Below are 53,981 nucleotides of genomic sequence, written 5' to 3' on the forward strand. Positions count from 1 at the left end.
CGAAGCTCTCGCCCGGCGGATGGCGGCCGGCGAGGAGGCTGCCGAGCGCCTCGAGCACCGCCACCGGATCGCGGGTCGCGTGATGCACGACCTCGGCGCCGGAAAGCTGGGCCTTGGCCTTTTCGCCCGGCGCGCCGCCGAGGAACACGACCTTGCGGCCCGCGCCGGCGAAAAGCGGCGACTGCGGGAAGAACCGTTCGAACAGCCGGCCCCAGGTGGCGGCGGGATCGCCGCCGACCACCAGCAGCACGTCGCAGCGGTTGCGCACCTCGGCAAGCGTCGTCGACAGCCAGCCGGTGCGCTGCGCGGCGGCGTAATTCCGGAAAAGACCTTCGGAGGCGTAGTGGTCGAGCGTCCCGCCGAAGCGGATGGCGAGGTCGACCAGCGCGCCGGCGCCGGCCATGTCGGTGCCGAGGCCGCCGATCATCGGCGCACGCGCCTCCGCCAGCAGGCGCCGCGCCGCCGCGACCGCATCATCGAGGCTCGCTGGCGTGCCGGCCAGGCTCGCCGGCCGGTCGGCCACGTCGAGGCGCCGGAGCAGCCGCGCCGCCTCCGGGCAGACGTCACCCTTCGCGCGGACCTCGCGCCCCCCGACCTCCACCGTCAGGTCATCGCATCCGAGCCCGCAGAAGCCGCAGACCACGTCATGGATCGTCTCGGTGGAAGCATTGGCCATGGTTCAATCGCAACCGTTCAATCGTATTTGATGTAGGCGAAGCGCAGATCGCCGCGCGGCGTGCCTTCCAGCGCGCTGTCCGGCTCGGTTCCCGGCTGCCAGCCGACAACGTCCTCGATCTTCTTCGCCAGTTGAAAGTCCCGCTCGGTGATGCCCTTGGCGTCGTGCGACATCAGCCGCACCTCGACCCAGGCATAGGAGGCGGTGAGGTCGGGATGGTGCCAGGCCGCCTCGGCAAGATGCCCGACGGCGTTGATCACCATCAACGTGCCCTTCCAGCTCGACGTGCGGTAGGTACGCCGAATCCACCCGTCCTGCAGCTTCCAATGCGGCAGGTCGGCGGCAAGGCGTTCCTCCACCTCACTGTCGGTGAAGGTTTTTTTCGGGTCCAGCGCCATGTCCTGGCGTCCTCCTGGCGGCGTTCGCCCGTTCTGTCGCGGGCGGCTTTGACCGATTCGGTAGCACGCGCCCGGCGCTTCCCGCAAACGCCGATATCGCCGGGCGGCTTGTCCGCGCCGCATTCCGCGCCTTACCATGGCCGACGAGGAAACGCTGGTGAACACCACAACACGGCAATTCAGCACGGCGAAGGAAGAGCGGGACAAGGCGACGGTGCGCATCACCGCGCCGGGTCGGCTGCACCTTGGATTCCTTGATCTTGCCGGCACGCTGGGCCGGCGCTTCGGCAGCCTCGGCATCACCCTCGACCGCCCCTCGACCGTGGTGCGCATGCGCCGCGCCGAGCGGCTTTCCGCCAGCGGACCGGACGCCGGGCGCGCACTGGCGGCGGTCGAGAAGGCGGCGGCACGCTTCGGCCTCGACAAGGCGGTCGAGGTGACGGTGGAAACCGCGCTGCCGCCGCATTCCGGCCTCGGCTCGGGAACCCAGCTCGGCCTTGCCGTCGCGACGGGGCTCTGCCTTGTCAACGGCCTCGACATCTCTCCCCGCGACGTGGGCGCGGCTTTGGGTCGCGGCGCCCGCTCGGCGATCGGCATCGGCGCCTTCACCGAGGGCGGCGTGATCCTCGACGGCGGCAAGAAGCGCGGCTCGGATGCGCCGCCGCCCATCCTCTCGCGCCTGCCTTTCCCCGAGAACTGGCGCCTGCTGCTGGTATATGACCACGGTCATCAAGGGCTTAGCGGCCCGGAGGAAGTGAGCGCGATGGAAGGGCTGCCGCCCTTCGCCGACACCCTCGCCGGCCATATGGCGCGGCTGGCGGTGATGGTCGCGCTGCCGGCTCTGGCCGAAGAGGATGTGGATTACTTCGCCGCCGCGGTCGGCGAAATGCAGCGCCTGCTCGGAGAGCACTATGCGAGCGCACAGGGTGGCCGCTATACAAGCAGTTCCGTCGCCGAGGTGATGGATTGGCTGGAGGCTCGCGGATTGCGCGGCCTCGGCCAGAGTTCCTGGGGGCCCACCGGTTTTGCCATTCTCGGCAGTCCGGAAGAGGCCGACCAGCTGATCAGCGAGGCCCGCGTTCGCTTCGGCGACCGGCCCGCTCTGGCTTTCGACTGCGCGCGCGGCAGCAATGCCGGCGCACGGATCGAGTGGCTTGCCTGCGTCGAGCAGTGCTAGCGGCGGTTTTGGCGTAACGCCCGCGTCGCTCCCCCATCTTCCGCACGAGAGGCCGCAAGGCCCGATTCTGACCTAGGGAATGGACGCAATGGCGGATATCGCCCCGATTCTTCACATCATTTCGCCGCTTCGCCACGTCAGCCCGTTCGACGTCAACATGGCCGTCGACGCCGGCTACACCACCATCCTCCCCTATTCGGGGGTCACGCTGGACGAGGTCGGCGACCTGACGCAGGACATGATGTTCTCGCGCCACCCCGACGCCGCGCCGCGCACCGGCCTGTTCATCGGCGGCAAGGATGCGGGTCTCGCCCTCGACATGGCGAACAAGGCGAAGAGCGTGCTGTTCCCGCCCTTCGAGATTTCCGTCTTCGTCGATCCGGCCGGCTCCTTCACCACCGCCGCCGCCATGGTGGCCGAGGTCGAGCTGAAGCTGCGCCCCACCCGCCCCGAGGGGCTCAAGGGCGTGAAGGTTCAGGTCTATGGCGCGACCGGCGTGGTCGGCGGCATTGCCGGCGTGATCGCCGCGCAGGCCGGCGCCGAGGTGACGCTGGTCAGCCACCGCGACATCGAGGCGGTCGAAGTCAAGGCGCGCGACTTCAAGCAGCGTTTCGGCGTCGACCTCGCCAGCGCCAGCGGCAAGAGCGACGAGGACAAGCGTGCCCTGCTGGCGGATGTCGAGGTGGTGCTCGCCTGCGGCCGCGCCGGCGTCGAGATCCTCTCTGCCGAGGCGCTCGCCGGCGCGAAGCACCTCAAGGTCGCCGCCGACGTCAACGCGGTGCCGCCCTCGGGCATCGCCGGCATCGACGCCCATGCCGACGGCAAACCTCTTGTGAATGGCGCGCTCGGCATCGGCGCACTGACCATTGGCCATCTCAAATATCGCGTGCAGCATGAGCTGTTGAAGCGAATGCGCGTTACGCCGTCGGCGCTGACGATCGGATTCGAAGATGCCTTCCTCCTCGCACGATCACTCACGGCCTAGGGAAGAGGCCGATGTCGTCATCGTTGGCATCGCCGCGCGGGGGTTGGCAGCCGCCGCCCGCCGCGCCGGCCTGCGCGCCCTCGTCCTCGACCTGTTCGGGGACGAGGACACGCGCGATCTCGCGGTCGCAGCCATTCCGCTGCGCCGCCTCGGCGGCTTCACCATCGATCCGGACGACCTCTTCGAACAGCTGGCCATCCATGCCGGGCCGGCTCTTCCAGTCGTGCTCGGCACCGGCTTCGAGCATGCGCCCGAGCTGGTCGAGAAGCTGGCGGGACGCTTCCGGCTGGTGGGCAACGGGCAAGACGCCCTCGCCTGGCTCAAGGAGCCGATGCTCTTCGACCGGCTGCTCAACGATCTCGGCATCCCGCATCCGCGGATCTTTCCCGACGCCGCGCCGGCGGGCACCCGGACGCTGGAGAAATGCATCGGCGGCTCCGGCGGCTGGCATGTGCGCCCTGCAGCGCAGGCGCGCGGCAAGGGCTGGTATCTGCAGGAATATGTGGAAGGGCGCACCGTCTCCGCCCTCTTCCTCGGTGATGGGCGGGCGGCGCGGCTGCTGGCCTTCTCCGAGCAGTGGTGCGCCCCGAGCCCGGACGCGCCGTTCCGTTACGGCGGCGCAGTCGGCCCGATCGGGCTGGAGGACGCCATCGGGCGGGCGGTGGACCGCGCCCTCCAGCGCATCGTCGGCACGGTCGGGCTCGTCGGCCTCGCCAGCGCCGATCTGGTCGTCACACCGGGCGGCTGGAGCCTGCTCGAAATCAACCCCCGCCCGGGCGCGACGCTCGACCTCTTCGACCGGCCGCCGCTGCCGCCGCTTCTGCGGCTGCACATCGACGGCTGCGCGGGACAGCTCCCGGAGCTTGACGTCCTCACGCCCGACGGCATCGACACACGCGCCGCCGGCATTCTTTACGCGCCTGCCGCCTTCGAGATGCGGCGCGGCGCGCTTCCCGACTGGGTGGCCGACCGTCCACCCCCCGGCACGCGCATCGAGGCGGGCGAGCCCGTCTGCACGGTGTTCGCGACCGGGCACGACATCACCGAAGCCCGCGAAGATCTTTCGCGGCGCATGGATCATCTTTGGCGCGAGCTGAGCGCGGCGAGCCGCAAGGCTGCGGAGTAATTCCCTATGGGCGACATCAATCTGAACAATCTGCGTCCGAGCGTCTCGGCGCTCGCGGCCCCCCTTGTCGAGGACCTGGTCGACAAGGCCACCATCCTGCGGCTCGGCGTGAGCCGCAGCCCCTGCGGCGCACGCATCGTCGATGCCGGCATCCATGCGCGCGGCGGTCTTGAGGCCGGCCGGCGCATCGCCGAAATCTGCCTCGGCGGCCTCGGCGCGGTGAGCCTCGGCACCAGCGGACGCTTCCCGCGCTGGGGCACCATGGTCACCGTGACCACCGCCGATCCCGTCATCGCCTGCCTCGGCAGCCAGTATGCCGGCTGGAGCCTGGCGGAGGGCGACTTCTTCGCCCTCGGCTCGGGGCCCGCCCGCGCGCTCTGGGGGAAGGAGACCCTGTTCGAGGAGCTCGGCTATCGCGACAGCGCCGACCAGGCCTGCCTCGTGCTGGAGGTCGACCGCACCCCGCCGGACATCCTCGTCGCGCGCATCGCCGAGGAGTGCGGCATCGCGCCGGAAAGGCTGACGCTCATTCTGACGCCGACCAGCAGCCTCGCCGGCACGGTACAGATCGTCGCCCGTGTGCTGGAAGTGGCGCTGCACAAGACGCACGCCCTGCACTTCCCGCTCGACCGGGTGGTGGACGGTATCGGCTCCTCGCCGCTGCCGCCGCCGGCGCCGGATTTCGTCGCGGCGATGGGGCGGACCAACGACGCGACCCTCTATGGCGGCGACGTGCAGCTCTTCGTCACCGGCCCGGAAAGCGAGGCGCGCGAACTCGCCGAGGGCCTGCCCAGCTCCTCCTCGCGCGACCATGGGCGCACCTTCGCCGAGATCTTCACCGCCTATAAGGGCGACTTCTACGCCATGGACCCGATGCTGTTCAGCCCGGCGCGCGTCACCGTGACGGCGCTGGAGACCGGCCGTAGCTTCACTTTCGGCGCCTTCCACGACGACATTCTGGAGCGTTCCTTCGCATGAGTCCGGAACGTTCCGATACGGTCGTCATCTTCACCGAGGACGCCGATTGGCACACGCGCCGCCTCAAGGCGGCGATCGAGCGCGAGGGCCTCGACGTCCTCGTGCTGTCCCTCAACGATTGCGGCTTCGCCATCGGCGAGACGGCGCACGGCCTCGTGCTGCCCGGCCTCGGCGACAGGCTGCCGGCGGCCGCCTTCGTCCGCCTCATCGCCAAGGGCTCGACCGAGCAGATCACCGCGCGGCTCGGCCTTCTGCATGCCCTGCGCGAGCTCGGCGTGAAGGTGATGAACGACGCCCGCGCCGTCGAGCGCTGCGTCGACAAGTCGATGACCAGCTTCCTCATCGCGAAGGCCGGGCTGCCGACGCCGCGCAGCTTCGTCCGCGAGGACCGCGCGGCGATGCAGGCGCTGGTCGACGAGGCGCCCGGCGACATGGTGCTGAAGCCGCTGTTCGGCGCGCAGGGGCGCGGCATACGCCGCATCCCGCGCCGCTCGCCGCTGCCCGACCCGGAGAAGGTCGGCGGCATCTACTATCTGCAGGACTTCGTCGCCGCCCCCGCCGCCGAGAGCTATCAGGACTGGCGCGTCTTCGTCATCGGCGACAAGGTCGCGGCGAGCATGCTGCGCCGCTCGCCGAGCTGGATCACCAACATCCATCAGGGCGCGGTCGGCGCGCCCGCGCCGTTCGACCCGCGCGCCCACGATCTCGCCATCCGCGCCACCGCCGCCGTCGGCGCCGACTATGCCGGGGTCGACCTGATCGAGGACGTGAACGGCACGCTGCAGGTACTGGAGGTCAACTCCATGCCGGCCTGGAAGGGACTGCAGAAGACGGCCGACATCGACGTCGCCGGCGCGCTCGCCCGCCACCTCGTCGAGACATTATCGCGCGTGCCCGCCATATGAGAGCCGCCGCCATCGAGGCCGCGTTCCGCGACGCCTGCCACGCCGAGCTGGACGCGCTGAAAGCGGGCAATGTGCACCGCTTCAGCGCCGGCCACGGCATGGAGGTCGCCCATTTCGAGCGGGCGGCGGACGCGGCGGCGCCCTTCATCGCGGCACCGGGCGAGCGGGTCGGCACCCGCATCGAGACGGCGGTCGGCGCCTCGCTCAGGGCGACCGGGCTCAACACCAATCTCGGCATCGTGCTGCTCTGCGCCCCGCTGGCCGCCGCCGCCGAACGGCCCGGCCCGCTCAGGCCCAACCTGCAGGGCGTGCTGGACAGCCTCGACCTCGCCGACGCCGAGGCGGCATTCCGCGCCATCGCCGCCGCCAGTCCCGGCGGCCTCGGCCGGCACGAGACGCACGACGTCGGCGCCCCCGCCCGCATCGGCCTCGTCGAGGCGATGGCCCTGGCGGCGGAACGCGACCGCATCGCCCGGCAATATGCCGGCGGCTTCGCCGACCTGTTCGACGTCGGCCTCGCCCGCTTCGCCGCGCTCTGCAGCGCCGATCCGCAGGCGCGGACGGAGGCAGTGCACCTCGCCTTCATGGCGGCCTTTCCCGACAGCCACATCGCCCGCAAATTCGGCCCCGAGACCGCAGAGCAGGTTCGGACGGAAGCGGCCGGGGTGGCGGCCGGCATCGATTTCCTCGGCCCGGCGCCCGCCCGCCACGCGCGGCTGCTCGCCTTCGACGCCTCGCTGAAGGCGCGCGGGCTCAACCCCGGCACCAGCGCCGACCTCACTGTCGCCACGCTGTTCGCGGCGGCGCTCGGCGCCTCGCGCTTCAGCCCATGAAGGCGGCGACATCCTCCCGCGACAGCCGCCCGTCATGCAGCGCGCTCGCCAGCAGCACGCCGGCGACGCCGAGATCGGCGAGCCGATGAAGGTCCGACACGTCCCGCACCCCGCCAGCCGCGTAGACCCGCCGCCCGTCGGCCCGCGCCAGAATGCCGGCGAGCCGCTCGACATCGGGACCCTGGCCGGCGCCGACGCGCGCCAGCGTCATGACGATCACCGCATCGGGCCACAGCCCGGCGCGGGCGTGCAGTTCCGAAGGCCCGCGCGGCCCCTCCGGGCCGTAGTCGAGCGACAGCAAGCCGCCGCCGGCCGCCAGCGCGGCCACTGCATCGTCGCGGCTGGCGAGGCTCTCGCTGCCGATCACCGGGCGGCCGGGCCCTTGCCCCACACGGCGGGCGAGCGCCTCGGGGGAAGCCTCGCCGGCATCGACCCAGAGCGCCAGAGCGGGGTGGCGCGCCGCGAGCCCGGCCAGCACCTCGTCATGCCCGCCTTTGCCGGCGATAGCGTCGAGATCGGCGATGTAGAGGGTGCGGAAGGCGCCGCGCGCCAGCAGCCCGTCCGCGACGTCCAGCGGCGCGGCGCTGGTCGACAGCGGCGTCTCGATGGGGCGGTAGGCGTCGCGCGCCCCGCGCCGCGCATGCACCACCACACCTCCCATAAGGTCGATCACCGGTATAAGTTCCACCCCGTCCTTCCTTTCCTGGCGTATCGATGATGCTGGTCTTCGTCTGCGAAACGGTCACTGGTGGCGACTATCTCGACAGCGAGCTGCCCGGCTCGCTGATAGCCGAAGGCGAGCTGATGCGCGACACGCTCATCGCCGACCTCGAGGACCTGCCGGGCGTCCGGGTGATCACCACGCATGACGCGCGCCTGTCGCCGCCGCCGCGCGGCACCAGCACGGCGCTGCGCCTCGGCGAGGATCCCTCCTCGATCTGGAACATGATGGCCGAACAGGCCGATTGCTGCTGGCCGATCGCGCCGGAGACCGACGGCATGCTGGAACGGCTCGCCGAACGGCTGCGGGCGCGCAACCGCCGCGTCATTCTGCCCGATCAGGCGACGCTCGCGCTCTGCGCCAGCAAGCTGCGCACCGCCGAGGCGCTGTCGGCGGCCGGCGTGCCGACCGTGCCGACCTGGCGGCTCGATGCCATTCCCGACGGTGTGCCCGGTCCCTATGTGGTCAAGCCGGACGACGGCGCCGGAGCGATGGACGTGCGCATCTTCCAGTGCCGGCCGAAGCCCCCCTACCCCGCCGGGCTGGTGATCCAGCCGCTGGTCGAGGGCGCCGCCTTGAGCCTCACCCTGCTCTGCCAGGGCGGCCGCGCCCATGTCCTCACCGCCAACCGCCAGCATGTGGCGCCGCACGATGGCGCCTTCCGCTTTTCCGGCGTCACCGTCGGCGCCATGCCGGTCAGCGAGGAACTGCGCGCCTTCGCCGGGCAGGTCGGCACGGCGTTGCCGGGCCTGCACGGCATTGTCGGCGTCGACTATATCGCCACGGCGCAGGGCCCGGTGGCGATCGACGTCAATCCGCGCCTCACCACCTCCTATGCCGGCCTGCGCCGGGCGCTCGGGATCAACCCGCTCGCCTTCGTCGCCGAGCTCATCCGCGACGGCGTCGTGCCCGACCTGCCGCATCTCCCTCCCGCCATTCCCGTCGAGGTCCTGCCGTGAACAACATTTCCCGTCTCGGATGGGACGTCGGCGGCGCGCATGTGAAGCTCGCCGCCTTCGGCCAGGATGGCCGGCTCAAGGCGGTGCGCATCGCGCCGTGCCCGGTGTGGAAGGGCGAGGACCAACTCGCCGCGGCGCTGCGCGACCTGCGGGCGGAGTTCGAGCCGGACGTGCCTTCCGCCGTCACCATGACCGCCGAGGGCGCCGACCTCTGGCCCGACCGCCGTTCCGGTGTCATCGCCACCTCGGCGCTGCTGATGCGGGAACTGGGCGGCGCGCCGCTCGCCCTGTTCGCCGGGCCGGAGGGCTTCGTGACGCCCGACCGCGCTGCGATCCATGCCGACGCCATCGGCTCAGCGAACTGGTACGCGAGCGCCGCCGTGCTGTCGCATCTGCTGCCGGAGGGCATTCTGCTCGACATCGGCTCGACCACCGCCGACCTCATCCCCTTCGGCAGCGGCCGGGTGGCGGCGCGCGGCTTCTCCGACGCCGAGCGGCTGGCCAATAACGAGCTGATCTATACCGGCATCGCCCGCACCCCGGTGATGGCGCTGGCGACGCAGGCGCCGTTCAACGGCCGCTGGCTGCCGCTGATGGCCGAGCACTACGCCACCACGGCGGACATCTACCGCCTGACCGGCGAACTGCCGGAGGGCGCCGACCTGCACCCCAGCGCCGATGGCGGCCCCAAGACCGAGGAGGCGAGCGCCCGCCGCCTGCTGCGCATGGTCGGGCACGATCTCTCCCCGGCGACGCGGGCCAAGGCGAAGGCGCTGGCGCGTCATCTCGCCGAGGCGCAGATGGCCCGCCTCGGGAGCGCGCTCGACTGCGTCGCCTCCGGCCTCGAGGTCGAACCGGACCTCATCGTCGGCGCCGGCGTCGGCCGCTTCATCGCCGCCCGCCTCGCCGACCGGCGCAATCTCGCCTATCTCGACCTCGCCGACGTGCTGACCGACGATCCCGCTCTCGCCCGCCAGGCGGCCGATTGCGCGCCGGCAGTGGCGGTCGGCCTGCTCGCCGCCGCCCTCTCGCCCGCCTGATCCCACACCCGAAAGCCGGAACGCCTGCCGATGTCCGACCGCATCTTCCTTCGTGGCGTGGAACTGCACGCCAAACACGGACTGTTCGAGGAGGAGGCGCGGCTCGGCCAGCGTTTCGTCGTCGACATCGACTGGTGGCTCGACACCGGCCCCGCCGCCGCGCACGACGATTACGGCGAGACCGTCGGCTACGAAAAGGTGTTCGAGATCATCCACGAGGTTTCCTCCGGCCACCGCTTCCACATTCTCGAAGCCTTCGCACAGACGATCGCGGCGACGGTGCTGACCCGCTATCCGCGCGTCGAGAAGGTGCGGGTGGAGATTCACAAGCCGGCCGCGCCCATCGCCGGCATCTTCCGCGACGCCGGCGTCGAGATCACCCGCCTGCGCTGAGCGCAATCGGCGCCGCCGGACATCCGCGCCGGACCGGGGCTTCCGGTCGGGCGCGCGAGTGCCTACCTCTTGCACCTATCCCCGCCGAATCCTCCGGGAGTTCCAGATGCCGCGCGATACCGTTCCCCAGCCCGTCCGCCTCAGCGAATACCGGCCGCCGGACTGGCTCGTGGACACCGTGCACCTGGATGTGCGCCTGCACCCCACGGCCACGCGCATCCTCGCCCGGCTGGCGATGCGGCCGAACCCGGAGGGGCGCGAGGGCTCGCCCATTGTGCTCGACGGCGACGAACTGGCGCTGAAATCCGTCGCCCTCGACGGCGCGCCGCTGGCCGGCAATGCGTATGTGGCCACGGCCACGGCGCTGACCATCCTCGCGCCGCCCCAGCAGGAGCTGACGCTGGAGATCGAGACCGTCGTCGACCCCTCCGCCAACACCAAGCTGATGGGCCTCTACCGCTCCAGCGGCACCTATTGCACCCAGTGCGAGGCCGAGGGCTTCCGCCGCATCACCTATTTCCCCGACCGGCCGGACGTACTCGCCGTCTACACCACCCGCATCGAGGCCGAGCGCGAGGAGGCACCCGTCCTGCTCGGCAACGGTAACCCGGTGGAGAGCGGCGAGGTGGAGGGCACCAGCCGCCACTATGCGATCTGGCACGATCCCTGGCCCAAGCCCTGCTATCTCTTCGCCCTCGTCGGCGGAAAGCTCGACCGGATCACCGACCACTTCGTCACCGCCACCGGCAGGAAGGTCGAGCTCGGCATCTATGTCGAGCCCGGCAAGACCGAACGCGCCGGCTACGCCATGGACGCGCTCAAGCGCTCCATGCGCTGGGACGAGGAGGCGTTCGGCTGCGAGTACGACCTCGACGTCTTCAACATCGTCGCCGTCGCCGACTTCAACATGGGCGCGATGGAGAACAAGGGGCTCAACGTCTTCAACGACAAATACGTCCTCGCCAGCCCCGAGACGGCGACCGACGCCGACTACGCGAACATCGAGGCGATCATCGCCCACGAATATTTCCACAACTGGACCGGCAACCGCATCACCTGCCGTGACTGGTTCCAGCTCTGCCTCAAGGAAGGGCTCACGGTCTTCCGCGACCAGGAATTCTCCTCCGACCAGCGCTCGCGCCCGGTGAAGCGCATTTCCGACGTGCGCCTGCTCAAGAGCCACCAGTTCCCCGAGGATGCCGGCCCGCTGGCGCATCCGGTGCGGCCCTCGACCTATCGCGAGATCAACAACTTCTACACGGCGACCGTCTACGAGAAGGGCGCCGAGGTCGTGCGCATGCTGAAGACCCTGCTCGGTGCGGAAGGCTTCCGCGCCGGCATGGACCTCTATCTCGACCGGCACGATGGCGACGCCGCCACCGTCGAGGACTTCCTCGCCTGCTTCGCCGACGCCAACGGCGTCGACCTGACGCAGTTCGCGCTCTGGTACGCCCAGTCCGGCACGCCGCATCTGGCCGTCACCGGCCAGTGGGACGAGGCGGCGCGGACCTTCCGGCTCGACGTCGCCCAGACGCTGCCGCCGACGCCCGGCCAGTCCGACAAGCAGCCCATGGTGATCCCGCTCAACCTCGGCCTGGTCGGGCCGGACGGCGCCGACATGCCGATGCGCCTCGACGACGGCACCAATGCCGAGCGCGGCGTGCTGCTCGTCACCCAGCCGCGCCAGAGCTTTGTCTTCCGCGACATCGCCGCGCGGCCGGTCGCCTCGCTCAATCGCGGCTTCTCCGCGCCGGTCCGGCTGACCAGCGACCTGTCGACGGCGGACCTGCTGTTCCTCGCGCGCCACGACAGCGATCCGTTCAACCGCTTCGACGCCGGCCAGACCATCGCCCTCGCCCATCTCGTGGAAGCCACCGCCGCCCTCCGCGCCGGGCGCGCGCTGCCGCCGCCGGCCGCCCTGGTGGAGGCGCTCGGCGCCACGCTCGACGACCCGACGCTGGACCCCGCCTTCATCGCGCAGGCGCTCTCCGTCCCCTCGGAGAGCGACGTGGCGCGCGAGATCGGCCAGGATGTCAATCCCGATGCCATCCATGACGTCCGCACCGGCCTGCGGCGCGCGCTGAGCCAGGCGCTGGCGCCGGCGCTGGAGGCGATCCATGCGCGCCACGCGCCCGACGGCGCCTTCACGCCGGACGCGGCCTCGGCCGGCCGCCGCGCCCTGCGCAATGCCTGCCTCGACCTGCTCGCCGCCGGCGGTTCGGCCGCTTCCATCGACCGGGCGCTCGCGCATTTCCGCGCGGCCGACAACATGACCGACCGCTTCCTCGCCCTGGCGGTGCTCGCCCATGCGGCCCCCGATGCACGCGAGGAGGCGCTGGCGGCGTTCTATGAGCGCTTCCGCGACGACCCGCTCGTCGTCGACAAATGGCTCGGCCTGCAGGCGCAGATCGCCGAGGCCGGCACGCTGGAGCGCGTGCGCGCGCTCACCGCGCACCCCGCCTTCGCCTGGAGCAATCCCAACCGGGTGCGTGCGCTCATCGGCACCTTCGCCGGCGCCAACCAGACGCAGTTCCACCGGGCCGACGGCGCCGGCCACGATCTCGTCGCCGATGCGGTGCTCGATATCGACGGGCGCAACCCGCAGCTCGCCGCGCGGCTGCTGGCCGCGTTCAAGAGCTGGCGGTCGCTGGAGCCGGTCCGCCGCGCCTCGGCCGAACGTGCCCTGCGCCGCGTCGCCGCCCGGCCGGGCCTGTCGCCGGACGTCTCCGACATCGTCTCGCGCTCGCTCGACTAGAAACCCCGGTCCGGTCCCGAGGCCGCATTGGACGGCTGTATAATAAATGAAATGTCAGGCATTCCGAACGATGCGGATCGGCGCTAGAGTGCCCTGCATTAAAGGGATTCCGGTTCATGAGCAGTCACGCGTTCGCGTCGGGTGACGCGGTCAGAGTGCAGCCGGAGGCGGCCTTCGCCGACGCCCCGGTCGCACTGTGCGTGATAGGCCGGGATTTCGGCCTGCTCGCGGTGAATGCCCAGATGGCCGAACTGCTCGGCCAGTCGCCGCGGGACGTCATCGGCAGATCCATCGAGCAGTTTCTTCCCGGCGCCGCGGCGCTCGTGCGGCTGTGGTTCGCGCGGGCGGCCGCCGGCCGGCCGACCTCCGAGCAGGAGCTGACCGAGCCCGGTACCGGCCGCACCTATCTCGCCTCCGCGCGCGCCTTGCTCGATCCCGAGGGTCGGCCCGCGAGCCTGTCCATCGCGCTCACCGACATCACCCGCCGCCACCAGCGGCGCACCGATCTCGCGCGGCGCGAGCGGCGCATCGGCTCCGCCCTGGAGAGCGCCGGCCAGTGGATCTGGGAGCTCGACATCGGCACGGGCGTCGTGCGTCGTTCCGCCCACTGGAAGACCGCCCTCGGCTTCGGCGCCGACGACGTTTCCGCGCAGGAGGAACATACCGCCTGGGCCGTGGTCCACCCGGAGGACAGGCCGATGGTGCTCCAGCGCTACGCACAGGTTCTCGACGGCCGCAGCGACATCTTCGAGGCGGTCTATCGGATACGCGACAAGTTCGGCTCGTGGCGCTGGATTCTCGGCCGCGGCCGCATCGTCGAGCACGACGCCGAGGGCAAGCCGCTGCGCCTGCTCGCCACCAGCGTCGACATCACCCGACAGAAGGAAATCGAGGAGGAACTGGCCGCGACGGTTCGCCAGCGCGAACGGCTGGAGCGCGAACTGATCGAGGCCAATCGACGCCTGACCGAACTGTCCGAAATGGACCCGCTCACCCAGCTGCCCAACCGGCGCAAGTTCGACGCGGTGCTGGCGCACGAGGCCGGCCGGGTCGAACGGCACAAGCCGTCGCTGGCGCTGATGATGATCGATGTCGACGACTTCAAGTCCTACAACGACCTCTACGGCCACATCGAGGGCGACGACTGCCTGCGCCGCATCGCCGAGACGCTGCGCGGCTGCACCCGGAGCGCCGGCGACCTCGTCACCCGCTATGGCGGCGAGGAATTCGCCGTCATCCTGGCGGACGCCGACGAGAAGGACGCGCTCGCCGTCGCCATCGAGATGCTGCGCGCCATGCGGGCGCTGCGCGTTGCCCATGCCGGCAGCCCGTTCGGCTTCGTGACCGTCAGCATCGGAGTCACCGTCCGCAGCGCCGGGGAAGGCGCGCCGGCGCTGTCGATCTCAAGCCTCGTCGCCAGCGCCGACCGCGCGCTCTATGCCGCCAAGGAGGCCGGCCGCAACCGTGCCCTCATGGTCGGGATGGACGGCACGATGCGCCCGGCACTGCTGCCGGAAGCAGCCGTCATCGGCCCATCGCCGCCGGACGCCAAGGCGCCGGATCTGCGCGCCCGGCGCTAGCGCCTCAGTACTCGACCACGCCTTCCAGCGCGTAGTGCTTGACCGTCTTGCGGTTGGCGATCAGCTCGTCGACCGTCGGCTTGCCGGTCATGGCGCGCTCCAGCGCGATCTTCATCGCCTCGTAATTGGTGCGGTACAGGTCCGCCTTGTCGAGGTTCGCATCCTCGGCGCAGCGCGGGTCGAGCCACACCATCACGATCATGCACAGCTCGTCCGCCTGGTCCTTCGGCAGGATGCCCTCGCTGAGCGCGTCGACGATGGCGTCGCCGATGGCGCCCTGCACCACGCCGCCGAGCAGGTCGACATATTCCAGCGTGTGGATGGTCGCCTTGGTGGTCATCATCGTCGCCGGGCGCACCTGCTGGTTCAGGTCGCGCACCACGAACATGCGGGTGTGCCCCTGCACCTGGCCCATCATCGAGGCGAAGGCGTGCCCCGCCGGGCCGCGCACCGAGCCGATCAGGACTTCCGGCATCGCGTCGGTGAACTGTCCGTCGGCGGCGAGCACGGTCGCCTCGCCGGTGCGGAACCAGATGTCGCTCATATGATCTTCTCCCGTCAGCTGCCGCCCGAAACGGGCGATTGCGCATAGCATCGGCCGCCCCGCGGCGTCCATGCGACGCGGTTGTCGCCTTCCGTCACCCGCTTTGTCCGCAGCCGCCACACACCGAGGCACCGCAATCACGCCCGAAGGTTGCAGAATCGTTAACTTGACTCCTCGGGACTCTGGACAGGTAGGGGGCGCATCGATTCAAATCGGAGTGATTCGGAGAGATGCGGCACATCGCTCCTATCGAACTGGGAACGGGTTATTGGGACTTCGGGGGAGACCGGCGATGGCTCGCGCCAACGCTGCAGGCGCATCCGTGCGCGTACAGGCCATGCGAGGGCTTGCACGCTCAGTGGCGCGGCCTGCCTATCAGCGGTTGGTCGACGCCGAGCCCTTCATGCGCAAGGCGGTGCCGGCGCTGATCATCGCGTTCATCGCGTCGGTCGCCATTGCCGCGGTGGTTCAGATCCGCGCCTACCGCACCGAAGCCGTCGCCAACGCCAAGGACGAACTGGCCCTGTTCGCGGCGGCGATCTCGAGCGAAGCCGGCCGGCAGGCCGCCGGTTCCGCCCAGCCCGGCGCGCTGCTCAGCTCCAGCCTGCCGCCCCGGGCGACCGAGGACGGGCGTCATTACGGGCTGGTCGACGCCAGCGGCAAGGTGGTCGCCACCAATAGCGACGTCGCCGTCGCCTCCGAGCAGATCAGCCAGCTTCTCGCCAACACCCAGGCGCTGACCATCTTCGCCGAGAATGCCGGCGTCCTCGACGTCGTCATGCCGGACGGATCGCCGGCCCTCGCCACGGTGCGCAACCTGCCCAGCGGAACGCTGCAGCTTGTCGTGGTCCAGCCGCTCTCCGGCGCGCTGGCGACCTGGCAGTCGGACACCATCCTCACCGTCACCCTGCTCTCGACCACCGGCGCCGTGCTGCTGATCCTCGGCTTCGCCTTCCACTGGCAGGCGACCCGCGCCCGCGAGGCGGACGGCATCTACGAGACGGTGCGCGCGCGCATCGACACCGCGCTCTCGCGCGGGCGTTGCGGCCTGTGGGACTGGGACATGGGCCGGGGCCGCATGTTCTGGTCGGAATCGATGTTCGAGATGCTCGGCCACGAGCCGCGCGACGAGCTGATTTCCTTCGGCGAGGTGGCCGGCCTCGTCCACCCCGACGACACCAATCTCTACGACATCGCCCGCGAGATCGCCGACAAGCCCGGCCGCACCATCGACCGGGTGTTCCGCATGAAGCACGCCGACGGCCACTGGATATGGCTGCGCGCCCGCGCCGAAGTGGTGCCGCAGGACAATGGCGAGCCGCCCCACCTGGTCGGCATCGCCGTCGACGTCACCGAGGAGCGCCGCCTGGCCGAGCGCACCGCCACCGCCGACATGCGCCTGCGCGACGCCATCGAGAGCATCTCCGAGTCCTTCGTGCTGTGGGACAGCGCCAGCCGGCTGGTGATGTGCAACTCCAAGTTCCAGTCGCTCTACGGCATCGGCGACGCCAACGTCGCCCCCGGCACCGAGTTCGACACCATCGCCTCGCTCGCCCGCCAGCCGGTGCTGCGCATTCCGCTGCGGCCCGAGGACCGGCCGGAGGAAGGCGCCCGCGCCTTCGAGGCGCAGCTCGAGGGCGGGCGCTGGCTGAAAGTCACCGAGCGCCGCACCAAGGACGGCGGCTATGTGTCGGTCGGCACCGACATCACCGCGCTCAAGCGGCACGAAGAACGCCTGATGGAAAGCGAGAAGCGCCTCATGGCCCTTGTCGCGGACCTGCGCAAATCGCAGCAGACGCTGGAGATGCAGGCCCTCCAGCTCGCCGAGCTGGCGCAGAACTACGCCGACGAGAAGACCAAGGCCGAGGACGCCAACCGCGCCAAGTCCGAATTCCTCGCCAATATGAGCCACGAGCTGCGTACGCCGCTCAACGCCATCATCGGCTTCTCCGAACTGATGGAGAGCGGCCTGTTCGGCCCGCTCGGCAACGACAAGTACAACGAGTACTGCCGCGACATCCGCGATTCCGGCCGCTACCTGCTCGACGTCATCAACGACATCCTCGACATGTCGCGCATCGAGGCGGGCCGCGTGCAGCTCAACCTACAGCCGGTCCGGCTCGACGAGGTGGTCACCGACGCCATCCGTGTCATGTCGGTCCGTGCCGACGAGAAGCAGCTCACCATCGCCGCCGAAGCCGACGCCGCCGTCAGCGTCGAGGCCGACAGGCGCGCCCTCAAGCAGATCGCGCTCAACCTGCTCTCCAACGCCATCAAGTTCACGCCGGAGAATGGCCGCATCACGGTGCGCACCCGCCGCTCGGCCCATGCCGCCCTGCTCGTCATCGAGGACAGCGGCATCGGCATTCCCAAGAGCGCGCTGGCCAAGATCGGCAAGCCGTTCGAGCAGGTGGAAAGCCAGTTCACCAAGACCCACAAGGGCTCGGGCCTCGGCCTCGCCATCGCCAAGTCGCTGGTCGAGCTGCATGGCGGCTCGATGCGCATCCGCTCCTCCGAGGGCGTCGGCACGACGGTGGTCATCCGCCTGCCGCTGAACGGCCGCCCGGCGCTGCAATATCGCACTGGCCGGATGCTCCCCGCCGAATAAGATCGAGCCATGAGCGCACTTGAGGAATCTGCCGTCGACTGCGTCGTCGCCGGGGCCGGGGTGGTCGGCCTCGCCATCGCCCGCGCGCTGGCGCTGAAGGGGCGCGACGTGCTGGTGCTGGAGGCGACCGGCCTCGTTGGCTCGGAGACCTCGGCGCGCAACAGCGAGGTCATCCATGCCGGCATCTACTACGCCCCGGACACGCTGAAGGCCCGGCTCTGCGTGAGCGGGCGCGACGCGCTCTACGCCTATTGCGCCGGGCGCGGCCTCCCGCACCGGCGCTGCGGCAAGCTCATCGTCGCCACCAGCCCGGCGGAGACCGACAGGCTCGCCGCCATCGACGCCCATGCCCGCGCCTGCAACGTCACCGATCTCGCGCCGCTCACCGGCGCGCAGGCGCGCGCGCTGGAGCCCGCGCTGAAGGCCGAGGCGGCGCTGCTCTCGCCCTCCACCGGCATCGTCGACAGCCATGCGCTGATGCTCGCCTATCGCGGCGATCTGGAAGATGCCGGCGGCATGATCGCCTTCAACGCGCCGATCCTGCGCGGCGAGGTGACGGCGCAGGGTATCGTCCTCGATGTCGGCGGCGCCGAGCCGATGCGGCTTTCCTGCACCAGCTTCGTCAATGCCGCCGGCCATGGCGCGGTGCCGCTCGCCCGCGCCATCGAAGGCATTCCGGCGGAGGCCATCCCCGGCGCGTGGTTCTGCAAGGGTTCCTATTTCGCCCTGTCCGGCAAGGCGCCGTTCTCCCGCCTGGTCTACCCCGTGCCGGAACAGGCCGGGCTCGGCGTGCATCTGACGCTCGACCTCGGCGGACAGGCCCGCTTCGGGCCGGACACCGAATGGATCGACACGCCGAATTACGAGGTCGATCCGGTGCGCGGCGATAAATTCTACGCCGCCATCCGTCGCTACTGGCCGGCGCTGCCCGACGGCGCGCTGAACCCGGCCTATGCCGGCATCCGGCCGAAGATCGTGCCCGGCGGCGCCCCGGCGGCGGATTTCCGCATCGACGGGCCGGCCATGCACGGCGTGCCGGGGCTGGTGCAGCTCTTCGGCATCGAATCACCCGGCCTCACCGCCAGCCTCGCCATCGCCGACCTTGTGGCGGAGAGGCTCGCCTGACGACGCCCTCCACCTCGCGATGACGGCGCCGTAGGGGTTCGGGCTCTCACGCGCGCTTGCGCCGGCGCTGCGGAGCGACCTTCAGCAGCCGCTCGAAGGCCGCCCGCACCTGGCGCTGGGTCTCGAACAGATGCGCCTCCAGCGTCGAGAAATCCGGCATCGCCCCGGCCCGCGCCAGCAGGCGCCGCAGGGCGGGGCTCGCCTCGGCCGGGGTGAACGGCCCGGTGAGCGCGAGGCGCAGCACCTGCGTCAGGTCGTGCAGCAGCCGGCAGGCATCGGCCAGCACCTGCCCGTCCTGCGCGTCGATGATCCCGACCTTCTGCGCCGCCTCGATCACCCGCAGCGTCGAGGTGTCGACGATGCGCGGCTCACGCGCCGCATGGGCGAGCACGAGATACTGGGCGATGAACTCGATATCGATCAGCCCGCCGCGGGCATATTTGAGGTCCCAGGGGACATCGTCGCCCTTCTCGTCGGCGATGGCGCCGCGCATGTCGACGATGTCGGCGGCGAGCCGGCGCGGGTCGCGCGCGCGGCCCAGTACCTGGCTGATCGCCGCCTCCACCCGCGCGCGGAAGGCGGGCGAGGCGAACACCACGCGGGCGCGGGTCAGCGCCATGTGCTCCCAGGTCCAGGCTTCTTCCGCCTGATAGGCCTCGAAGCGCGGCAGGCTGGTCGCCACCGGCCCGGCCCGGCCGGACGGCCGCAGCCGCAGGTCGACCTCGTAGAGCTGGCCGGCGTTGGTCGGCGTGGTCAGCGCGCTGACGAGGCGCTGGGTGAGCCGGGCGAAGTACTGCGCGCCGTAGAGCGGGCGCGGCCCGTCGCTCTCCGGGTGCTCCTCGTCGAAATCGTACAGCACGATCAGGTCGAGGTCGGAGCCGGCGGTCATCTCGCGCCCGCCGAGCTTGCCCATGGCCAGCACCGCCACCTCGGCACCGGCGATGGTCCCGTGCGGCTCGCGGAACCGCGCCGCGACCGAGGTCTCCAGCGCGCGGATGATGACATCCGCCAGCCGCGCGAAGGCCTCCCCCGCCCGCGCCGCCGGCAGCGTGCCGGAGAGGATGCGCACGCCGATCAGCACATGGTGTTCCTGCCGGAAGCGGCGGGCGCGGTCGAGCCGGTCCTCCTCGTCTTCCGCCTGCTCCAGATCGGCGGCGAGGCGCGCGGCAAGCTCGGGCTCGTCCGGCAGCGCGCCGAAGAAGGCCGGATCGAGCAGCGCGTCGATCAGCGAGGGCCGGTGCGCCAGCATCTCGCCAAGCCTCGGCGCGGTGCCGAGGATGGTGGCAAGAAGCCGCACGAGATCGGGATTGTGGCGCAGCGCCGGCAGCAGGCGATGGGCGGTCGGCATCTCGCGGAAAAAGCGGTCGGCGGCGTTGAGCCCGGCATCGGGCGCCCCGCCACGCGCCAGCGCGTCGACGAGCAGCGGCACGATGGCCTCGAGGTCCTCGTGCACGCCTTCCGGCCTCAGCGCGCGCGGCTCGCCGGCGAGCCAGCCGCGCACGGTGGCGCTCGCCACCTTCGGGTCGGCATAGCCGAGCCGGTGCAGCGTCGCCAGCGTCTCGCGGTCGTCCTTCCCGGCGGGGAATTCCAGCCGCCCCTCCACCGCCGCGCGCGGCCGGGCATCCTCGAACAGCTTGGAATAATGGTCCTGCACGCGGGAAAGGCGCTTGATCAGCGCCTGCGCGAAAGCCTCGCGGTCCTCATAGCCCATGAAACGGGCGAAGCCCGCGAGCGTCTCCTCGTCCTCGGGCAGGCTGTGGGTCTGCGCGTCGGCCACCATCTGCAGCCGGTGCTCGACCCGGCGCAGGAAATGATACGCCTCGTCGAGCTCCTCCCGCGCGGCCTCGCCGATCCAGCCGGTCTCGGCCAGCACGGCGAGCGCCTCCAGCGTGCGCGGGGTGCGCAGGCGCGGGTCGCGACCGCCGGCGATGAGCTGCTGGGTCTGGGCGAAGAACTCGATCTCGCGGATGCCGCCGCGCCCGAGCTTCACATTGTGCCCCTCGACGGCGATCGCCTCGTGCCCGCGGAAGGCGTGGATGTCCTGCTTCATGGCGTGCACGTCCGCCACCGCCGCATAGTCGAGCGCCCGCCGCCAGACGAAGGGGGAGAGGTGCTTGAGGAAGCTGTGGCCGAGCGCCAGGTCGCCGGCGATCGGCCGCGCCTTGATATAGGCGGCGCGCTCCCAGGTGGCGCCCTCGCGCTCGTAATAGTCGAGCGCCGCCTCGACCGAGAGCGCGACCGGCGTCGAGGCGGGATCGGGCCGCAGGCGCAGGTCGACGCGGGCGACATAGCCCTCGCCGGTGCGCTCCTGGATCAGCCGCACGAGGCGCTGCGTCATCCGCACGAAGAACGGCGCCGCCTCGACATCCTTGGCCAGCGGCGCGGTCTCGGGGTCGTAGAGCACGATCAGGTCGACGTCGCTGGAATAGTTCAGCTCGCGTGCGCCGTGCTTGCCCATGGCGAGCACGGTGTAGCCCAGTCCCTCGACGCCGGTCTTGCGCAGCTTGCGGGCGGAAACCCCTTCGCGCACGAGATAGGCCACCGCCGCCGCGATGGCGGTGTCGGCGCTGGCCGTCAGCTCGGCGGTCACGACGGTGAGGTCGAACACGCCACCGATGTCGGCGAGCGCGACCGTGAGCGCGGTCTCCGCCCGCAGCCGGCGCAGCGCCGCCATCACCGCCGCCTCGTCCTCCGTCGCCTCCACCGCCGCGACGGCGGCGGCGCGGGCGCCGGCCAGCGTCTCGGCCGGGTCGCCCTCCAGCAGCCGCAGCAGGCGGGCGGGATCGACGCGGATCAGCTCGCTCAGGAAGGGCGAATGTTCGACGAGGCTCGCCAGCACGGCGCGCGCCTCGTCATGGCCGGCGAGCAGCGTCTCCAGCCGCGTGCGCGCGCCCTTGGGCGCACCGGCGATCGCATCCTTCAGCGCGGCGGGCAAGCCGTCCGGCACGGGGAAGCCCGGCTCACGACGCAGCCGCGCCACGAGACTGTGCCCGTCCGTCTTCCTCGCCTCGCCCCGCGGTGCCGCCATTTACGACTCGTCCCCCTTCAGTACGGACCTTAGGCCGATCCGCCGCCCGATGCTCCCATCCGCGCCGTTCACCCCGGCGCGGCCTCGTCGGAGAGGTCGAGCGGCAGGTCGATAACGATCCTGAGGCCCGGATCGTTGCCCTCCAGCGAGAGCGTGCCGCCATGCAGGCGCACCACCGCCGCGACCAGCGACAGGCCGAGCCCGAAGCCGGGCCGCGTGCGGCTCGCCTCCAGCCGCACGAAGCGCTCCAGCACGCGCGGCCGGTCCGCCTCGGAAATGCCGGGGCCGCGGTCGGCCACCACCAGGCGGGCGCGCGCGCCGTCCCGCGTCGCGGTGAGCGTGATGTCGCGCCGCTCGCCGGGGGTGGCGGGGGCGCTGTACTTGATCGCGTTGTCGATCATGTTGGACAGCGCCTGCCCGAGCAGCTCGCGCACGCCATGCACCGGCAGCGGCACGGGCGCGTTCGCCACGATGTCGAGCCCGCTCTCGTCGGCCACCGGCTCGTAGAGCTCGGCCACGCTCGCCACCGTCTCGGCGAGGTCGAAGCGCCGCATCGCCGCGTTCGCCTGCCCGGCCTCGGCGCGGGCGATCATCAGCAGCGCGTCGAAGGTGCGGATCAGCCCGTCGGATTCGTCGATGGTCTGCTCCGTCGCCGCCCGCCATTCCGGCTCGCTCTGCGCCGTGCGCAGCGCGTCCTCGGCGCGGTTGCGCAGCCGGGTCAGCGGCGTCTTGAGGTCATGGGCGATGTTGTCGGAGACCTCCTTCAGCCCCGCCATCAGCGCCTCGATGCGGTCCAGCATGGCGTTGAGGCTGAGCGCGAGGCGGTCGAACTCGTCGCCCGTGCCGGCCACGGCGAGGCGGCCCGACAGGTCGCCGGCCATGATGCCGTCGGAGATCGCCGTCATCTGGTCGATGCGCTTGAGCACCCGGCGGGTGACGAACAGCCCGCCCGCCATGCCGAGCACGACCAGCAGCGCCAGCCCCCACACGGCCGGCCCGATGATGATCTTGCGCAGCTCCTCGCGCTCGACGACGTCGCGGCCGATCAGCAGCCTGAACTCGCCGGGCAGGAAGATCACATGCACCAGCGCCCGGCTGGGCGTCGCGGAGGCATCCTCCGAGCGCAGATAATCGATCTCCCGCCAGCCCTGCTTGTCGAGGAAGTTCAGCGGCAGGTTGAGCACGTTGCCGGCGAGCGGGTCGCCGCTGAAGCTGGTGACGAGCAGCAGCCCGGCATCCGGCGCCCGCGCCCGGCGGTTCACCACCTGCACGAGGCGGGAGACGCCGCCGCGCTCGAACTGCGCCTGCATGTAGCGGGAATCGTTCTCGATCGCCTCCACCGCCTGGCGCGTCACCAGGCGCTGCGTGTGCCAGCCCAGATAGGCGATGACCGAGCCGGCGAAGATGGCGAAGACGAACAGATAGGCCGCGATCAGCTTGAACGCGGTGGTGCGGACGAGTTTACCGAGAGCCGTCACGAACAATGTATCCCGCGCCACGCACCGTATGGAGCAGCGGCGGATCGAAGCCCTTGTCGATCTTCGAGCGCAGCCGCGAGACGTGCACGTCGATCACGTTGGTCTGCGGGTCGAAATGATAGTCCCACACATTCTCCAGCAGCATGGTGCGGGTCACGACCTGCCCGGCGTGGCGCAGCAGATATTCCAGCAGGCGGAATTCGCGCGGCTGCAGCACGATCTCCTGCCCGGCGCGGGTGCAGCGATGCGCCAGCCGGTCGAGTTCGAGGTCGGCGACGCGGTAGACGGTGTCGGTCGCCTGCGGGCCACCGCGGCGCGCCAGCGCCTCGACCCGGGCCAGCAGCTCGGAGAAGGCATAGGGCTTGGGCAGGTAGTCGTCGCCGCCGGCGCGCAGGCCGGTCACCCGGTCGTCGACCTGGCCGAGGGCGGAAAGGATCAGCGCCGGGGTCTTGTCGCCATGGCCGCGCAGGTCGGCGATCACGGAGAGGCCGTCGCGGCGCGGCAGCATGCGGTCGACGACCAGCACGTCGTAGCCGCCGTCGCGGGCCAGGGCGAGGCCCTCTTCGCCGTCGGAGGCCACGTCCACGACGTGGCCGGTCTCGCGGAACGCCTTGCGCAGATAATCGGCGGCGTCACGGTCGTCCTCGACGATGAGCAGGCGCATGGGGGACTCTTCGGCGCTCTTTCGGGCGGCCCTCCGGAATTCCGCGAGGTCGATGACCGGGCCATCGTTGCCCCGCGCGGAATCGGAGGCGGCGGTGGGATTCGAATTCGTCTCCATGTACGTCATTTCGAGCCTCGCGCCTATCTGTACGTCCGCCGGGGATACCGCCGAAGTCCTGTGCATCCGCCGGCGCCGGCGCCGGCCTGCCCCCGAAAAAGATGACGCGGGGAACCCTTTCGGACTCCCCGCGCCACCGAACCGGCCGCAGCCCAAGGGGCGACGGAACGAGCCGCAACCGGAACTCTTAGAGTGCGATCCGATCAGATTTCATCGATCTGATCGGCAACTCGCGCTCTACGCTGGACTAGAGAACGAGCGATCCGATCCGCTTGCGGCGCAAGCGGATCGGCGCGTGCTCTCGGTCAGCCGCGCTGGTCGCCCAGCGAGATGGCGACGAAGCGGGTGCCCTGCTCCGACTTGACGCGCATCAGGACGGCCTTGCGGTTGTCCTTCTTGGCGGCGGTCAGGCCGTCGCGGACGTCGGCCGGGGTCATGACCGGCTTGCCGCCGACGTCGAGGATGACGTCGCCCGCCTTGATGCCGCGCTCGGCGGCCGGGCCGTTCGGCTCGACCTCGGTGACGACGACGCCGATGTCACCGGCGCCGGCGACACCCTTGGCGGGCGCCAGCGAGAGGCCGAGACGGGGCACGTCGCGAGCGGCCTGCTCACGCTCCTCGCCACCCTTGGCCTTGTCGGCCGAGGCGACGTCGGTCGGGAGCTGCTCGAGCGTCACCGGAACGGTGATCGACTTGCCGTCGCGCAGGACGCTCAGCTTCACGGTGACGCCGGGCTTCTTGCGGGCGATCTCGCGGGACATCTCACGGGAGTCCTTGATGGTCTCGCCGTCGATGGCCGTCACGATGTCGCCGGGCTTGAGGCCGGCCTTCTCGCCGGGCGTGCCGGGCTGAACCTGGGCGATCAGCGCGCCTTCCGCCTGCTTGAGGTCCATCGCCTCGGCGACCTCGTCGCTCACCGGCTGGATCTGCACGCCGACATAGCCGCGCGCCACCTGGCCGCCTTCCTTCAGCGCCGCGACCACCTCGGAGACGGTCTCGGAGGGAATGGCGAAGGCGATGCCGACATTGCCGCCCGAGGGGGAGACGATGGCGGTGTTCACGCCGATGACCTCGCCGTCGAGGCCGAAGGTCGGGCCGCCGGAATTGCCACGGTTGATCGGGGCGTCGATCTGCAGGAAGTCGTCATACGGGCCCGAGCCGATGTCGCGGCCACGCGCCGAGACGATACCCGCCGTGACGGTGCCGCCGAGGCCGAACGGGTTGCCGACCGCGACCACCCAGTCACCGACGCGCGGCGCCTTGTCGGCCAGCTTCACCCACGGGAAGTCCTTGTGGCCGTCGACCTTCAGCAGCGCCACGTCGGTGCGCGGGTCGGTGCCCACCACCTTGGCGGTGTAGGTCTTGCCGTCGGTCGTGGTGATGTCGACTTCCGCGGCGCCGTCGACGACGTGGTTGTTGGTCACGACATAGCCGTCGTCCGAGATGAAGAAGCCGGAACCCTGGCCGACCACGGCGCGATGGCCGGGACCGCGGCGCGGACCCATCTCCGGGCCGCCGGGGGCGCCGGGGCCACCCTGGCCGAAGCCGAAGCGGCGCATGAAGCGCTCGATCTGCGGGGGAACGTTCTGACCGCCCATGGAGTCTTCGTCGTCATTGGCGGCGATCTGGTCCTCGTCCTTCTTCACCTTCACGCTGACGACGGCGGGCGAGACCTTCTCGACGATGTCGGCGAAGGAGAACGTGCCGGCCGGCTGGTTGGTGGAGAGCTGCGCGAGGGCGGGGGTAACGGTCTCAGGGAGGACGAAGGCGCCGACGGCGCCACCGGCGAGAGCCAGGGTGAACACGCCGGCGAGCAGCCGGGTGCGGCTCTTGCGCAGCGTGGACGACGAAGGGGTGCGGGTCTGGTTGAGCGCGTTGCGCGGCATGTGTCGTTCCTCGTTCGACAAATCACTCTCCCCACCGGGAGCGTTGAACGAGAACGTAGAGGCCGTCGCCTTAACGCAGGCTGGCGGTGGCGTTAAAGTTTCGTAACGTCGGAAGGGTCGTCGCCCAGCGCCGCGCGCAGCCGCGCCTCCTCGTCCGGCGACAGCGGGGCGGCCACCGGCGCCGGCCGCGCGGCGCGGCGGCGATAGGTGATCCAGATGCCGATGCCGCCGACGACCAGCACGCCGAACGGCGCCAGCCACAATATCGCGTTCGCCCCGTGCCAGGTCGGGCGCAGCAGCACGAACTCGCCATAGCGGGCGACGAGATAGTCCAGCACCTCGCGGTTGCTCTCGCCCTGCTGGATGCGCTCGCGCACCAGCAGGCGCAGGTCCTTGGCCAGCGGCGCGTCGGAATCGTCGATCGACTGGTTCTGGCAGACCATGCAGCGCAGCTCCTTGGAGAGCTCGCGCGCCCGCGCCTCCTGCGCCGGATCGGACAGCACCTCGTCGGGCTGCACGGCGGCGGCGGGGGAGATCAGGGCGAGGCCGAGAAGGAGGGTCGCGAGAAGGCGCATGCTGCTCACTCAGCCGCTTCCGTCAGCACTTCCGGGGCGAGTTTCTCGCGCGCCTGAAGCAGCTCCAGCGCGAGAATATGCCCCTCGCCGTCGTAGTCGAGGATGACGCCCGGCGAAACCTCTTCGCTCTCGACGATGTCGCCAACGCTGAAGCGCACATAGAGGGCGTTCGCCTCTGGATCATATTTCAGCTTCATGGCCGCCGGGCTCCACGATCGAAAAAGGCCGTGACAACAAATGCCGTCGTGCCATCGTCCTTGTAAACCACACGCAGAATGCGTCCGCCACGCTCAGCGACGCCCGCAAAGGCACGGGTGAGTTCCGGACCATTCGGGTCCGGTTCGGTCCATTCCGGTCCGTTCAGCACACGCTCCTCCCCGGCCGCCTCAAGTCCGCGCTCGCGCAGCACAACCAGCATATGGGCGCTGAAGCGATAATTCGGCACCCTCACTCCGCCGGCACCGGTGCCGCCGGATCGGGCTTGACCTTCGGCTTCTTCGCCGGCTTGGGCGCGCCGACGCGCAGGCGCCGGTCGCTCAGCGACAGCGCGCCGCCCAGCGCCATGATGATGGAGCCGATCCAGATCAGCGTGACGAAGGGCTTCCAATAGGCGCGCACGCCCACCCCGCCGCCCGGCAGTTCGTCGCCGAGGCTCACATAGAGCTGGCTGAACCCCATGGTGCGGATGCCGGATTCGGTGGTCGGCATGTTGCGGGCGGTGAACAGCCGCTTGGCCGATTCGATGGTGCCGAGGTCGACGCCGCCGCGCCGCACGGTGAACACGCCCACGAGGTCGCGGTAATTGGGCCCGTTGCGCGGCTCCAGCCGGTCCAGCGTCAGCTCGTAGCCGCCCACTTCCAGGCTGCCGCCGACCTTCACGCCGGCGATGCGCTCGGCGTTCCAGCTGGTCTCGGCGATGATGCCGAACAGGCAGACGCCGACGCCGGCATGGGCCAGCGCGCCGCCGAACACCGAGCGCGGCAGGCCGCGCAGCCGGGCGAAGGCGGTCTTCAGCGGCACCCGGCCGAAGCCGGCGCGCTCGGTCACTTCGGCCACCGCGCCGATCACCACAAAGGCGGCCAGCCCCATGCCGAACGGCGCCAGCAGCGGCCCGCCGCCCTGCGCATAGGCCGCCAGCGCGGCGATGACGATGCCGGCACCGAAGGCCGCCATCAGGCGCTGCGTCGCCCCGGCGAGGTCGCCGCGCTTCCAGGCCAGCAGCGGGCCGAACGGCATGGCGAACGCCACCGGCAGCATCAGCGCGCCGACCGTCAGGTTGAAATAGGGCGGCCCGACCGTGATCTTGGCGCCGTTATAGGCTTCCAGCGCCAGCGGATAGAGCGTGCCGACCAGCACCGCCGCCGCCGCCGCCGTCAGCAGCAGATTGTTCAGCACCAGCGCGCCCTCGCGCGAGACCGGGGCGAACAGGCCACCCTGGCGCAGCAGCGGCGCGCGCAGCGCGTAGAGCGTCAGCGAGCCGCCGATGAAGAAGACGAGGATGGCGAGGATGAACACGCCGCGCGAGGGATCGGTGGCGAAGGCGTGCACCGAGGTCAGCACGCCCGAGCGCACGAGGAAGGTGCCGAGCAGCGACAGCGAGAAGGCGAGGATGGCGAGGAGCACGGTCCACACCTTCAGCGCGTCGCGCTTCTCCATCACCACGGCGGAATGGATCAGCGCCGTGCCGGCGAACCACGGCATCAGCGAGGCGTTCTCCACCGGGTCCCAGAACCACCAGCCGCCCCAGCCGAGCTCGTAATAGGCCCAGTAGGAGCCCATGGCGATGCCGAGCGTCAGGAACGCCCAGGCGGTCAGCGCCCAGGGCCGCACCCAGCGCGCCCAGGCGGCGTCGATGCGTCCCTCCATCAGCGCCGCCACGGCGAAGGCGAAGGTGATGGAGAAGCCGACATAGCCGAGATAGAGCAGCGGCGGATGGATGGCGAGGCCGATGTCCTGCAGGATCGGGTTGAGGTCCTGCCCTTCCGCCGGCGGCGGCACGACGCGCACGAAGGGGTTGGAGGTCAGCAGGATGAACAGCAGGAACGCCACCGCGATCGAGCCCTGCACGCCGAGCACGTTCGCCTTGAGCCGGGCGGGCAGGTTCGAGCCGAACAGCGACACCAGCGCGCCGAAGATCGCCAGCACCAGCACCCACAGCAGCATGGAACCCTCATGGTTCCCCCATGTGCCGGTGATGCGGTAGAGCAGCGGCTTGGCCGAGTGCGAGTTCTCGACCACATTGAGCACCGAGAAATCGGACTGCACATAGGCCGAGACCAGCGTCGCGAAGGCGAGGCCGACGAAGCCGGCGAGCACCAGCGCCAGCGTGGAGCCGACCTTCATCAGCGCCGCGTCGCCGGTCCGTGCGCCCCACACCGGGATGGTCGTCATGAGAATGGCGACGGCGAGCGAGAGCACCAGCGCGTAGTGGCCGACCTCCGGGTTCATCGCGTGACACCTTTCCAGAAGCCGCCGTCCATCGTCATCCCGGACGGCGCGGCACGCGCCGATCCGGGATCGCGTGACGAATGCGGAACATCATGAGCAGACGATCCCGGCGCGCGGCGCTGCCGCGTCCGGGATGACGGGGGGAGGAAGCCCGGCGTGGCACCCCTCATGGCTTCGCCTCCCCTTCCTTCCAGACGCCCTGTTTCTTCAGCGCGTCGGCGACTTCCTTGGGCATGTAGTTCTCGTCGTGCTTGGCGAGCACGCTGTCGGCGCGGAAGCTGCCGTCCGGCGTCATCGCCCCCTCGACGATCACGCCCTGCCCTTCGCGGAACAGGTCGGGCAGCAGCCCGATATAGCTCACCGTCAGATCCGCCCCGCCATCCGTCACCACGAAGCGCACATGGGTGTCGTCGGACTTGGTCACGCTGCCGTCCTTCACCAGCCCGCCGAGCCGCAGCCGCGTGCCGGGCGCCGTCCGCTCGGCGGCAATCTCGCTCGGCGTGCGGAAGAACACGATGGTGTCGTTGAGCGCGAACAGCACCAGCCCGGCGGCGACGCCGAGCACGCCGACCGCACAGGAAATGACGAGAAGACGGCGTCCCTTGCGGGTCATGATCAGGTCCCCAGACCGAGTTCGCGCGCCAGCGCGTCGATGCGCCCGAGCGCGGCGTCGTCCTTGGCGAAATGGGCGCGGGCCTCAAAGGCGGCGGCCTTGGCCTTGTCGGCCTCGCCCAGCACGTTCCAGGCCCGCATCAGCCGCAGCCAGCCCTCGATGTCGGCGCCGTCCTGCGCCAGCCGGGCCTCGAGGCGCTCGACCATGCCGCGCACCATACCCTGGCGCTGCTCCGGGGTCATGCTGCCGGCGGCGGCGATGTCGTCCGCGCTCGGTCCGGCGAAAGTGGCGGGTGGCGGCGCGGCGCCGACCCGCGCCAGCGATTCCCGCACCAGCCCGAGCCACGGCGCGTCGGGCGGCGTGTCCGCCGCCAGCGCGCTCCAGATCTTCCCGGCCTCGGCCGGCTGGCCGTCCTGCTCGGCGGCGAGGCCGAGGAAATAGCGCGCCTTGGGGTTTTTCGCATCGTCGGCGAGGGCGGCCTGGAACGCCGCCTTGGCGTCCGCCGTCACCACCCCGCCGGCCTGCGCGGTCAGCGTCTCGCCGAGCCCGGTCTCGCGCGCGCTGCTCGGGCCGAGCAGGCGGATGGCGCTGGACCAGGCGCGCGCGGCGTCGTCGAGCCGCCCCATGCGGACATAGATCGGCGCGACCACCTCATAGCCGCGCCCGTCATTCGGGTTGGCCTCGAGATGGTCCTCGACCTTGCGGATGAGGATGGCGATGTCGGACTGGTCGGGGCGCGCCTCGAGGCGCTGGGCCAGCGGCTGCGGCGGATAGAGCGGCGAGCCGAGGAAAACATAGAGCGTGCCCGCGAGCGCCGGCACGCCGATGAGCGCGATCACCGCGACGAGGCGCCGGCGCATCGTCGCGCCCGTCATCGCCCGTTCGTGTCCGGCCTCGGCCGAGGCGCGCAGGATGCGGCGGGCGACCTCGGCCCGGGCGGCCTCGCCTTCCGCCGCGCCGATCAGCCCGGCGGCGCGGTCGCGTTCGATCTCGCCGAGCTGGTCGCGATAGACCGCGAGGTCGGCATCGGCGGCGCCGGCCGCCTGGCCGGTGCCGGCAGCGCCGGCGCGCAACGGCCAGAGCACCGCCAGAATGGCGGCGCCCGTCATCAGCGAGAAGGCGATCCACAGCAACATTAGTCTTCCTCTAATGCGCTGAGGTAGCCGACCCGGAGGCCGCCGCCAATCCGTATCAACCTCGGTCGGATCGACGCAGGCTCACAGTCGCGCGAGCGCGGCGGCCGCCTGCGTCAGCCCGCCACGGGCGCGACGGTCAGCCCGCTACCGGCGTCCAGGTGCCGTCCGGGTTGCGGCAGGCGGTGCCGCGCGCCGTCTGCGGCTGGCCGTTGATGTAGACGGTATGGGTGAATTCGCGGCATTTGGGCGAGCCGCCGCGCGCATAGGTCGGGCCGGGAACGATGGTGCCATAGGCGCCGCTGTCGCCGCGCCAGCTCACCGGCGCGCCGGGGTTGCCGTATTCGAGCGCCTGCATCTCGGCGTCGCGCGCCCGCTGCCGGTCCGCCTGGTCCAGCGCATTGCCGATGGTGCCGCCGATCAGGCCGCCCACCGCCGCGCCGACCAGCGTGCTGGCGGCGTTGTGCCCCGCAAGCTGGCCGATCACGCCGCCCGCAACCGCACCAATGGCCGCACCGCCGACGGTGTTCGGGTTTTCCTGGGCGGTGCTGCAGCCCGCAAGGACACCGGCGATCAGGCCCACGGCCACGAATTGGTATGCGCGCATGAAATCCATTCCTCCAGCTTCGACGGCACCTTTCGCACCAAGGAGGAGGAATAGGGCGAAAGCGCGGCTCCGTCACCTCTACCCCGGCACCTTAGGCCAGGGGCAGGCGCACGATGCAGCGCAGGCCGCCGAAGGGGGAGCGGTCGAGGGTGAGCCGGCCGCCATAGAGCCCGGCGAGCTCGGAAACGATGGACAGTCCCAGCCCGGAGCCCGGCTTGGTCTCGTCGAGCCGCTTGCCGCGCTTGAGCGCCTCGGCCTGCTGCGCGGGCGTCAGCCCCGGCCCGTCATCGTCGATGACGATCTCGAAATAGTCCCGCTCGCCGCCCTCGCCCGGCACCGGCGCCACGGCGATCTCCACCAGCGAGCGCGCCCATTTGCAGCCATTGTCGACGAGGTTGCCGAGAATCTCCTCGAGGTCCTGCCGCTCGCCGCGGAAGCGTACGCCCCCCGAAACCTCCGCCTCCACCTCGATGCCCTTGGAGCGGTAGACCTTGGCGAGCGTCGCCGCGAGCCGGACGACGATCGGCTCGACCTCCTCCACCGTGGTGACGACGGAGGCGCGCGCCGCCATCCGGGCGCGCTCCAGATGGTGCGCCACCTGGCCCTTCATGATCTCCGCCTGCTCGCCCACCTTGGCGGCGAGCGGATCGCCCTGCGCGGCGGCGCGCGCGGCCTCGTTCTGCAGCACGGAGATGGGGGTCTTCAGCGCATGGGCGAGATTGCCGACATGGGTGCGGGCGCGCTCGACGATCTCGCGATTGGTCTCGATCAGCGCGTTCACCTCGGCGGCGAGCGGGGCGATCTCCACGGGATATTCGCCCACGATACGGTCCGCCTGCCCCGTGCGCACCGCGTGCAGCGCGGCGAGCATGCGCTTGAGCGGGCGCAGGCCGAACAGCACCTGGAACACCAGGGTGAGCAGGAACGCCCCGCCGAGAACCGCCAGCGTCACCGCCAGCGCCCGGTCGAAGGCCTCCACCTCCTCCTCGATCTCGCCGGCATCGGCCGCCACCGCGACGGCGTAGCGCCCGTCCTCGCCGAGATCGACGACGCGCTCGACGATGCGCAGCTTCTGCCCGGCCGGCCCCTTGGCATAGCCGTCGCGCATGCCCGAGAGGTCCGCCTGCGGCTCGCGCTCGAACAGCAGCGGCAGCGTGCCCTCCGGCAGCGAGCGCGAGGTCTTCACCTGCCGCGCCGGCCCGTCGGTGCGGCTGATCTGCCAGTACCAGCCGGAGACCGGGAAGTTGAACAGCGGATCGCCGAGCGTCGTCGGCTCCGGCATGGTGCCGGGGGTGGAGTTGGCGACATCCGCCACGATGGTCTTGAGATAGACGTCGAGCCGCTGGTCGAAGGCCCGCTCCACCGCCTCGCGATAGACCGAATGCAGCGCGAAGCCGGTCACCAGCAGCACGGCGACCATGATCACCGTCGCCGAGATGAAGAGCCGTAGCGCCAGCGAGCCGGCGCGCATCAGCGCGGCGCGTCCGGGCGCGGCGTTTCCGGCGCCACCAGGAGATAGCCGAGCCCGCGCACGGTCTGGATCACGTCGACGTCGAGCTTTTTGCGCAGACGGCCGACAAAGACCTCGATGGTGTTGGAATCGCGGTCGAAATCCTGGTCGTAGAGATGCTCGACCAGCTCGGTGCGCGAGACCACCCGTCCGGTATGGTGCATGAGATAGGCGAGCAGGCGATGCTCGTGCGAGGTCAGCTTCACCTGTTTCCCGTTCACCGTCACCCGGCCCGAGCGCGTGTCGAGCATCACCGGCCCGCAGGTCAGCTCGCTGGCGGCGTGGCCGGCGGAGCGGCGCAGCAGCGCGCGGATGCGCGCCAGCACCTCCTCCATGTGGAACGGCTTGGCGACATAGTCGTCGGCGCCGGCATCGAAGCCCTGCACCTTGTCGCTCCAGCGGTCGCGCGCGGTGAGGATCAGCACCGGCATCTTGCGCCCCTCGCGGCGCCAGGCTTCCAGTACGGAGAGGCCGTCCATCTTCGGCAGGCCGATATCGAGCACCACCGCGTCATAGGGCTCGGTGTCGCCGAGAAAATGGCCTTCCTCGCCATCATGGGCGCGGTCGACGGCATAGCCGGCCTCGATCAGCGCCTCGACCATCTGGCGGTTGAGATCGGGATCGTCCTCGACAACAAGCAGACGCACGGCTTCTCCTCGACGCAGCACCGCGCGGAGCGACGCGGCGCGGGGAGAATGCCACCGCGCGGCACGGATGTCAGGTGCGGGCGCCTCATCGTCTCCCGTCATCCCGGACGGCCGCAGGCCGAGCCGGGATCGTGCGCAGGACAGAGAGCGGTCCCGGCTCTTCGCTGCGCTGCGGCCGGGATGACGGCGCGAAGCCTATTTCCCGCCCCGCCACCGGCACAATTCCCGCCCCACCGCATTGTGCGCCTTCACCTGCCGGATCGTCGGGTCGGTATCCGCCTTCGCCCAGCTTATCGGGCGGAAGGCGCCGCAGGCGCCCCTAGTCGCGGCGGAAGGCGTCGTCGTCGCGCAGCCGGCCATCGTCAGCATTGCGCCGATCAGCATCAGCCCGCGCGCGCGCCGCGCGCTCGATCGTCTCCAGCACATCGCGTTCCCCTTCCGCCCGGCAGGCCGCCCGGCCCTCATTGCGTCCCTTGAGATAGATCGCGCCCGCCGCGACGATCGCGAGCAGCGCCAGCGCCGCGCCCCGGCCGAGCGGGCTCGCCAGCAGGCCGAGCAGCATTGTCATGGCGCCACCTCCCCCGCGCCGATGCGCTTCAGCGCCCCGTGCAGGGTGAGGCCCACCCCGGCCAGCATGAGCGCCGCGAACAGCCATTTCAGCGGTTCGGCGAAGCCGGCGAGCGGCGCCAGCCGGTCCGCCTGCTCGGCCACCACCGCGCCGAGGACGCCGCCGGCGCTGATCATCCCGCCCGCCCCCTCCGGCGTGCGCGAGAGCCGGGTATCGGCCGGGCGCGCCCGCGCCGCGCCGCCCGCCTCCACCGCCGGCGCCGGCGCAGCGTGGCGCGCCATCTTCTGCGCCGCCGCGCGCACCTCGGTCACCCGCCGGGTCCAGCCGGCGCCGAAGGTCGGGAAGGTCCGCAGGGCCCTCAGCATGGCGAGCCGCCGCTCGCACAGGCCGTCGACCAGCGCGGCCACGTCGCGGCCCTCCAGCGCCGCCAGCGTCGCCTCGCCGATCTGCCCGTCGGCGCCGACGCCGAGCGTGCGCTGCAGCCATTTCGCCGCCTGTGCGGGGCCGGAATTCACCGCCGCGTCGAACAGCGCGTAGTCGATCCCCGCCGGCAGGTCGTCGGCGCGCAGGGCATCCCAGTACTGGCGCCGGTAGATCGCCGCGACCTCGCCTGGCTCGATCAGCCGCACCGCGCGCGGCGGCGCGCCATGGCGCCGGCGCCAGCCGTCATAGACGCGCTGGGTGACGCCCTTCATCGTCGCCCCGCCGGGATCGGCGGGATGGTCGGCATAGCCGCCCTCATGCACGAGGACGCGCCTCAGCGCCTCGTCGAAGCTCGACGCGGTCATGGCAGGCTCCGCTCGATAAAATGTGGGGATGATTCCCGGGGATTAACGATCCGTTAACCGACCCCTACCCCGGCACGGTTGCAAAAATCCCGGATTTCCGAGACGTTTTTTGCGACGGCTGGCACGGGACAGGGGCTCTGCTTGGCATGGCAAGGGAAGATCAACTCGTCGACGACTTGAGAAGCATCTTTGACGAAGCCCGCCGAAGCTCGGGCCAGGTGCAGGCCGAGACGCTTCTCGCCGCGGCGCCCATCGTGCTGAAGGGCACCAGCCCGGATCGACGGCGGGAGGTCGGCTACATGCGCGACCAGCTCACCCGCGAGAGCTACCAGGCGATCTGCCGCGCCATCGGCGAGGAGCTCGACCGCCTCAACAGCGAGATCATCCGGCTGCGGAAGGTCGAGAAGATCGCCGCCCTCATGGAGAAGACGCGGCACCGCCTCACGACCCGGCCGGTGCCCGTCCCGGTCGCCGCCGCCAAGCCGGCCCTCGCGGCCAAAGCGGTCGGCCCTGACATGCCGGCCCGCGCCGGCAAGCCGGCGGAAGCCGCCCCGGCGCCAGGTCCGGCCGAGTAGACGTCCGCCGAATAACCCCGGGCGTGCGGCCGAGCCGCTGCGCGAGCGGCGGCGGGGGTGGCGAGGATCAGATATCTCACGGCATCGCCTGCTGCAGGGCGGCATCGAGCGCCGCGATGTCGAGGGCCGCGCGCGCCAGCAGCAGCGCCGACATCGGGCCGGCCAGCATCTGCCCGCCGGCGAAGAACCGGCCGATGGCCGGCGCGAGACTGCTGGCGACGTCGGCGCTCGGCCCCGGCGTTCCCGGCAAGGCCGCGCCGACCGTGGCGCCGTTCACCGATGCATCGACGCTTCCGGCATCGAACCGCGCCCGCCCGATGATGCGCTGGATGCCGGCCGCCTTCGCCTGCGAGGCGCTGGCATAGGCGTCGGCGCTGGTGCGGCGCGCGCCGACGCCGACGATGCCGGCTCCGAAGCTCACGGCCACGCGCAGCTGCGACGAGGTCGCCGTCGAAGTGCCGAACACGATCGGCACGGCGGCCTCGTTGGTCGTCCCGACGACGGCCGCCATCGTCAGGGCGGCGGCGTTGCGCGAGAAGCCGGTCGCGTCGGACAGCGAGAGATGATCGTCCGCCCCGTCGAACCGCATCGCCGGCCGGCCGAGCGGGCCGACCTCGAGCGCGCCGTCCTGGACGATCAGCGGCTGCGCGGCGGCGACGGTCTGCGTCGCGTGCCGGCCATTGCCGCTCTGGTCGTGCCAGGTCACGACATGGGCGCTGCCCGCCCCGGCGAAGGCGAGCAGCGCCGCCACGTCGAGCGCGCGGCCGGCGAAGCCGATATTCGTCTCCGTGCCGTCGCTCGCGCGGCGCACGCGGATGCAGGGCCCGGCATGGGCCGCCACCAGCCGGCCGAGGCCGAAGGCGGCGTAGAGCTGGCCGGCGAAGGGATCGAGCGGCGCCGGCAAGAGGGCGCCGCGCCGGCGCGTCAGGTCGAGGTTGAAACCGAGAGACGCCGCCATCTCAGTCGATCCGGTGGATGGTGAGCCCCGCCGTCGTGCCGGTCGCCAGCACGCGCCGCACGAGGAATTCGAGCACGCTCGCCTGCCCGGGGGTGAGCGGCAGGGTCAGCGGCGCGTCGTCCGCCGCGTCGACGGCGAGGATGCGGATCTCCGCGCTCGCCAGCGTCGCCGGCACGAAGACCCGGAGGCGGGCGTAGCGCGGCAGGTCGGCGCCGTCATCGGGCGTCACCGGCGCCCCGCTGCGCCCGAGGCTGCCGGGCGACAGGGCACGGCCGTGCCAGGGGTCCTTGGCGGAATCATAGGGCATGGGGCTCTCCAAAGTCAGATGCCGAAGGCGAGGAAGGACAGGGCGAGCCGCACGCGCCCGCCGGTGAAGGCGCCGCCCAGCGCGGTGATGCGCAGCGGCGTGTCGGCGTAGAAGGCCTGCGGGCCGATCACGCCGATATTGCTGGCGCCGGCGCTCACGCTCAGCAGGCCGCCGAATTTCGAGGTCTCGCCGGCGATGCCGACCTCGTAGCCGGTGGCGCCGGTCACCGCGGCCACGGTGCGGCTCGCCACGGCGAGGCAGATGGCGCGGTTGGGAATGAGGATGGTCGAGGCGACGAAGGCGCCCGCCAGCGTCAGTTCCTCCTCGACCGCGCGCAGCGTCGCGCTGCCGCCCGAAGGCGTGCCGGCCAGCATGTCGGACCAGCCGGTGCCGTCGTGCAGCAGGGTGCGGCGCTCGGCGGCGACATAGGCACGCCAGCCCGCGCGGGGCACGAGGAAGCGCCAGCCGGCATCGTACAGCGCCACCTCGCCGTCATGCCCGGCCCACTCGCCGCCGGCGCCCGCCGCCACGATGTGCCGGTCGCCCGGCGCGGGCGCCCCCGGCGGCACGGTGCGGGTGCGGTCGAGCACGGCGAGCTGCGCCGCCGCGTCGAGCAGCGCCAGCGCCTCGTTGTGGGTGACGTGCTTCTGCGCCTGCACCGACGCGAGCAGCGGCAGCGCGAGCAGGGGTGTCGTCTCGGACATGAAGGTCTCCGGCCATGCTCCCTCTCCCGTCGGGGAGAGGGTCGGGATGAGGGGCTAGGCGTGAACGCGTCCGTAGCGGGGAGACGGCCTCACCCCACCCTCACCGTCGTCTCCAGCGCCGGGCCGGGGCCGGCGGCGGGCGAGAGCTGGGCGATGCGCAGGTCGAGGAAGGGCTGCGCCGCGCCGAAATCGGCGATCTCGTCGGCCGCCGCATAGGTCAGCGCGGGCGTGCCGACGGTGAAGGTCCGCACCACCGCCGCCCCGCTCAGGATCTCGACCCGATAGGCCTCGCTGGTCTCGCCGAGCGGCACCTCGACGAGGTCCCACGAATCCCCGTCGATGCGGGTGCGGCGGATCCAGCTCAGCGCGATGCCGGCCGGCCCGCGCCGGGCGCGCGCATGCACCGGCGCGAACGGGCGCAGCGCCGCCGGCCCGAGCGTGGCGGCGATCTCGGTCACGGCGTCGTCGCCATGGTCGCGGTCGGCCCGGCCGACACGGTAGACGACGCTGCGCCCGAGCATGTCGAGCCCGCTCGCCACCGGAATGAGGTTGGCGTCGACCCGCACCAGCCGCGTGCCCACCGGCCAGGGGGCGGCGGCCCGCGCCTCGGTGCCGAGCTGGCCGCGCAGCAGGCCGGAGAGCCGCCAGCTCCGCGCGCCGGTCAGCTCGACCTCGGCGAACTGGCTCACCTCCGCCGCACCCGAGGGCGCCAGAAGCGCCAGCGCATTGGCGCCGCCGAGCACCGCCTCCTCGCTGGCGGCGGCGATCAGCCCGCCGTCGAGCTCGATGTCGAGCGTGGCGCGGTTCCAGCGCCAGGCCGCGCCGGGCGGCAGTTCGGTCAGCGTCGCGCCGGTCACCGCCGGGGCGGCGAGGCTCGCGACGGGCTGGAAGCTGGCGCCGTCCACCGCGCGCCAGACCGCCAGGCTGCCCGGCCAGGGCGCGAGGAAGGCGCCGAGCCAGGCCAGCACCGGCGCCGCCGCGCCGGCCGCCAGCGGCAATTGCAGCAGATGCACCTGCGGCGGCCCGGCGCCGGCCGGCAGGTCGATCTCCAGCGGCCGGCCCACCCGCACCGCGAGGTCGAACACGCCCGGGTCGACGCTGCGCGCGCTCACCACCCGCGCCGCGCGGTCCTCGATGGCGGTGATCTCCAGCAGCCGCGCGCGCCCGTCGCGGTCGAGCCGGACCAGGTCGCCCGGCTCCAGCGCGAGCTGCGAGGGCGGCAGCGTCAGGCCGGCGCTGTCGCGCCCCGCCCACAGGTCCTGCAGCCACATCTCGGCGAGCCCGGCGGCGAGGCCGGGATCGGCCACCATGGCGACGTCGAGCCCGGTTTCGGCCCGCGCCGCGCCGGCGAGGCGCCGCGAGGCGGCGGTGGCCCGGCGGTAATCGGCCGCGCCGTCGATGAAGCCGAGCGTCGCGCTGGCTGGCAGTTCGTCCTCCGCCATGCGCAGGACATGCGGCGCCGCCACGCCATCGCCGGCGACGATCGCGTCATCCGTCAGCACCGCCCGCACCCGCCCGCCACGCGGACGCAGCGCCAGCGCCTCGCCGCCCTCCACCAGATCGAAGGCGAAGGCCCGCGCCAGCGGCTCCAGCGCCGCCCGCGCCGTCATCGGCCGGTCGACCACATAGCCGTCGATCACGCCGCGCAGGCTCGCGGTCTCGATGTCCGCCACGCCGAAATCCGCCGCCAGCCGGGCGGCCAGCTCGGCCAGCGGCGCGGCGCCGAGCCGGCCGGTCAGCCAATGGCCGGTCTGCCAGTTGGCGCCGTCCGCCCAGACGCGGTGGGCGAGCGGAAACAGCGGAAAGGGCCGCGCGTCCCAGGTCCAGCCATAGATCGCCGCCGGGTCCACCATCCGCCCGCCGGGCAGCCCCGCCGCCGCCGGGTTGACCGCGGTCGAGCCGGCGAAGCCGTCCAGCGTCGCCTGCAGATGGCGGCGCTGGATCAGGTCGTCGCGCCGCCCGCTGGAGAACGGCGGCAGCCCGCCATCGGCGGATTTCGCATCGGGAAACACGCTCGGCCGGTTGGCGCCCTTGTCGACCGCCGGGCAGCCGATCTCGGTCAGGCGGATCGGCTTCGAGCCGGGCACGAAGGCGGTCGGGGCCGCCTGCCGCACGCCGCCGACGCGCTCGTGATGGGCGTGGCTCCACCAGCCGGCGAGGTCCTTCTGGCGGAACACCCAGGGCTCGCCATAGGCGCCGTCGGTGATCGCCGAGCGCGCCTGCGCGGCGCGGGCGGCCTCGTCCGGGTAATGCCAGTCGAAGGCCTCCCCGGCCCGCAGGTTGCCGCCGAGATAGCCGAGGTCGTAGCCGCTCTCATGCGCCTGCGCGTCGAGATGGGCGTCGCCGTCGCGCCAGTCGGCGAGCGGGGGGTACCAGTCGACGCCGATGAAATCGAGCGAGGCCGAAGCCCACAGCGGATCGAGCGGAAAGCGCAGCTCCGCGCCGCCGTCGCGCACATGGGCGCCATATTCGGTCCAGTCGGCGGCATAGCCGACCTTGGTGCCCGCCCCGACGATCGCCTTCACCTCGCCGGCCAGCGCCGCGAAGGCGCCGGCGGCGGGATAGACGCCGGCACCCGAGCGCACCCGGGTGAGCGCCGCCATCTCCGAGCCGACCAGGATCGCCTCCACCCCGCCGGCGATCTGCGCCAGCATGGCGTAGTGCAGCACCATGCGGCGCAGCGTCCATTCCGCGGGGCCGGAATAGACCACGCGCTGGCCCTCCACCGCGTAGTCCGCCGCGCCGGCCGCGCCGAACAGCGCCGCCACCTGCGCGCCGGCCGCCGCCGTGCCGTCCGGCGAGCCGGGACGGTCCGGCGCGGGATCGCAGGTGATGCGCCCGCGCCAGGGATAGTTCGGCTGCGTGCCCGCCCCGCTCCACGGGTCCGGCAGTTCGTTGCCGGCGGGAATGTCCATCATCACGAAGGGGTAGAGCGTCACCTCGATCCCGCGCGCCTTCAGGGCGGTGATCGCCATGACCACGCTGTCGTCCGAGGGCGTGCCGCCATAGGCCGGCCGTCCCTCGTGCGGACTGACCAGATAGGCGCTCGCCCGCGTCTCGCCCGCCGCGCTCCATTCCCGGTTCAGGCCGAAGATCTGCGTCGACTTGAGGCGCCGCTCGACGCCGGGGCGGATCTGGCAGGCGCCGGCGCGCAGGTCGCTGCCGAACCAGGCCACGACAAGCGCCACCTTTTCGAGGTTGGGGCAGCAGGCCAGCAGATGGTCGAGCGAGGCGGCGAAATCGCTGGCATGGGTGGTCACATGCCGGTTCTCCAGCTGGTAGACGCCCGGCCGGTCGACCCGCAGCACCTCGCGCGGCTCGTAGCCGAACTCGGTCGCACCGGGGATCAGCGTCACCGCCCGCACCGCGCTCTCCAGCGCGCCGACGGCGCGCTCCACCTCGACGGAGATCTGCGGCAGGCGGTTGCCGTGGCGGGCCAGCGGCAGCCGCTCGAACACCACATAGGCGAGCCCGCGACAGGCCGGCGCGCCGGGCTCGCGCGCCTCGATCAGCGGATCGGGCAGCTGGTCCTCGCCGCCGCGATGCAGCCGGATGGTCAGCGCGCGGGTGTCGAGCAGCCGCCCGTCGGCCCAGATGCGGCCGATCCGCGTCACCGGCCCCTCGCACAGCCCGACCGCGAAGCTGCCGAAATAGCGGTAGGTCGTGGTGCCCGCGCCGCCGCCGGCGAGCTCGCCGCCCTTGCCGCCGGAGGACGAGGTCTGCGTCGACACCACCTCCTCCACCGGCGCGGCCCAGATCACCTGTCCGGAAAGCCGCGCCCGGCCGTAGAGGCGCGCCATCGCCGCCCCCTCGGTCGAGGTCATGGTGCCGAATTCGCTCAGGCGCGGCCCCTCGGCCCGCGCGCCCCCGCCCAGCACGAGGCTGTCGACGGCCGAGCCGCCGAGCGCGCCGAGCGCCCGCCCGGCGAGCGCCCCCACGGGCCCGAACAGCGCCCCGCCGATCGTCCCGCCCAGCGTGCCGAGAACAAGTGTGGCCATGCTTTTCTCTCATCATTTGCCGTGGGGGAGGCCCATTCCCTCTCCCCCGCTGAGGTAGCGAACGGTTGGCATGTCCCGGATGAGCTGCGCGACGCGCGGTGCCAATCCGCTCGTTCCCCGGACAAGCTGCGCGAAGCGCGGCGCGGATCCGGGGCCCAGGAGAAACTTTTGAGCGGGAAACTTTTGGGTGGGAAACTTTTGGGCCGAAACGCTTTGCGCTGGGTCCCGGCGCGGCGCTCCGCCTGCGGCGTCGCTGGGCCGGGACACGGAATGCTTAATCCCCCCTCACGCCCCCGGAAAGGCGAAGGCATAGGCCAGCCGGCGCCGCCACCAGGGGGCGAGGAACACCTCGGCCACCGCCGCGCCGTCATGGGCGTGCACCATGCGTTCCGGGCTCACCAGGATCGCCGCGTGCTTGGCGGGAAAGCCCTCGCGCCAGCGGAACAGCAGCATGTCGCCCGGCGCGATGGCCTCCAGCGGCACGGCGCGCATGTGCCGGCGGGCGGCCTGCGCCATCTGCTCGGCCTTGGTCGCCTCCGCCCAGTCGGGGGCGTAGGGCGGCAGGCCCTGCGGCTCGGCACCGATCACCGCCCGCCACACCCCGCGCACCAGGCCGAGGCAGTCCGCCCCGTGCCCCTTCAGCGAGGCGCGGTGCAGATAGGGCGTGCCGATCCACGCCCGCGCCTCGGCGACGAGCCGGGCGCGCAGTTCCATGTCGCCCATCACTGCCCTCCCGGCACGGCGATGCGCAGCACCGCGTCATTACCCGGCATGTGCGGGAAGCCGCGGAAGTTCAGCGTGTTGGCGAAGCGGTCGCGACAGGTCTCGAAGCGCTTGTCGCAGCCGGCGGTGACGGTAAAGCCGTCGCCCGCCGCCATCGGCGCGGGCGGGCGCTGCCACAGTTCCAGCCGCACCCCGCCGGCGACATTGTGCGACTTCACCTCGCTGGCGAAGCCCTGATTGGCGCCGGAGGTAAAGGCGAGCCTTCCCTGCGTGAACCAGCCATCGGCATAGGCCGCCAGCCCATCCGCCACGATCAGCCCCGGCCCCTCCACCGCCGCCACCGTGCCGGTGCCGGCATGCACGCCGGGCGTCAGCGCCAGCTTGCAGCGCGCATCGCCGAGATCGGCGTCGCAGCCGGCGGTGAACAGCCGCCCGCGCACCACGTTGAGCGCGGAGGCAAGGCCGCGCAGCTCGGCGGTGAAGCCCCCGCCCTCGCGCCGCACCTCGCCCAGCCGCGCCCGGCGCAGCCGCAGGAAGTTGGCCGGCGCCGACCAGTCGGCGAGGATCAGCTCGATCGCCGCCCCGTCATAGCGCCCGGCGTCGAGCTCGGCCTCCTCGATCAGCTCGGAGCTGAGCGCCGCCGACATCTCGCCGCCGCCGACCGCGAAGCCGAGGGACGAGGCGTCCTCGCTGCCCGTGGCGCCGCTGGCGGCGCGGAACAGCGTGCCGTCCACCGCGAGGTCCTCGTCATGTTCGGTCAGCCCGATCACCACGCCGTCGCGGCGGGTGATGCGCCAGCAGCGCGCCAGCGTCGTCACCCCGCTCGCCAGCGACGCCGCCAGCCCGGCGGGAATCTCCCTCATCGCAGCCTCCTCATGGCTCGGTCCGTCCTTCCCCGGGCTTCCGCCCCTTTCCGGCACGACGTCATCCTGAGGCGCCCGGCCAACGGCCGGGCCTCGAAGGATGGTCGCCCCGGCGCGCCGTGATCGCCTCCTTCGAGGCCGCCTGCGGCGGCACCTCAGGATGACGGCACGCCGGCCCACTTCTCAGATCCGTATCTCCAGTATCGGGATGCGCGGGATCTCGCCCGCCTCGAAGGCGGTGAGGTTCACCTCGAGGAAATCGGTGTCGAAGCGCACCGGCACGTCGAACAGGAAGCCCGCCGTCACGCTCGCCCCCGCCGCCGGCACATGGCCGGCGAGGAAGGTGACGAGGCCGCTCGCCGGGTCGGCAGTGAAATGCACGCCGGCCGTCCGCTCGGCGCCGTTCACCGCCACCCGCACCGAGCCCGCCACCGGCTTGGCGATCGGCCGCGCATAGGGCGCGTGGACGCCGCCATAGGTCTTGGCGAGCGCGAACGCCGCCTGCGTGCCGGTTCCGCTTCCGATCGCCTGGTCGAACGCGGTGATGGCGGCGCCGGGCGCGGCGGAGGCGTGGTCCAGCCGGTCGCGCCAGCGGAAGCCATGCAGCCGCCCGCGCTGCTCCTCGAAGAAGGCGACCACCGTTGAGAGCTGCGCCAGCGATGTGACGCCATAGCCGGCATCCCAGCGCCGGCGCGAATGATTGAGCCGGGTGTTGCGCTCCTCGCGGCCGGTCAGCGTGGTGACGATCTCCGTCGCCCGCTCCGGCCCGCCCGCCGCGCCGAGCGCGATGTCGAGCGGAAACAGCGTCTCGTGGAAGGCGGGCATCTAGAGCCTCCTCTCGCCACGCGCCACGGCGCGGGCGACCATGCCGGCGAGATAGGCGTCGGAGCGGCGGAAGGCGCCCGGATCGGGGGTGGCGACGTTCACCGTCACATGGGTGGTGCGCCCGCCGCCCTGCGCCGCGACGCCGAGCCGGCCGTCCGCCCCGCGCCTGAGCGGCAGGATCGCCTCTGCGCCGCGCTCGCCCATCAGGCCGAGCGTGCCGCCGGCCATGGGGAAATAGGTCGGCGCCGCCACCACCCCGCCCTGCGCGAAGGGCGTCACCCGGCCGTTCGCGAACGCCCCGCCTTTGGCGAAGCCCGCCACGCCGCCCAGCGCACCCTGCAGCAGGCCGGCGACGCCCTGTTCGAGCGGCTTGAAGGCGAGGTCGAGCGCCAGCGTGGACAGCCGGCCCGCCAGCGTGCGCAGCACGTCGTCGGCCTCGCGGCCCTTCAGCGCTGCGCCGGTCAGCGCGTCGCCCACCGCCCGGCCGAAGCCGCGCGCCAGCCGCTCGGCCTCGGCGATCTCGCGGCGGAAGGCGCTGGTGTCGGCGGCGATCTCCACCGTCAGTTCGTCGTCCAGTTCGGCCATGCCGATCTCCCTTTCAGTCCGGGAAGCGCGCCATCAGCGCCGCCAGACCCGCCTGGTCGAGCGGCGCGCGCGCCGGAGCGGTCCACGCCGCCATCGCGGCGGAAAGTTCGCGCGGGGTCAGCCGCCAGAAGTCGCGGGAGGACAGGCGCAGCCGGCCGAAGCCGAACGCCATCGCCTCTCCCCAGGGGAAGGCCGCCGGCGCGTCTATCCCGCCGCCCCTGGAGGATCGGGCAAAGGGACGGGAGCACCCTCCCCCGCGCCGGAGGCGGCGCTCGCGGCCCCGCCGAAGGTGGCGGCGATCAGCTCGCCGACGATATGCGCGACCGGCCGCGCCGCCCGGCGTGGTCATGCGCGCCACCTCCTCCCCGCTCACGCTCTCGCCCGCCCCGCGCAGCCCCGCCGTCACGATGCGGATGGCGTCGCGCGCCGCCAGACGCCCGCTGGCGAAGCGTTCGGTCAGGCCCACCAGGTCGCCGGCGCCGAAGGCGTCCTCCAGCTCGGCCAGCGCGCCCAGCGTCAGCACCAGCGTGCGCGGGCGCCCGTCGAGTTCGGCGGAAATCTCGCCGCGATGCCGGTTGGCCATGGCGGTGCTCCTCACAGCGCCGCGAAGGTCAGTTCGCCCGCGCTCTCCAGCGCGATGTCGAACGTCACCTCGCGGTCGTGCTCGGCGGCGAGTTCCAGCGCGGTGATCTGGAACGGCCCGGCGATGGTGCCGAAATCCGGCACCACGATCTGCGCGCTGCGGATGATCCCGTCGAAGAAGCTCTGGCGGATCAGCGCGTCCGACGCCGCGTCCTTGAACACCCCCGAGCCCGCCACCGAGGCGCGCTTCACCCCGGCCCCGGCGAGCAGCTCGCGCCAGCGCCCGGCGCTCTCGGCATGGGTCACGTCGACCGGCTCGGCATTGAAGGCGATCTGCCGCGAGCGCAGCCCCGCCACCGTGGCGAAGGCGGTGCCGTCATGGATCTTCAGCAAGAGGTCCTTGCCCTTCTGCGCCGCCATGGGCTGCTCCTTTGCTTGTTTCCGCTCCGACCCGCAGGTATTCAGAGAGGGTTAACCTTGATAGGCTAGCTTAAGTCGCGTACGGCACCGGGCGGCCCGCCGCGTTCCTTGCGGTTTGATTCCGCAAACGCCGCCAAGTGACTTCATCCTCAGATTCAACTTCACGCGGATTCACGAGTCGCGGGAATCCCTTGCGCGAACTTCCTGACAGGTTCGGAAAACCTCAATCGGTTTCCGTCACCGCCCGGAAGCGCAGCAGCGTGCGATAGGTTCGCCCGCCCGGCTCGCGGCGGATCTCGGCGGTGGAGAAGCGCAGATTGACCAGGAGGTGCCCCTCCAGCGCCAGCGGCGCGTCGTGCAGCGCCTGCTGCACCAGATGCGCCAGCGCGTGCGCCTCGCCATGCCCGCCCTGGCGCGACCAGCAGGCCAGCGTCAGCCGGTGCTCGGCGCCGCTCTCGGTGGCGGTCGACCAGTCGAGCACCTGCGCCTCGCCCAGCGTCACATAGGGGAAGTCCGGCGCGCTCGGCGGCACGTCATGCACCCGCGCCCCGCCCAGCGCCGCGGTCAGCGCGGCATCGCCGGACAGCGCCGCGTGGATCGCCCGGCGCAGCGCCACGGCGGCACCCTTCTCCGGGCCCGAAGCCCCGCTCATAGCCGCCTCCCCGTCATGAGTTGTGCCAGCCGCCGGCGCAGCCGCTCCAGTCCCCTCAGGCGCGCGGCGAGCTTCACGGCGTCTCCTCCCGGCAGTCGCAGAGAAGGCGGCGGCCGCGCCCGTCCGGGTCGCTCACCGCCTCGACGAGGAAGCGCCGCGCGCCGAGCCGCAGCCGGTCGCCCGGCTGCACGGTGGCGGGCGCACGCACGGTCACGGCGTGGCTCAGCACCGCGCCCGGCCGGTCGGCGATCTCGGCGGGCGCCGCCCGCGTCTCCACCGCGCCCCACAGCGCATCGACGCTGATGAAGCTCACCGTCACGCCGCCGAGCCCGTCCGGGACCTCGACCGGCGTCTCGTGCACCAGCCGGTGCCGCAAGGCGGAAATCGCGCTCATAGCCGCGTCACCCGGAACGGCGCCACCAGCACGTCGAGCCGGGCGGGAAAGGCCGCGCCCGGCCCCGGCACGTCGCGGTGCTCGTAGAAATGGGCAAGAACCACCCGCACCGCCTCGATGAGCGGCGAGGGCACATGGTCGGCGCTCGGCCCATGCCCGGCAATGATGTCGAGGGCGATGCCGGCGAGCCGGCGCGTGGGGGCCAGCACCGCGCCGCGCTCCACCCGGATCAGCCCCGGCAGCCGCGCCGCGTCAATGGTGAAGGCCGCCAGCGGCAGCGCCGTCTCCCCGCCCGCCGCGTCCAGCACATGGGCGGCGGTGAGTTCGCGCAGCGGGTTCACCGGCACGCCGATCAGCCCGGAGGCCGGCCAGGCGTCGCGCACCAGCCGCCAGCTCTGGTCGATCAGCACGCGGCGCGTCAGCGCCTCCACGGTGGCCCGCGCGGCGGTGATCAGCGAAGAGATCAGCGCGTCCTCGGCCTCGTGGTCGACGCGCAGATAGGTCTTGGCCTCGGCGAGCGTCAGCGGCTCGGCCGAAGGCCCGGCGAGAAGGATCGCGGGCATGGTGCCTCTCTTGTGGGATTGTCGCCGCCGCGCGGCGATGGATGGTGTCGCCGCCGCCGCGCGGTGATGGAAGGGCCCGTCGCCGCCGCGCGGCGATTGACGTCGCGTCCGCGCCCGGCCAGAACGGCGCACCCGCCGCTCACGCCGGAAACCCCGATGCGCCTCGTCCTCGCCTGCCTCGCCGCCCTCGCTCTCGCGGGCCCCGCGCACGCCATCGTCGGCGGGCGTCCGGCCGATGCGGCGCTGAAGGCGGAAACGGCGATGATCGTGTCGACGCGCGGCGCCTCCTGCACCGGTGTGGTGCTGGCGCCGAACGTGCTGCTCACCGCCGCCCATTGCGTGCAGCCGGCGGCCGATTACGCGGTGGTGGTGTTCGAGGCCGGCACGCCGCGGCTGGTCCCGGTCAGCCGCATCGCGCTGCACCCGTCCTACGACCCGAATTCCTTCGAGACGCGGCGCCCGACGCCGGACCTCGCTCTGCTGCGCCTGACGGAGAACCTGCCGGCGGGCTTCCGCCCGGCCGAACTCTCCACGCAGATGGCGCTGCCGCCCAAGCGCACCGCCTTCACCCTCGCCGGCTACGGCGTGACCCGGGACGGCGACGGCAAGTCCGCCGGCACGCTGCGCAGCGTCGAGCTGCCGAGCATCGGCACCACCGGGGGCATCATGGTCCGCCTGTCGGATGGCGCCGCCAAGGGCGGCTGCACCGGCGACAGCGGCGGGCCTGTGCTGATCGAGGGCGTGGTCGCCGGCATCATCGGCTGGTCGACGGCGGCCGGCGGCGCGCGCGGCTGCGGCGGCGTCACCGGCGCCACGCTGGTCGGCCCGCAGCGCGCCTGGATCGACGCCACGGCGCGCGGAATCGCCCGCTAGGCCGCGAACTGTCCGGTCCGCACGGGTCGCGCGGAGCGGAAAAGCGAGATGTTACACGTCCGCACGCAGATTTGATTGCATCCATGCAAACTTACGAGCGCCACAACACAAATGGCAATGCACCGGGGCCGAGGTTAACGTCTCTCCATGAAAACGGCGCGGCCCTCCCGGCCCGCCACCCAACTCCGGAGAAGACACCATGAACAAGATCCTCCTCGCCGCCGTGGCCCTGGCCGCCTTCGGTTCCGTCGCCGCCAATGCCGCCGACGGCCGTGACCAGAGCCTCTACGGCACGCCCGCCCAGACCGTCGTCGTCGAAGGCCGCAACGCCGCCGTCGCCGCCCCGGCCGTCTCGGACGCCTACATCAAGGCGACCGTCGAGGCGAATGCCCGCTCGACCCACTGAGCGGGATCGGACCTGACCGCTCGAACCTGACCGTTGCAAAATGGGGCGCCCCCGCGAGGAGGCGCCCCTTTTTCGTGGGCTCCGCCGGCGGCCTGCGCGCACGCGCCCCGGCGGATCGCGCCGCCCACCAACATATTGAGCGTACACGACTCTATCGTTATCGCTTTGCTCCTAGGCGACAGATGCCGACTTTGCCAGAGCAGAACACGCAGATTTTATTGCACCCACGCAAACATTTGAGCGCCACAACACAAGTGGCAATGCGTCGGAGCCGAGGTTAACTTTTCTCCATGAAATCGGCGCGGCCCCCTCGGCCGGCCATCCACATTCTGGAGAAGACACCATGAACAAGATCATCCTCGCCGCCGTGGCTCTCGCCACCTTCGGTTCTGTCGCCGCGCAGGCTGCCGGTCGTGACGCCACCGTCTATGGCCGCCACCCCGCCCCGCAGGTGCAGTCGCAGGTTCAGCCGAACGTCGTCGAAGGCCGCAACGCCACCGTCGTCCGTCCGGCGGTCTCCGACGCCTATATCGACCGCACCGTCGAGCAGAACGCCCGCTCGACCCACTGAGCGGACCGAACCTGACCGATCGGACCTGACCGTCTCAATTGGGGCGCCTCCTCGCGGGGGCGCCCCTTTTTTTGTCGTCGGCGCGTTCAGGCGGCGAATTTCAGCAGCTTGATGGCGTCGAAATCCTGCACCCCGCCGCCGACCCGCTTGGTGGTGTAGAACAGCACATAGGGCTTGGCCGAATAGGGATCGCGCAGCACCCGCACCCCGGCGCGGTCGACCACGAGATAGCCGCGGCGGAAGTCGCCGAACGCCACAGAGAGGCTGCCCGCGCCGATCGCCGGCACGTCCTCGGCCTCGAACACCGGGAAGCCGAGCAGGCTCGGCTGCGCTCCCGGCGCGGTGGGCGGCGCCCACAGATACTGGCCGTTCTCGTCCTTCAGCTTGCGCAGCGCGCCCTGCGTGCGCCGGCTCATGACGAAGCTGCCATTCTGCCGGTAACCGGCCTTCAGCGCGTAGACCAGGTCGATCAGCGGGTCGGCCGGGTTGGTGGCCGGGAAATCGCCGGCCGCCCCGGTGGCGATGAAGCCGAGCTTGCCCCATTCCCAGGCGCTCTCGGCCACCGTGTCATAGGCGAGGAAGCCCTTCGGCTTGCCCGCGCCGTCGCCGGTCACGAAGGCCGTGCCCTCCTGGCTGGCGAAGGCCGCCTCCACCTCGATGGCGAGCCATTCGTCGATGTTCACCGCCGCGTCGTCGAGCAGGGTCTGCGTCGCCGCCGGCATGGCGTAGAGCTCCATCGCCGGGAAGGCCAGCTCGTCCAGCACCGGGCTGGCGGTCTGCGCCCGCGCGCCGGTCTCGGCCACCCAGCCGACCGCCGGGCCGGAGGTCATGAACGGCTTCTTGTAGGTGCCGGCGGAAATCACCCGCACATCGGCGATGGCGCGCACCGGCGAGAGCGCGGCGAGGCGCGTGCCGATCGCGCGCTCGGTCTCGTGCGGCACGACATAGCCGCCGTCAGTGCCGACGCCGGCGGAGAGCGCCTTGGCCTCCAGCCGCTTGAGGCCGGCCGCCTCGCCGGTGCGCACATAGGCATGGAACGCCGCCTTGTGCTCGCGGGCGGCCAAATCACTCACAAAGTCGGTGACGAGATCGCCGCCGCCGAGCGCCGGCCGGCGGGCCTTCAGCACCAGTTCGTCGATCAGCGCCTTCTGGCTGTCGAGCACGGCGTTGATGCGCTCCACCTTGTCGCTCGTCACCGCATCGACGCCGCGCCGCTCCAGCTCGCCGAGGCGCTGGTCGTTGGCGTCCTTGAACGCGTCGAAGGCGGTCATGAACTCCTCGAAGGCGGCGGAGACTTCCGGGCCGCCGGCGGACTTCATTTCGGGTGCGGGAGTGCTCGGATTCATGGGGCTCATGTCCTGTTCAAAAAGAGCATCGTCATCCCGGCCGCAGGCGCAGCCATAGAGCCGGGATCGTGAGACGGGTTTTGCGATCCCGGATCGGTCCTGCAGACCGTCCGGGATGACGGGGGCAGGCGGGGGCGCCGTCGGTACGGCCGTTTCCCGAACACGCCACGCGCCGCGTGGCGCCGATCCGGGGCTCAGGAAAGACTCTTCGGCCGGCACCTTTTCGCCGGGTGCCGGCGCGCGCGCCTCACACCGCCAGCGGCCGCAGCCCCGGCAGGGCGCGCAGCCGCCGCGCGCCGCGCCTTATGGTGGCGGCGAGCGAGCCGGCGGCGCGCTTGACCGAGGCGATGCGGGCGTCGGGCTGCATGGGAAAGGTCACGACGGACACCTCCCACAGGTCGATGCGCGAGAGCCGCCGCACCCGCGTGCGCGGGTCGGTGCGGCCCTCGACGGTGCGGAAGCCGATGGACAGCCCGTCAATGGCGCCCGCCCGCATCAGCGCCAGCACCTCGCGGGCGCGGGCGACGTCCAGCGTCAGCCGGCCGCGCACGAACAGGCCGACCGAATCCTCGCGCATCGACAGCCAGGTGCCGATCGGCTCATTCGGATCGTGCTGGAACAGCATGCGCACGCCGCCCGGTCCGCGCTCATTCAGCGAGCGGGCGAAGGCGCCGGGCAGGATCAGGTCGCGGCCGAGATCGACCCGGCCGAACACCGCCGCATAACCCTCGAAACTGCCATCGGCGGCGAGGCTGGCCAGCCCGCCGGGAGGCGTCCGGTCCTGCGCCTTGGTCTGGATCGGCGGGGCGGCATGGCTGAACGGTCCGATCATGCGCCCTCCCCCGCGCCGCCGGCGCCGCGCGTGCCGGGCCGGCGGGTGGCGGCGGCGCGCTCCAGCTTGCCGAGCGTGCGGCCGAACTGGCGGAAAACCTGCGGCGCCTCGCCCGCCCGGCTCGGCGCCGGCAGGCGAGGCGAAATTCCGTGGAATCCGGCGGGCAGCAGGGCCCGGATGCGCGGCGTCGATGTCATGGCTCGTCTCCGAACAGGGCGTTGAAGCGCGCGATCTCGCGCACGAAGTCGTCGAAGCGGCGCGCCGCGTGCCCCAGCTCGCGCAGCGCGAGCCCAGCCAGCGCCGAGGCGCCCAGCGCCCACATCAGCAGCGCGAGATGGGCGATATCGGCTTTTTCCGCGAAGGCGGCGATGAGGGTATTCATGGGTGTTCTTCCTCGGCAGGCGACCATCCCCCTCACCCGCCGCTGCGCGGCGACCTCTCCCCAGCGGGGAGGGGTGAGGACGGCCGCTCCCTCTCCCCGGCGGGGAGAGGGTTGGGGTGAGGGGGAGGACGCCCGCAGGCTTTCGCTATTCCCGCACCCCGTAGCCCACCGCCTGGCGGCGCTCGTCGTCGGTGAGGAAGCTCGCCTCGTTGACCCGGCGCCACAGCGCCTCGCGCTCGAAGCTCAGCGCCTCGACGGCGTCGAGGTCCGGCTCCAGCGCCAGCCGCGCCGGGCCGAAGCCGGGGGCCAGCCAGTTGCACATTTCCTGCCCGAGCCGGCGCGCCAGCGGCAGCACGGTCTGGCGCCAGAGCACCCGGCTCGCCTCGGCGTAATTGGCGTAGGTGGCGTCGCCGGGAATGCCGAGCAGCATCGGCGGCACGCCGAAGGCGAGCGCGATCTCGCGCGCCGCCGCGTTCTTGGCCTCGAGGAAATCCATGTCCTTCGGCGACAGCGAGAGCGGGCGCCAGTCGAGCCCGCCCTCCAGCAGCAGCGGCCGCCCGGCATTGCCGGCGCCGGCGAAATTCGCCTCCAGCTCCTCCTTCAGCCGGTCGAACTGCTCGTCGGAGAGGTTGCCCGCCCCGCCATAGACCAGCGCGCCGGAGGGCCGCGCGGCATTGTCGAGCAGCGCCTTGTTCCAGGCGCCGGCGGCGTTGTGCAGGTCGAGCGCCACCTGCGCCGCCTCCAGCGGCGGGGCGCCGTAATGGTCGTCGAGCGGGTTGAACAGCGCGACATGCAGGATCGGCGGCACCTCGCCCTGCTGCGCGAAGCGCACCGAGCGCCCGCCCGCCGTGTAGTCATAGGCTTCCGCCCAGCCGTCGCCGCCGGGCACGACGCGCATGCGGTCGGGCCGCAGCACATGCAGCTCGCGCACCGCGCCGCCGAGCGCCACCGCCTCGACATAGGCGTTGCCGGCGATCATCAGATGCGCCGCCAGCGCCTCGAGCAGGCCGGCGCCGGTCAGGCGCGGATTGGGTCGCGCCAGCAGCTCGGCCAGCGGGTGGGCGGCGATCTCCCGGCCGCCCTCGGCGAGGGTGAAGCGCACCTCGCCCACCGCCTGCGCGACGAGGCGCACGCAGCGATGCGCCACGGCGTTGCGCAGATAGCCCTCGCGCGCCAGCGCGCCATAGTCGCGCGGCGTCCATTGCGGCCGGTGGCCGGAGAGCAGCGCGACCAGCGCCTGCGCCCGCGAGGCCTTGGCCTCCGGCGGCGCCGCGCGGCGGAAGGGAAAGAGCTTCATGAAGGGGCTCCTGAATGCGAACGAAGCTGTCATCCCGGCCAAGCCAGGCGCGCGCCGGGATCATTGCCAATGGCGAAGCGATCGCGGATCGCCGCCGCCCGCGCCGGGTTTTGCGCCTTGCGGCGAAATTCGTGCGCTGGGTCCCGGATCGGCGCTGCGCTAAGCGCAACTTGTCCGGGACATGGGTCGATCTCTGTGTCCCGGACACGTGACGCCGCAGGCGGAACGCCGATCCGGGACCCAGCGCAAAACCCTTCGGCCGAATCCCCTCACATCCGCCGCACCCGCGGCGCGGCGCCTTTCGGGGCGAGCGCCAGCGCGGTGATCGCCCAGACCAGCGCGTCGAGCCGGTCGGGCGAGCGGCGGCTCGACAGACCATCCGGTCCGAAATCGCACATCTCGTCCTCCAGCGCCGGGAAGACGCCGGCATGGCGCACGCGGCCCTGCTCGTAGAGCGCGGCCACCGGCTCGGCGCGCAGCCATTTGCCGCGCGTCGCCCGCACCTCGGCCACCGGGACGGCCGGGTCGATGCCGGCGAGGATGGTGCGCACCATCTCGCCGCCCTGGTTGACCTCGACCACCACGCGGTCGGCCTCCAGCCGGTGGAACAGGCCGACGGCGCGCCCGCCCCAGCCGTTCGGCGTCAGGCCCTGCGCGCTCTCGTCGGCCAGCACATGCACCAGCCCGTCGCGGTCGATCCCGGCCGCGACCAGCCCGCACGCATCGGCGTGCCTGCCCGAGGAAGCCGGCGGATCCACCGCCACCACGATGCGCTCCATCTGGCGAAGCGTCTCCGGCGTCACCGCCTCCCGCCACGCCTCCAGGCCCGCCCGGCTCCACAGCGCGTCGGCGCGGTCCTCGATCAGCTCGCCGTCGAGTTCCTGCCGGCCGAGCCGTGTGCCGGCATAGCGGCCGACCACGGTTTCGAGAAAGCTCGGCGCCAGATGCACGGCGTTCTCGCCCGTGCCCATGCGCGCCACCGCCGTGCGCGGGTCGGCCAGCAGCGCGCGGATCAGCGCGGTCGGGCGCGGCGTCGTCGTCACCATCTGGCGCGGCCGCGCGCCCAGCCGCAGGCCGAATTGCAGCATGTCGAAGGCGGCCTGCGCGTAGCGCCATTTGGCCAGTTCGTCGCACCAGGCGGCGTCGAATTGCGGGCCGCGCAGGCTTTCCGGGTCGTCGGCGGAAAAGCCCTGCGCCACCGCGCCGTTCGGCCATTCCAGCCGGCGGCGCGTCGGCTCCCAGGTCGGGCGCTCGGCGCGC

The 53,981-nt window shown here is 71.7% G+C and carries 55 protein-coding genes and 1 pseudogene (2 of these 56 running past the window's edge); 17 read left to right on the plus strand and 39 right to left on the minus strand.

The window, feature by feature from the left end:
* Together AC1PZ7_RS18785 and AC1PZ7_RS18790 are read right to left on the minus strand one after the other, a co-directional pair.
* Nucleotides 1-676, minus strand: partial view of a formylmethanofuran dehydrogenase gene (locus AC1PZ7_RS18785; RefSeq protein WP_482356706.1) — the 5' portion only. It extends 566 nt beyond the left edge of the window; the window shows 676 of its 1,242 coding nt (coding positions 1-676); it begins with the start codon at nt 674-676; its stop codon lies beyond the left edge, outside the window.
* 17 nt (nt 677-693) lie between these two features.
* The gene (locus AC1PZ7_RS18790; RefSeq protein ID WP_482356707.1) at nt 694-1,074 is read right to left on the minus strand and encodes a 4a-hydroxytetrahydrobiopterin dehydratase; all 381 of its coding nucleotides are present in this window, start codon (nt 1,072-1,074) and stop codon (nt 694-696) included.
* A 157-nt stretch (nt 1,075-1,231) separates the two neighbouring features.
* On the opposite strand from AC1PZ7_RS18790, the gene AC1PZ7_RS18795 reads away from it, so the two are divergent.
* The 6 genes from AC1PZ7_RS18795 (at nt 1,232) to AC1PZ7_RS18820 (ending at nt 7,078) form a co-directional block, all read left to right on the plus strand.
* Nucleotides 1,232-2,251, plus strand: coding sequence for a beta-ribofuranosylaminobenzene 5'-phosphate synthase family protein (locus AC1PZ7_RS18795; RefSeq protein WP_482356708.1), 1,020 nt, complete (start codon nt 1,232-1,234; stop codon nt 2,249-2,251).
* An 88-nt stretch (nt 2,252-2,339) separates the two neighbouring features.
* The gene (locus AC1PZ7_RS18800) at nt 2,340-3,236 is read left to right on the plus strand and encodes an NAD(P)-dependent methylenetetrahydromethanopterin dehydrogenase (protein ID WP_482356709.1); all 897 of its coding nucleotides are present in this window, start codon (nt 2,340-2,342) and stop codon (nt 3,234-3,236) included.
* Entirely contained in the window at nt 3,202-4,362 is a 1,161-nt protein-coding gene (locus AC1PZ7_RS18805; protein ID WP_482356710.1) for an ATP-grasp domain-containing protein, read from the plus strand. The genes AC1PZ7_RS18800 and AC1PZ7_RS18805 overlap by 35 nt, the downstream gene beginning before the upstream one ends.
* Nucleotides 4,363-4,368: 6 nt before the next feature.
* Nucleotides 4,369-5,340, plus strand: a complete 972-nt coding sequence (gene mch / locus AC1PZ7_RS18810; RefSeq protein ID WP_482356711.1) for a methenyltetrahydromethanopterin cyclohydrolase — start codon at nt 4,369-4,371, stop codon at nt 5,338-5,340.
* Complete coding sequence (locus AC1PZ7_RS18815) at nt 5,337-6,245, plus strand: RimK family alpha-L-glutamate ligase (RefSeq protein ID WP_482356712.1); 909 nt, start codon at nt 5,337-5,339, stop codon at nt 6,243-6,245. The genes mch and AC1PZ7_RS18815 overlap by 4 nt, the downstream gene beginning before the upstream one ends.
* Nucleotides 6,242-7,078 (plus strand): triphosphoribosyl-dephospho-CoA synthase, encoded by an 837-nt coding sequence (locus AC1PZ7_RS18820; protein ID WP_482356713.1) that lies wholly within the window; start codon nt 6,242-6,244, stop codon nt 7,076-7,078. The genes AC1PZ7_RS18815 and AC1PZ7_RS18820 overlap by 4 nt, the downstream gene beginning before the upstream one ends.
* On the opposite strand, the gene AC1PZ7_RS18825 is transcribed toward AC1PZ7_RS18820, so the two are convergent.
* The gene (locus AC1PZ7_RS18825) at nt 7,068-7,766 is read right to left on the minus strand and encodes a HisA/HisF-related TIM barrel protein (RefSeq protein ID WP_482356714.1); all 699 of its coding nucleotides are present in this window, start codon (nt 7,764-7,766) and stop codon (nt 7,068-7,070) included. The genes AC1PZ7_RS18820 and AC1PZ7_RS18825 overlap by 11 nt on opposite strands.
* A 26-nt stretch (nt 7,767-7,792) precedes the next feature.
* Between AC1PZ7_RS18825 and AC1PZ7_RS18830 the strand changes: the two genes are divergently transcribed.
* The 5 genes from AC1PZ7_RS18830 (at nt 7,793) to AC1PZ7_RS18850 (ending at nt 14,526) form a co-directional block, all read left to right on the plus strand.
* Nucleotides 7,793-8,758, plus strand: coding sequence for an ATP-grasp domain-containing protein (locus AC1PZ7_RS18830; protein ID WP_482356715.1), 966 nt, complete (start codon nt 7,793-7,795; stop codon nt 8,756-8,758).
* Nucleotides 8,755-9,798, plus strand: coding sequence for a hydantoinase/oxoprolinase family protein (locus AC1PZ7_RS18835; protein WP_482356716.1), 1,044 nt, complete (start codon nt 8,755-8,757; stop codon nt 9,796-9,798). The genes AC1PZ7_RS18830 and AC1PZ7_RS18835 overlap by 4 nt, the downstream gene beginning before the upstream one ends.
* A 30-nt stretch (nt 9,799-9,828) precedes the next feature.
* Complete coding sequence (folB, locus tag AC1PZ7_RS18840) at nt 9,829-10,191, plus strand: dihydroneopterin aldolase (protein WP_482356717.1); 363 nt, start codon at nt 9,829-9,831, stop codon at nt 10,189-10,191.
* A gap of 106 nt (nt 10,192-10,297) precedes the next feature.
* The gene (gene pepN, locus AC1PZ7_RS18845; protein WP_482356718.1) at nt 10,298-12,946 is read left to right on the plus strand and encodes an aminopeptidase N; all 2,649 of its coding nucleotides are present in this window, start codon (nt 10,298-10,300) and stop codon (nt 12,944-12,946) included.
* Between the two features lie 116 nt (nt 12,947-13,062).
* Nucleotides 13,063-14,526: a sensor domain-containing diguanylate cyclase gene (locus tag AC1PZ7_RS18850; protein ID WP_482356719.1), complete on the plus strand. Its 1,464-nt coding sequence runs from the start codon at nt 13,063-13,065 to the stop codon at nt 14,524-14,526.
* A 4-nt stretch (nt 14,527-14,530) separates the two neighbouring features.
* Here the strand turns inward: AC1PZ7_RS18850 and fae are convergent, their stop codons facing one another.
* Complete coding sequence (gene fae / locus AC1PZ7_RS18855; RefSeq protein WP_482356720.1) at nt 14,531-15,070, minus strand: formaldehyde-activating enzyme; 540 nt, start codon at nt 15,068-15,070, stop codon at nt 14,531-14,533.
* Nucleotides 15,071-15,362: 292 nt separating this feature from the next.
* On the opposite strand from fae, the gene AC1PZ7_RS18860 reads away from it, so the two are divergent.
* Complete coding sequence (locus AC1PZ7_RS18860; RefSeq protein WP_482356721.1) at nt 15,363-17,678, plus strand: PAS domain-containing sensor histidine kinase; 2,316 nt, start codon at nt 15,363-15,365, stop codon at nt 17,676-17,678.
* Nucleotides 17,679-17,687: 9 nt separating this feature from the next.
* On the plus strand, nt 17,688-18,803 hold the full coding sequence (locus AC1PZ7_RS18865) for an NAD(P)/FAD-dependent oxidoreductase (protein WP_482356722.1): 1,116 nt from the start codon (nt 17,688-17,690) through the stop codon (nt 18,801-18,803).
* 46 nt (nt 18,804-18,849) lie between these two features.
* On the opposite strand, the gene AC1PZ7_RS18870 is transcribed toward AC1PZ7_RS18865, so the two are convergent.
* From AC1PZ7_RS18870 to AC1PZ7_RS18940, 15 genes are all read right to left on the minus strand, one after another.
* Nucleotides 18,850-21,831, minus strand: a complete 2,982-nt coding sequence (locus AC1PZ7_RS18870) for a bifunctional [glutamine synthetase] adenylyltransferase/[glutamine synthetase]-adenylyl-L-tyrosine phosphorylase (RefSeq protein ID WP_482356723.1) — start codon at nt 21,829-21,831, stop codon at nt 18,850-18,852.
* 68 nt (nt 21,832-21,899) lie between these two features.
* The gene (locus AC1PZ7_RS18875) at nt 21,900-23,309 is read right to left on the minus strand and encodes a sensor histidine kinase (protein WP_482356724.1); all 1,410 of its coding nucleotides are present in this window, start codon (nt 23,307-23,309) and stop codon (nt 21,900-21,902) included.
* Entirely contained in the window at nt 23,293-23,973 is a 681-nt protein-coding gene (locus tag AC1PZ7_RS18880) for a winged helix-turn-helix domain-containing protein (protein WP_482356725.1), read from the minus strand. The genes AC1PZ7_RS18875 and AC1PZ7_RS18880 overlap by 17 nt, the downstream gene beginning before the upstream one ends.
* A 422-nt stretch (nt 23,974-24,395) precedes the next feature.
* The gene (locus tag AC1PZ7_RS18885; protein ID WP_482356726.1) at nt 24,396-25,976 is read right to left on the minus strand and encodes a Do family serine endopeptidase; all 1,581 of its coding nucleotides are present in this window, start codon (nt 25,974-25,976) and stop codon (nt 24,396-24,398) included.
* Nucleotides 25,977-26,068: 92 nt separating this feature from the next.
* Complete coding sequence (locus tag AC1PZ7_RS18890) at nt 26,069-26,551, minus strand: cytochrome c-type biogenesis protein (RefSeq protein ID WP_482359678.1); 483 nt, start codon at nt 26,549-26,551, stop codon at nt 26,069-26,071.
* 5 nt (nt 26,552-26,556) lie between these two features.
* Nucleotides 26,557-26,748 (minus strand): DUF2283 domain-containing protein, encoded by a 192-nt coding sequence (locus AC1PZ7_RS18895; protein ID WP_482356727.1) that lies wholly within the window; start codon nt 26,746-26,748, stop codon nt 26,557-26,559.
* Nucleotides 26,745-26,996 carry a DUF4258 domain-containing protein gene (locus AC1PZ7_RS18900; RefSeq protein ID WP_482356728.1) on the minus strand — a complete coding sequence of 84 codons (252 nt, stop codon included), beginning with the start codon at nt 26,994-26,996 and terminating at the stop codon, nt 26,745-26,747. Before AC1PZ7_RS18900 ends, AC1PZ7_RS18895 begins: the two co-directional genes overlap by 4 nt.
* A 2-nt stretch (nt 26,997-26,998) precedes the next feature.
* On the minus strand, nt 26,999-28,999 hold the full coding sequence (locus AC1PZ7_RS18905) for a heme lyase CcmF/NrfE family subunit (RefSeq protein WP_482356729.1): 2,001 nt from the start codon (nt 28,997-28,999) through the stop codon (nt 26,999-27,001).
* 166 nt (nt 29,000-29,165) lie between these two features.
* Nucleotides 29,166-29,612, minus strand: a complete 447-nt coding sequence (gene ccmE, locus AC1PZ7_RS18910; protein ID WP_482356730.1) for a cytochrome c maturation protein CcmE — start codon at nt 29,610-29,612, stop codon at nt 29,166-29,168.
* Between the two features lie 2 nt (nt 29,613-29,614).
* Nucleotides 29,615-30,748, minus strand: a complete 1,134-nt coding sequence (gene ccmI, locus AC1PZ7_RS18915; RefSeq protein WP_482356731.1) for a c-type cytochrome biogenesis protein CcmI — start codon at nt 30,746-30,748, stop codon at nt 29,615-29,617.
* Between the two features lie 136 nt (nt 30,749-30,884).
* Complete coding sequence (locus tag AC1PZ7_RS18920) at nt 30,885-31,352, minus strand: YMGG-like glycine zipper-containing protein (RefSeq protein WP_482356732.1); 468 nt, start codon at nt 31,350-31,352, stop codon at nt 30,885-30,887.
* A 91-nt stretch (nt 31,353-31,443) separates the two neighbouring features.
* Entirely contained in the window at nt 31,444-32,823 is a 1,380-nt protein-coding gene (locus AC1PZ7_RS18925) for an ATP-binding protein (protein ID WP_482356733.1), read from the minus strand.
* Nucleotides 32,823-33,509, minus strand: a complete 687-nt coding sequence (locus AC1PZ7_RS18930; protein WP_482356734.1) for a response regulator transcription factor — start codon at nt 33,507-33,509, stop codon at nt 32,823-32,825. Before AC1PZ7_RS18930 ends, AC1PZ7_RS18925 begins: the two co-directional genes overlap by 1 nt.
* A 319-nt stretch (nt 33,510-33,828) precedes the next feature.
* Entirely contained in the window at nt 33,829-34,077 is a 249-nt protein-coding gene (locus AC1PZ7_RS18935) for a hypothetical protein (protein ID WP_482356735.1), read from the minus strand.
* Nucleotides 34,074-34,865 (minus strand): glycoside hydrolase family 108 protein, encoded by a 792-nt coding sequence (locus AC1PZ7_RS18940; RefSeq protein ID WP_482356736.1) that lies wholly within the window; start codon nt 34,863-34,865, stop codon nt 34,074-34,076. Before AC1PZ7_RS18940 ends, AC1PZ7_RS18935 begins: the two co-directional genes overlap by 4 nt.
* Before the next feature lie 176 nt (nt 34,866-35,041).
* On the opposite strand from AC1PZ7_RS18940, the gene AC1PZ7_RS18945 reads away from it, so the two are divergent.
* Nucleotides 35,042-35,440 carry a hypothetical protein gene (locus AC1PZ7_RS18945; RefSeq protein WP_482356737.1) on the plus strand — a complete coding sequence of 133 codons (399 nt, stop codon included), beginning with the start codon at nt 35,042-35,044 and terminating at the stop codon, nt 35,438-35,440.
* A gap of 76 nt (nt 35,441-35,516) precedes the next feature.
* Here the strand turns inward: AC1PZ7_RS18945 and AC1PZ7_RS18950 are convergent, their stop codons facing one another.
* The 14 genes and pseudogenes from AC1PZ7_RS18950 to AC1PZ7_RS19015 form a co-directional block, all read right to left on the minus strand.
* Entirely contained in the window at nt 35,517-36,398 is an 882-nt protein-coding gene (locus AC1PZ7_RS18950; protein WP_482356738.1) for a hypothetical protein, read from the minus strand.
* Between the two features lies 1 nt (nt 36,399).
* A complete protein-coding gene (locus AC1PZ7_RS18955) occupies nt 36,400-36,705 on the minus strand; it encodes a spike base protein, RCAP_Rcc01079 family (RefSeq protein ID WP_482356739.1) in 306 nt (101 codons plus the stop codon).
* 14 nt (nt 36,706-36,719) lie between these two features.
* A complete protein-coding gene (locus AC1PZ7_RS18960; protein WP_482356740.1) occupies nt 36,720-37,409 on the minus strand; it encodes a DUF2793 domain-containing protein in 690 nt (229 codons plus the stop codon).
* A gap of 89 nt (nt 37,410-37,498) precedes the next feature.
* Complete coding sequence (locus tag AC1PZ7_RS18965; protein WP_482356741.1) at nt 37,499-41,407, minus strand: baseplate multidomain protein megatron; 3,909 nt, start codon at nt 41,405-41,407, stop codon at nt 37,499-37,501.
* 285 nt (nt 41,408-41,692) lie between these two features.
* Nucleotides 41,693-42,130: an NlpC/P60 family protein gene (locus AC1PZ7_RS18970; protein ID WP_482356742.1), complete on the minus strand. Its 438-nt coding sequence runs from the start codon at nt 42,128-42,130 to the stop codon at nt 41,693-41,695.
* Nucleotides 42,130-42,993, minus strand: a complete 864-nt coding sequence (locus AC1PZ7_RS18975; RefSeq protein WP_482356743.1) for a DUF2163 domain-containing protein — start codon at nt 42,991-42,993, stop codon at nt 42,130-42,132. The genes AC1PZ7_RS18970 and AC1PZ7_RS18975 overlap by 1 nt, the downstream gene beginning before the upstream one ends.
* Nucleotides 42,994-43,176: 183 nt before the next feature.
* Nucleotides 43,177-43,818 carry a phage distal tail protein, Rcc01695 family gene (locus AC1PZ7_RS18980; RefSeq protein ID WP_482356744.1) on the minus strand — a complete coding sequence of 214 codons (642 nt, stop codon included), beginning with the start codon at nt 43,816-43,818 and terminating at the stop codon, nt 43,177-43,179.
* Entirely contained in the window at nt 43,819-44,403 is a 585-nt protein-coding gene (locus AC1PZ7_RS18985) for a phage tail tape measure protein (RefSeq protein WP_482356745.1), read from the minus strand.
* Between the two features lie 13 nt (nt 44,404-44,416).
* Complete coding sequence (locus tag AC1PZ7_RS18990; RefSeq protein ID WP_482359679.1) at nt 44,417-44,611, minus strand: rcc01693 family protein; 195 nt, start codon at nt 44,609-44,611, stop codon at nt 44,417-44,419.
* A pseudogene (locus AC1PZ7_RS18995) lies at nt 44,608-44,986 on the minus strand (gene transfer agent family protein). The gene AC1PZ7_RS18990 and the pseudogene AC1PZ7_RS18995 overlap by 4 nt, the downstream one beginning before the upstream one ends.
* A gap of 11 nt (nt 44,987-44,997) precedes the next feature.
* Entirely contained in the window at nt 44,998-45,405 is a 408-nt protein-coding gene (locus AC1PZ7_RS19000) for a phage major tail protein, TP901-1 family (protein ID WP_482356746.1), read from the minus strand.
* A 223-nt stretch (nt 45,406-45,628) separates the two neighbouring features.
* Nucleotides 45,629-46,057 carry a DUF3168 domain-containing protein gene (locus AC1PZ7_RS19005; protein WP_482356747.1) on the minus strand — a complete coding sequence of 143 codons (429 nt, stop codon included), beginning with the start codon at nt 46,055-46,057 and terminating at the stop codon, nt 45,629-45,631.
* Between the two features lie 73 nt (nt 46,058-46,130).
* Entirely contained in the window at nt 46,131-46,451 is a 321-nt protein-coding gene (locus AC1PZ7_RS19010; protein WP_482356748.1) for a head-tail adaptor protein, read from the minus strand.
* Nucleotides 46,448-47,014, minus strand: coding sequence for a head-tail connector protein (locus tag AC1PZ7_RS19015; RefSeq protein ID WP_482356749.1), 567 nt, complete (start codon nt 47,012-47,014; stop codon nt 46,448-46,450). The genes AC1PZ7_RS19010 and AC1PZ7_RS19015 overlap by 4 nt, the downstream gene beginning before the upstream one ends.
* Nucleotides 47,015-47,170: 156 nt before the next feature.
* Here AC1PZ7_RS19015 and AC1PZ7_RS19020 point away from each other — a divergent pair, with 156 nt between their 5' ends.
* The 3 genes from AC1PZ7_RS19020 (at nt 47,171) to AC1PZ7_RS19030 (ending at nt 48,864) form a co-directional block, all read left to right on the plus strand.
* Nucleotides 47,171-47,887, plus strand: a complete 717-nt coding sequence (locus tag AC1PZ7_RS19020; RefSeq protein ID WP_482356750.1) for a S1 family peptidase — start codon at nt 47,171-47,173, stop codon at nt 47,885-47,887.
* Between the two features lie 199 nt (nt 47,888-48,086).
* Nucleotides 48,087-48,293 carry a hypothetical protein gene (locus AC1PZ7_RS19025; RefSeq protein ID WP_482356751.1) on the plus strand — a complete coding sequence of 69 codons (207 nt, stop codon included), beginning with the start codon at nt 48,087-48,089 and terminating at the stop codon, nt 48,291-48,293.
* A gap of 343 nt (nt 48,294-48,636) precedes the next feature.
* Nucleotides 48,637-48,864, plus strand: coding sequence for a hypothetical protein (locus AC1PZ7_RS19030; RefSeq protein WP_482356752.1), 228 nt, complete (start codon nt 48,637-48,639; stop codon nt 48,862-48,864).
* An 86-nt stretch (nt 48,865-48,950) separates the two neighbouring features.
* On the opposite strand, the gene AC1PZ7_RS19035 is transcribed toward AC1PZ7_RS19030, so the two are convergent.
* The 6 genes from AC1PZ7_RS19035 to AC1PZ7_RS19060 all read right to left on the minus strand — a co-directional run.
* On the minus strand, nt 48,951-50,210 hold the full coding sequence (locus AC1PZ7_RS19035; protein WP_482356753.1) for a phage major capsid protein: 1,260 nt from the start codon (nt 50,208-50,210) through the stop codon (nt 48,951-48,953).
* A gap of 247 nt (nt 50,211-50,457) precedes the next feature.
* Entirely contained in the window at nt 50,458-51,042 is a 585-nt protein-coding gene (locus AC1PZ7_RS19040) for an HK97 family phage prohead protease (protein ID WP_482356754.1), read from the minus strand.
* Nucleotides 51,039-51,239, minus strand: coding sequence for a hypothetical protein (locus tag AC1PZ7_RS19045; RefSeq protein WP_482356755.1), 201 nt, complete (start codon nt 51,237-51,239; stop codon nt 51,039-51,041). Before AC1PZ7_RS19045 ends, AC1PZ7_RS19040 begins: the two co-directional genes overlap by 4 nt.
* A complete protein-coding gene (locus AC1PZ7_RS19050) occupies nt 51,236-51,424 on the minus strand; it encodes a hypothetical protein (RefSeq protein WP_482356756.1) in 189 nt (62 codons plus the stop codon). Before AC1PZ7_RS19050 ends, AC1PZ7_RS19045 begins: the two co-directional genes overlap by 4 nt.
* 145 nt (nt 51,425-51,569) lie before the next feature.
* Entirely contained in the window at nt 51,570-52,721 is a 1,152-nt protein-coding gene (locus AC1PZ7_RS19055) for a phage portal protein (protein ID WP_482356757.1), read from the minus strand.
* A 269-nt stretch (nt 52,722-52,990) separates the two neighbouring features.
* On the minus strand, nt 52,991-53,981 hold the 3' portion of the coding sequence (locus AC1PZ7_RS19060; protein ID WP_482356758.1) for a DNA-packaging protein. It continues 332 nt past the right edge of the window; 991 of the gene's 1,323 nt are visible here — the last part of the coding sequence; the start codon falls outside the window, past its right edge — the gene reads right to left on this strand; the stop codon is at nt 52,991-52,993.

It is taken from the genome of Ancylobacter sp. TW_SC_1 (genome assembly GCF_056836805.1).

What these genes read in the sequence shown, in the direction of transcription:
- AC1PZ7_RS18830 (WP_482356715.1), top strand. Translation starts at nt 7,793, where the DNA reads ATGATGCTGGTCTTCGTCTGCGAAACGGTCACTGGTGGCGACTATCTC.
- AC1PZ7_RS19015 (WP_482356749.1), bottom strand. Translation starts at nt 47,014, where the DNA reads ATGCCCGCGATCCTTCTCGCCGGGCCTTCGGCCGAGCCGCTGACGCTC.
- AC1PZ7_RS18805 (WP_482356710.1), top strand. Translation starts at nt 3,202, where the DNA reads ATGCCTTCCTCCTCGCACGATCACTCACGGCCTAGGGAAGAGGCCGAT.
- AC1PZ7_RS19020 (WP_482356750.1), top strand. Translation starts at nt 47,171, where the DNA reads ATGCGCCTCGTCCTCGCCTGCCTCGCCGCCCTCGCTCTCGCGGGCCCC.
- AC1PZ7_RS19045 (WP_482356755.1), bottom strand. Translation starts at nt 51,239, where the DNA reads ATGACATCGACGCCGCGCATCCGGGCCCTGCTGCCCGCCGGATTCCAC.
- fae (WP_482356720.1), bottom strand. Translation starts at nt 15,070, where the DNA reads ATGAGCGACATCTGGTTCCGCACCGGCGAGGCGACCGTGCTCGCCGCC.
- AC1PZ7_RS18975 (WP_482356743.1), bottom strand. Translation starts at nt 42,993, where the DNA reads ATGAGGGAGATTCCCGCCGGGCTGGCGGCGTCGCTGGCGAGCGGGGTG.
- AC1PZ7_RS18865 (WP_482356722.1), top strand. Translation starts at nt 17,688, where the DNA reads ATGAGCGCACTTGAGGAATCTGCCGTCGACTGCGTCGTCGCCGGGGCC.
- mch (WP_482356711.1), top strand. Translation starts at nt 4,369, where the DNA reads ATGGGCGACATCAATCTGAACAATCTGCGTCCGAGCGTCTCGGCGCTC.
- ccmE (WP_482356730.1), bottom strand. Translation starts at nt 29,612, where the DNA reads ATGACCCGCAAGGGACGCCGTCTTCTCGTCATTTCCTGTGCGGTCGGC.
- AC1PZ7_RS18935 (WP_482356735.1), bottom strand. Translation starts at nt 34,077, where the DNA reads ATGACAATGCTGCTCGGCCTGCTGGCGAGCCCGCTCGGCCGGGGCGCG.
- AC1PZ7_RS18985 (WP_482356745.1), bottom strand. Translation starts at nt 44,403, where the DNA reads ATGGCCGAACTGGACGACGAACTGACGGTGGAGATCGCCGCCGACACC.
- AC1PZ7_RS18800 (WP_482356709.1), top strand. Translation starts at nt 2,340, where the DNA reads ATGGCGGATATCGCCCCGATTCTTCACATCATTTCGCCGCTTCGCCAC.
- AC1PZ7_RS19055 (WP_482356757.1), bottom strand. Translation starts at nt 52,721, where the DNA reads ATGAAGCTCTTTCCCTTCCGCCGCGCGGCGCCGCCGGAGGCCAAGGCC.
- AC1PZ7_RS19040 (WP_482356754.1), bottom strand. Translation starts at nt 51,042, where the DNA reads ATGATCGGACCGTTCAGCCATGCCGCCCCGCCGATCCAGACCAAGGCG.
- AC1PZ7_RS18925 (WP_482356733.1), bottom strand. Translation starts at nt 32,823, where the DNA reads ATGCGCGCCGGCTCGCTGGCGCTACGGCTCTTCATCTCGGCGACGGTG.
- AC1PZ7_RS18850 (WP_482356719.1), top strand. Translation starts at nt 13,063, where the DNA reads ATGAGCAGTCACGCGTTCGCGTCGGGTGACGCGGTCAGAGTGCAGCCG.
- AC1PZ7_RS19035 (WP_482356753.1), bottom strand. Translation starts at nt 50,210, where the DNA reads ATGAATCCGAGCACTCCCGCACCCGAAATGAAGTCCGCCGGCGGCCCG.
- AC1PZ7_RS18960 (WP_482356740.1), bottom strand. Translation starts at nt 37,409, where the DNA reads ATGTCCGAGACGACACCCCTGCTCGCGCTGCCGCTGCTCGCGTCGGTG.
- ccmI (WP_482356731.1), bottom strand. Translation starts at nt 30,748, where the DNA reads ATGTTGCTGTGGATCGCCTTCTCGCTGATGACGGGCGCCGCCATTCTG.
- AC1PZ7_RS18940 (WP_482356736.1), bottom strand. Translation starts at nt 34,865, where the DNA reads ATGACCGCGTCGAGCTTCGACGAGGCGCTGAGGCGCGTCCTCGTGCAT.
- AC1PZ7_RS19050 (WP_482356756.1), bottom strand. Translation starts at nt 51,424, where the DNA reads ATGAATACCCTCATCGCCGCCTTCGCGGAAAAAGCCGATATCGCCCAT.
- folB (WP_482356717.1), top strand. Translation starts at nt 9,829, where the DNA reads ATGTCCGACCGCATCTTCCTTCGTGGCGTGGAACTGCACGCCAAACAC.
- AC1PZ7_RS18885 (WP_482356726.1), bottom strand. Translation starts at nt 25,976, where the DNA reads ATGCCGCGCAACGCGCTCAACCAGACCCGCACCCCTTCGTCGTCCACG.
- pepN (WP_482356718.1), top strand. Translation starts at nt 10,298, where the DNA reads ATGCCGCGCGATACCGTTCCCCAGCCCGTCCGCCTCAGCGAATACCGG.
- AC1PZ7_RS19030 (WP_482356752.1), top strand. Translation starts at nt 48,637, where the DNA reads ATGAACAAGATCATCCTCGCCGCCGTGGCTCTCGCCACCTTCGGTTCT.
- AC1PZ7_RS18860 (WP_482356721.1), top strand. Translation starts at nt 15,363, where the DNA reads ATGGCTCGCGCCAACGCTGCAGGCGCATCCGTGCGCGTACAGGCCATG.
- AC1PZ7_RS18950 (WP_482356738.1), bottom strand. Translation starts at nt 36,398, where the DNA reads ATGGCGGCGTCTCTCGGTTTCAACCTCGACCTGACGCGCCGGCGCGGC.
- AC1PZ7_RS18970 (WP_482356742.1), bottom strand. Translation starts at nt 42,130, where the DNA reads ATGGGCGACATGGAACTGCGCGCCCGGCTCGTCGCCGAGGCGCGGGCG.
- AC1PZ7_RS18890 (WP_482359678.1), bottom strand. Translation starts at nt 26,551, where the DNA reads ATGCGCCTTCTCGCGACCCTCCTTCTCGGCCTCGCCCTGATCTCCCCC.
- AC1PZ7_RS18920 (WP_482356732.1), bottom strand. Translation starts at nt 31,352, where the DNA reads ATGCGCGCATACCAATTCGTGGCCGTGGGCCTGATCGCCGGTGTCCTT.
- AC1PZ7_RS18815 (WP_482356712.1), top strand. Translation starts at nt 5,337, where the DNA reads ATGAGTCCGGAACGTTCCGATACGGTCGTCATCTTCACCGAGGACGCC.
- AC1PZ7_RS18790 (WP_482356707.1), bottom strand. Translation starts at nt 1,074, where the DNA reads ATGGCGCTGGACCCGAAAAAAACCTTCACCGACAGTGAGGTGGAGGAA.
- AC1PZ7_RS19010 (WP_482356748.1), bottom strand. Translation starts at nt 46,451, where the DNA reads ATGAGCGCGATTTCCGCCTTGCGGCACCGGCTGGTGCACGAGACGCCG.
- AC1PZ7_RS18880 (WP_482356725.1), bottom strand. Translation starts at nt 23,973, where the DNA reads ATGCGCCTGCTCATCGTCGAGGACGACCGTGACGCCGCCGATTATCTG.
- AC1PZ7_RS19000 (WP_482356746.1), bottom strand. Translation starts at nt 45,405, where the DNA reads ATGGCGGCGCAGAAGGGCAAGGACCTCTTGCTGAAGATCCATGACGGC.
- AC1PZ7_RS19005 (WP_482356747.1), bottom strand. Translation starts at nt 46,057, where the DNA reads ATGAGCGGGGCTTCGGGCCCGGAGAAGGGTGCCGCCGTGGCGCTGCGC.
- AC1PZ7_RS19025 (WP_482356751.1), top strand. Translation starts at nt 48,087, where the DNA reads ATGAACAAGATCCTCCTCGCCGCCGTGGCCCTGGCCGCCTTCGGTTCC.
- AC1PZ7_RS18820 (WP_482356713.1), top strand. Translation starts at nt 6,242, where the DNA reads ATGAGAGCCGCCGCCATCGAGGCCGCGTTCCGCGACGCCTGCCACGCC.
- AC1PZ7_RS18955 (WP_482356739.1), bottom strand. Translation starts at nt 36,705, where the DNA reads ATGCCCTATGATTCCGCCAAGGACCCCTGGCACGGCCGTGCCCTGTCG.
- AC1PZ7_RS18980 (WP_482356744.1), bottom strand. Translation starts at nt 43,818, where the DNA reads ATGCCCGCCTTCCACGAGACGCTGTTTCCGCTCGACATCGCGCTCGGC.
- AC1PZ7_RS18905 (WP_482356729.1), bottom strand. Translation starts at nt 28,999, where the DNA reads ATGAACCCGGAGGTCGGCCACTACGCGCTGGTGCTCTCGCTCGCCGTC.
- AC1PZ7_RS18870 (WP_482356723.1), bottom strand. Translation starts at nt 21,831, where the DNA reads ATGGCGGCACCGCGGGGCGAGGCGAGGAAGACGGACGGGCACAGTCTC.
- AC1PZ7_RS18895 (WP_482356727.1), bottom strand. Translation starts at nt 26,748, where the DNA reads ATGAAGCTGAAATATGATCCAGAGGCGAACGCCCTCTATGTGCGCTTC.
- AC1PZ7_RS18965 (WP_482356741.1), bottom strand. Translation starts at nt 41,407, where the DNA reads ATGGCCACACTTGTTCTCGGCACGCTGGGCGGGACGATCGGCGGGGCG.